This is a genomic window from Paraburkholderia tagetis, from assembly GCF_022213065.1.
Lineage (GTDB): Bacteria > Pseudomonadota > Gammaproteobacteria > Burkholderiales > Burkholderiaceae > Paraburkholderia > Paraburkholderia tagetis.
Map to the genome: position 1 here is coordinate 1 of NZ_JAKLJA010000020.1, position 57671 is coordinate 57671.

46 protein-coding genes and 1 pseudogene (1 of these 47 running past the window's edge) are annotated in these 57671 nt (G+C 62.6%); 30 read left to right on the forward strand and 17 right to left on the reverse strand.

Annotation, left to right across the window (positions count from 1 at the left end; all coding sequences use genetic code 11):
• Positions 1-128: hypothetical protein (locus L5014_RS21665; protein WP_238465889.1), on the forward strand; the 128-nt coding region annotated here is incomplete at its 5' end.
• Between the two features lie 116 nt (positions 129-244).
• Here L5014_RS21665 and L5014_RS21670 read toward each other — a convergent pair.
• From L5014_RS21670 to tssK, 9 genes are all read right to left on the reverse strand, one after another.
• Positions 245-2206: a PhoX family protein gene (locus L5014_RS21670; RefSeq protein WP_238465794.1), complete on the reverse strand. Its 1962-nt coding sequence runs from the start codon at positions 2204-2206 to the stop codon at positions 245-247.
• A 178-nt stretch (positions 2207-2384) separates the two neighbouring features.
• Positions 2385-3497: an alanine racemase gene (gene alr / locus L5014_RS21675; RefSeq protein WP_238465795.1), complete on the reverse strand. Its 1113-nt coding sequence runs from the start codon at positions 3495-3497 to the stop codon at positions 2385-2387.
• Between the two features lie 173 nt (positions 3498-3670).
• Positions 3671-4000 (reverse strand): DUF2322 family protein, encoded by a 330-nt coding sequence (locus L5014_RS21680; protein ID WP_238465796.1) that lies wholly within the window; start codon positions 3998-4000, stop codon positions 3671-3673.
• A gap of 167 nt (positions 4001-4167) precedes the next feature.
• Positions 4168-4593: a type VI secretion system baseplate subunit TssE gene (gene tssE / locus L5014_RS21685; RefSeq protein ID WP_238465797.1), complete on the reverse strand. Its 426-nt coding sequence runs from the start codon at positions 4591-4593 to the stop codon at positions 4168-4170.
• A 16-nt stretch (positions 4594-4609) separates the two neighbouring features.
• Positions 4610-7321: a type VI secretion system ATPase TssH gene (gene tssH / locus L5014_RS21690; protein WP_238465798.1), complete on the reverse strand. Its 2712-nt coding sequence runs from the start codon at positions 7319-7321 to the stop codon at positions 4610-4612.
• A gap of 126 nt (positions 7322-7447) precedes the next feature.
• Positions 7448-7933, reverse strand: coding sequence for an Hcp family type VI secretion system effector (locus L5014_RS21695; protein WP_238465799.1), 486 nt, complete (start codon positions 7931-7933; stop codon positions 7448-7450).
• Between the two features lie 123 nt (positions 7934-8056).
• A complete protein-coding gene (locus L5014_RS21700; RefSeq protein WP_238465800.1) occupies positions 8057-9787 on the reverse strand; it encodes an OmpA family protein in 1731 nt (576 codons plus the stop codon).
• The gene (locus L5014_RS21705; protein ID WP_238465801.1) at positions 9784-10515 is read right to left on the reverse strand and encodes a DotU family type IV/VI secretion system protein; all 732 of its coding nucleotides are present in this window, start codon (positions 10513-10515) and stop codon (positions 9784-9786) included. Before L5014_RS21705 ends, L5014_RS21700 begins: the two co-directional genes overlap by 4 nt.
• Positions 10512-11864: a type VI secretion system baseplate subunit TssK gene (gene tssK, locus L5014_RS21710; protein ID WP_238465802.1), complete on the reverse strand. Its 1353-nt coding sequence runs from the start codon at positions 11862-11864 to the stop codon at positions 10512-10514. The genes L5014_RS21705 and tssK overlap by 4 nt, the downstream gene beginning before the upstream one ends.
• Positions 11865-12420: 556 nt before the next feature.
• Between tssK and tssB the strand changes: the two genes are divergently transcribed.
• From tssB to tssJ, 13 genes are all read left to right on the forward strand, one after another.
• The gene (gene tssB, locus L5014_RS21715) at positions 12421-12933 is read left to right on the forward strand and encodes a type VI secretion system contractile sheath small subunit (RefSeq protein ID WP_238465803.1); all 513 of its coding nucleotides are present in this window, start codon (positions 12421-12423) and stop codon (positions 12931-12933) included.
• Positions 12934-13006: 73 nt separating this feature from the next.
• Positions 13007-14554 (forward strand): type VI secretion system contractile sheath large subunit, encoded by a 1548-nt coding sequence (gene tssC / locus L5014_RS21720; protein ID WP_238465804.1) that lies wholly within the window; start codon positions 13007-13009, stop codon positions 14552-14554.
• Positions 14555-14637: 83 nt separating this feature from the next.
• Complete coding sequence (locus L5014_RS21725; RefSeq protein ID WP_238465805.1) at positions 14638-17115, forward strand: type VI secretion system Vgr family protein; 2478 nt, start codon at positions 14638-14640, stop codon at positions 17113-17115.
• 59 nt (positions 17116-17174) lie between these two features.
• Positions 17175-18746 (forward strand): esterase/lipase family protein, encoded by a 1572-nt coding sequence (locus L5014_RS21730; protein WP_238465806.1) that lies wholly within the window; start codon positions 17175-17177, stop codon positions 18744-18746.
• A 101-nt stretch (positions 18747-18847) separates the two neighbouring features.
• Positions 18848-19816, forward strand: coding sequence for a T6SS immunity protein Tli4 family protein (locus L5014_RS21735; RefSeq protein ID WP_238465807.1), 969 nt, complete (start codon positions 18848-18850; stop codon positions 19814-19816).
• 151 nt (positions 19817-19967) lie between these two features.
• On the forward strand, positions 19968-21059 hold the full coding sequence (locus L5014_RS21740) for a T6SS immunity protein Tli4 family protein (RefSeq protein ID WP_238465808.1): 1092 nt from the start codon (positions 19968-19970) through the stop codon (positions 21057-21059).
• 10 nt (positions 21060-21069) lie between these two features.
• Positions 21070-22332, forward strand: coding sequence for a hypothetical protein (locus L5014_RS21745; RefSeq protein WP_238465809.1), 1263 nt, complete (start codon positions 21070-21072; stop codon positions 22330-22332).
• An 81-nt stretch (positions 22333-22413) separates the two neighbouring features.
• Complete coding sequence (locus L5014_RS21750; RefSeq protein ID WP_338019314.1) at positions 22414-22683, forward strand: PAAR domain-containing protein; 270 nt, start codon at positions 22414-22416, stop codon at positions 22681-22683.
• A 104-nt stretch (positions 22684-22787) separates the two neighbouring features.
• Positions 22788-26336, forward strand: a complete 3549-nt coding sequence (locus tag L5014_RS21755) for an ImcF-related family protein (protein ID WP_238465811.1) — start codon at positions 22788-22790, stop codon at positions 26334-26336.
• Positions 26333-27919, forward strand: coding sequence for a type VI secretion system protein TssA (gene tssA, locus L5014_RS21760; RefSeq protein WP_238465812.1), 1587 nt, complete (start codon positions 26333-26335; stop codon positions 27917-27919). The genes L5014_RS21755 and tssA overlap by 4 nt, the downstream gene beginning before the upstream one ends.
• A 37-nt stretch (positions 27920-27956) precedes the next feature.
• Positions 27957-29765 carry a type VI secretion system baseplate subunit TssF gene (gene tssF, locus L5014_RS21765; protein ID WP_238465813.1) on the forward strand — a complete coding sequence of 603 codons (1809 nt, stop codon included), beginning with the start codon at positions 27957-27959 and terminating at the stop codon, positions 29763-29765.
• Positions 29762-30865 (forward strand): type VI secretion system baseplate subunit TssG, encoded by a 1104-nt coding sequence (gene tssG / locus L5014_RS21770; RefSeq protein ID WP_238465814.1) that lies wholly within the window; start codon positions 29762-29764, stop codon positions 30863-30865. The genes tssF and tssG overlap by 4 nt, the downstream gene beginning before the upstream one ends.
• Before the next feature lie 16 nt (positions 30866-30881).
• Positions 30882-31424 (forward strand): type VI secretion system lipoprotein TssJ, encoded by a 543-nt coding sequence (gene tssJ, locus L5014_RS21775; RefSeq protein WP_238465815.1) that lies wholly within the window; start codon positions 30882-30884, stop codon positions 31422-31424.
• Positions 31425-31513: 89 nt separating this feature from the next.
• On the opposite strand, the pseudogene L5014_RS21780 reads toward tssJ, so the two are convergent.
• From L5014_RS21780 to shiA, 3 genes and pseudogenes are all read right to left on the reverse strand, one after another.
• A pseudogene (locus L5014_RS21780) lies at positions 31514-32800 on the reverse strand (IS5 family transposase); the annotation flags it as partial.
• A 153-nt stretch (positions 32801-32953) separates the two neighbouring features.
• Positions 32954-33724 carry an IclR family transcriptional regulator domain-containing protein gene (locus L5014_RS21785; RefSeq protein WP_238465816.1) on the reverse strand — a complete coding sequence of 257 codons (771 nt, stop codon included), beginning with the start codon at positions 33722-33724 and terminating at the stop codon, positions 32954-32956.
• A 73-nt stretch (positions 33725-33797) separates the two neighbouring features.
• Complete coding sequence (shiA, locus tag L5014_RS21790; protein ID WP_238465817.1) at positions 33798-35117, reverse strand: shikimate transporter; 1320 nt, start codon at positions 35115-35117, stop codon at positions 33798-33800.
• A 269-nt stretch (positions 35118-35386) separates the two neighbouring features.
• Between shiA and L5014_RS21795 the strand changes: the two genes are divergently transcribed.
• Positions 35387-36496 carry a 4-hydroxyphenylpyruvate dioxygenase family protein gene (locus L5014_RS21795; protein WP_238465818.1) on the forward strand — a complete coding sequence of 370 codons (1110 nt, stop codon included), beginning with the start codon at positions 35387-35389 and terminating at the stop codon, positions 36494-36496.
• Positions 36497-36572: 76 nt separating this feature from the next.
• On the opposite strand, the gene L5014_RS21800 is transcribed toward L5014_RS21795, so the two are convergent.
• Positions 36573-37010, reverse strand: coding sequence for a hypothetical protein (locus L5014_RS21800; protein ID WP_238465819.1), 438 nt, complete (start codon positions 37008-37010; stop codon positions 36573-36575).
• Entirely contained in the window at positions 37010-37567 is a 558-nt protein-coding gene (locus L5014_RS21805) for a nucleotidyltransferase domain-containing protein (protein ID WP_238465820.1), read from the reverse strand. Before L5014_RS21805 ends, L5014_RS21800 begins: the two co-directional genes overlap by 1 nt.
• Before the next feature lie 259 nt (positions 37568-37826).
• On the opposite strand from L5014_RS21805, the gene L5014_RS21810 reads away from it, so the two are divergent.
• The 9 genes from L5014_RS21810 (at position 37827) to L5014_RS21850 (ending at position 49235) form a co-directional block, all read left to right on the forward strand.
• Positions 37827-38774 carry a dihydrodipicolinate synthase family protein gene (locus tag L5014_RS21810; protein ID WP_238465821.1) on the forward strand — a complete coding sequence of 316 codons (948 nt, stop codon included), beginning with the start codon at positions 37827-37829 and terminating at the stop codon, positions 38772-38774.
• A 51-nt stretch (positions 38775-38825) separates the two neighbouring features.
• On the forward strand, positions 38826-40406 hold the full coding sequence (locus L5014_RS21815; protein WP_238465822.1) for an aldehyde dehydrogenase (NADP(+)): 1581 nt from the start codon (positions 38826-38828) through the stop codon (positions 40404-40406).
• A 271-nt stretch (positions 40407-40677) separates the two neighbouring features.
• Positions 40678-41844 carry an ABC transporter substrate-binding protein gene (locus tag L5014_RS21820; protein WP_238465823.1) on the forward strand — a complete coding sequence of 389 codons (1167 nt, stop codon included), beginning with the start codon at positions 40678-40680 and terminating at the stop codon, positions 41842-41844.
• 147 nt (positions 41845-41991) lie between these two features.
• The gene (locus L5014_RS21825; RefSeq protein WP_238465824.1) at positions 41992-43083 is read left to right on the forward strand and encodes an ABC transporter ATP-binding protein; all 1092 of its coding nucleotides are present in this window, start codon (positions 41992-41994) and stop codon (positions 43081-43083) included.
• Complete coding sequence (locus tag L5014_RS21830; protein ID WP_238465825.1) at positions 43080-43961, forward strand: ABC transporter permease; 882 nt, start codon at positions 43080-43082, stop codon at positions 43959-43961. Before L5014_RS21825 ends, L5014_RS21830 begins: the two co-directional genes overlap by 4 nt.
• Entirely contained in the window at positions 43961-44887 is a 927-nt protein-coding gene (locus tag L5014_RS21835) for an ABC transporter permease (RefSeq protein WP_338019312.1), read from the forward strand. The genes L5014_RS21830 and L5014_RS21835 overlap by 1 nt, the downstream gene beginning before the upstream one ends.
• Before the next feature lie 70 nt (positions 44888-44957).
• Positions 44958-46706 (forward strand): L-arabinonate dehydratase, encoded by a 1749-nt coding sequence (araD, locus tag L5014_RS21840; protein ID WP_238465826.1) that lies wholly within the window; start codon positions 44958-44960, stop codon positions 46704-46706.
• 139 nt (positions 46707-46845) lie between these two features.
• Positions 46846-48045, forward strand: a complete 1200-nt coding sequence (locus L5014_RS21845) for a porin (protein ID WP_238465827.1) — start codon at positions 46846-46848, stop codon at positions 48043-48045.
• A gap of 251 nt (positions 48046-48296) precedes the next feature.
• A complete protein-coding gene (locus tag L5014_RS21850; RefSeq protein ID WP_238465828.1) occupies positions 48297-49235 on the forward strand; it encodes a sulfite exporter TauE/SafE family protein in 939 nt (312 codons plus the stop codon).
• Here L5014_RS21850 and L5014_RS21855 read toward each other — a convergent pair.
• Together L5014_RS21855 and L5014_RS21860 are read right to left on the reverse strand one after the other, a co-directional pair.
• Positions 49201-50025, reverse strand: a complete 825-nt coding sequence (locus L5014_RS21855; RefSeq protein WP_238465829.1) for an NAD-dependent epimerase/dehydratase family protein — start codon at positions 50023-50025, stop codon at positions 49201-49203. The two genes, L5014_RS21850 and L5014_RS21855, sit on opposite strands and share 35 nt — an antisense overlap.
• A 73-nt stretch (positions 50026-50098) precedes the next feature.
• Positions 50099-51367, reverse strand: coding sequence for an MFS transporter (locus L5014_RS21860; RefSeq protein WP_238465890.1), 1269 nt, complete (start codon positions 51365-51367; stop codon positions 50099-50101).
• 617 nt (positions 51368-51984) lie between these two features.
• On the opposite strand from L5014_RS21860, the gene L5014_RS21865 reads away from it, so the two are divergent.
• From L5014_RS21865 to L5014_RS21875, 3 genes are all read left to right on the forward strand, one after another.
• Positions 51985-52719 (forward strand): ribonuclease activity regulator RraA, encoded by a 735-nt coding sequence (locus L5014_RS21865; protein WP_238465830.1) that lies wholly within the window; start codon positions 51985-51987, stop codon positions 52717-52719.
• Positions 52720-52819: 100 nt separating this feature from the next.
• Positions 52820-53752 carry an aldose epimerase family protein gene (locus L5014_RS21870; protein ID WP_238465831.1) on the forward strand — a complete coding sequence of 311 codons (933 nt, stop codon included), beginning with the start codon at positions 52820-52822 and terminating at the stop codon, positions 53750-53752.
• Positions 53753-53836: 84 nt separating this feature from the next.
• Positions 53837-54526: a FadR/GntR family transcriptional regulator gene (locus L5014_RS21875; RefSeq protein WP_238465832.1), complete on the forward strand. Its 690-nt coding sequence runs from the start codon at positions 53837-53839 to the stop codon at positions 54524-54526.
• Positions 54527-54711: 185 nt separating this feature from the next.
• Here the strand turns inward: L5014_RS21875 and phaP are convergent, their stop codons facing one another.
• Entirely contained in the window at positions 54712-55272 is a 561-nt protein-coding gene (gene phaP / locus L5014_RS21880; RefSeq protein ID WP_238465833.1) for a TIGR01841 family phasin, read from the reverse strand.
• A gap of 355 nt (positions 55273-55627) precedes the next feature.
• Between phaP and L5014_RS21885 the strand changes: the two genes are divergently transcribed.
• From L5014_RS21885 to L5014_RS21895, 3 genes are all read left to right on the forward strand, one after another.
• On the forward strand, positions 55628-55804 hold the full coding sequence (locus tag L5014_RS21885) for a catalase-related domain-containing protein (protein ID WP_238465834.1): 177 nt from the start codon (positions 55628-55630) through the stop codon (positions 55802-55804).
• 185 nt (positions 55805-55989) lie between these two features.
• Entirely contained in the window at positions 55990-56565 is a 576-nt protein-coding gene (locus L5014_RS21890) for a cytochrome b (protein WP_238465835.1), read from the forward strand.
• 20 nt (positions 56566-56585) lie between these two features.
• Positions 56586-57671 carry the 5' portion of a glycosyltransferase family 2 protein gene (locus tag L5014_RS21895; RefSeq protein ID WP_238465891.1) on the forward strand. The gene runs 423 nt beyond the window's last position, so only the first 1086 of its 1509 coding nucleotides appear in the window; its start codon is at positions 56586-56588; the stop codon falls past the right edge of the window.

Genomic DNA, 57671 nt, shown 5'->3' on the forward strand with positions numbered 1-57671 from the left:
AGCGTCTGGGACGCGTGTTGCTGAACGACCCGGCCACGGGCGTGATGCGTCACGCGGATGCCGGCTACGAACTCGCGCAGCAGACGGCGCGTGAAGCGGGTCTCAAGCTGCCGATGCTGGGCAAGTAAGCGGCTGATAAGCGGTTAGTGCGCACCGCTGGCGGGGCGGTGCGTACTGAATATAAAAAAGCGCTGTGCGGCTTGATTTGCCGCGCAGCGCTTTTTTCATTGCATTGGCAAGTCGCTCACCGCTTCACCAGCGCAATACCCGTAGGCTCGGCAGTCAAATAGCCAACGCACGCCCCAAACCGGTCCTTGTAATTCGCGCGCACGAGCGGATCGAGCGTCGCCATGACCTTGTCATGCAAGGGCGACTCCCAATCCCCCGCATGCTGGAAGTTGCTCATGATGTAGGTCCAGCCATTGATCTCGTCCACCGCGTGCAGACCGGTGGATTCGGCGCCGGCTGGACAGGACAGCACGCGCGTCAGCGACTTCGTATCGACGTTGTACGCCCAGAGGAAGTTATTCACGTGCAGGCTCGAGTCCTCGCCGATAAACAGCGTGCGCATTTTTTCGGAGAACTTGAGATTGTCCGGATTCGCGATCTTGTCGGGATTCGCGAGGTTGCCGAGCGCGTCTGCGGCGGCAAGGTCCTCGCCCACCAGCGCAGCCGGCGCGCTCATGTCGAACGGCACCCAGTCGCTGTCGATGGCGGCTCCCGACGTATCGCGCTGGCCGCCCTGCAAATTCAGCGCGTAAACCGCGCCCGCGGCAATCTTCTTGTCTAACGCGACATCGCGCGAGACCGCATTGCCCTTGACCATCGACGTTTCGATTCGCGACATCGCGCTATAGACGACTTTGTCCTTCGCGTTGACGGTCGTGCCCTCGAGTTTCGTGAACGCCATGCTGGCGCCGAGCAGGGCGGCATAGCGGTGCGTTTCGAGAAATGCGGCGGCCTTTTCCATGCCCGGCTTCACGCGGATCCAGTTGAACTTGCCGCCGAAGTGAATCTTCGTGAAGCTCGCATCGGCGGGGTCGGCGGTCGCGATGTCCATGATGTCCGATGCCTTCAGCGTGCCGGCAAGCGTCTCGATCTCGTCGCTCGTCGCGTGACCGATGCGGATCCATGTGAGCGTCGCGGACCCGGCGCCGGCCGACGACGTCTGCGTCCACTTCGCGACATACAACGTGCCCGCCGAGAGGTCGGCGGGTTTGTCCGCGACGAACATGAACAGGCCGCCGTTGGTTGCGTCGTCACCCATCATGACCGTGCGCTGATCCGGCATCACCTGGACCAGTTCGTGCGAGATGCGGCCGAGACAATAGTGCTTCTTCACCGTACCTGTGCCGTCCGCGTTGACGGTGATCTCGGGCAGGTGGCCGTAGTGATACGGGTTTGCCTTCGTCTCGTCGCCGAACGTATTCCTGCTGAACGCTTTGAATTGCGCGTCGGTTGCCGCCTTCGCTGCATCCGGCTCGTATTCCTCGCTCGAGAGGTGCGTGTTCCAGGGCGAGAGGCTCGCGCCGCACGTGATCCAGAGGCCATGCGCGTTCGAGGTGTCGACGTTGTGATACTTGACGAGCTTCAGCGCGCCCGTCGCCGGATCCTGGTCGAGCGTCAGCACCGCGATGGGAGAGGGCAACTGGCCGTATTGCGAAACACTGGCCTGGTCGCGCGTCGTGTACTCGAACTGCACGACCGCGAACACCGTGTTGCCTTTGACGCCGGGAACGCTGGCGTTCTTCAGCGTGAGCAGCGAGCTGCCGTCCGGGCAGTCCGAATAGAACTGGCGCTCCTTGCCCGCGACCGAGCGGTCGATGATCGGCTGGTTGTCGATATCGTAGTAGCCGCCCGCGAGGATCGTGCCGCCATTGCCGTCCGGCACCCTGTCGCCTGTCACGAAGAACGGCTTGTACGCGAGCTTGAAGTTGCTCGACGAGCCATCGGAGAAAGCCACCGAGAGCGTCGAGCCGACCGTCGTCGTGGCCATCGCGGCTGCGTCGGCGAGTGTCGGCGCGGCCATTGCCGAGAACGTTGCGGCGGCGAAGGTGGCCGCGACTGGCGCGGCCGCCGGGCTGTTGTTGCCGCCGCCACACCCCGTCAGCAGGGCGGGCAGCGCGGCACCGGAAAGCGGAAGCATGGGTGCGCCGGCGAGAAACTTCAGCAGTTGACGGCGAGAAGTGTTGGGCAACGCGGGCATGGAGGATTCAATTGGGGTTGTTTGAATCCAGTAAGGTTAGTGTTTGATTATGAAAGTTAAGTGAAAAGAAATTGTCGGGTTGAGCATGGGAGTGGCGCTCTGCGCAATGAGCGCCCGTGTATAGGAGCCGTGGACTACCGGCGTTGCTGCCGCTCGTGCTGGCTCCCGGTTTGCGTCCTCAGGCCGTCACGCTTTCGGCAGCCTCGCGCGGCGCGGATGTGAGCGTGTCGATCTCCACCGGCACGCGCCGCGCGACCGCGCACATCAGCTCATAGCCGATCGTGCCTGACGCCTCGGCCACCTCATCGACTTTCACGTTCTCGCCCCACAGCTCCACTCGCGAGCCGATGCCCGCATTCGGGCAGGGCGTGAGATCGACGGTCAGCATGTCCATCGACACGCGGCCGACCACGCGCGTGCGCACGCCATCCACAACGATGGGCGTGCCCGTTGGTGCGTGACGCGGGTAGCCATCCGCATAGCCGCACGCCACCACGCCAATGCGCATGGGCCGCTCGACCTCGTAAGTGCGCCCATAGCCGACCGTTTCCTGCGGCGCCAGCGTTTGCACGCCGATGATCCGGCTCGCGAGCGTCATCGCCGCGCGCAGGCCGACGCCTTCGATATGCCGCGCCGCGCCCGTGGGCGACGCGCCGTAGAGGATCGTGCCGGGACGCACCCAGTCGCGATGCGCGCGCGGATGCCAGAGCACCGCCGCCGAGTTCGAGAGCGAGCGCTCGCCGGGAATGCCCTGCGTGGCGGCGTCGAAGCGGTCGAGCTGCCAGTCGATGGCGCCGCCGTCGGCGTTCGCGAAGTGCGTCATGAGGGCGATCTTGCCGATCGTGGGCATCGCGCGGGCGCGTTCCCAAGCCGCGCGAAAAACGTCGGGCCGGTAGCCGAGGCGGTTCATGCCCGAGTTCATCTTCAACTGGATGTCGATGGGCTGCTGCGTGCGGGCCGCAGCGAGCAGCGCGAGCTGCTCGTCGCCGTGCACAGCCACGGTCAGCCGGTGCGCGATGGCCGTGGCGACATCGGCGGAATCGAAAATGCCTTCGAGCAGCAGGATGGGCTTCGTCCAGCCCAGCTCGCGCACGCGCACGGCCTCGTCGAGGTCGAGCAGCGCGATGCCGTCCGCGCCGGCCAGCGCCGAATAGATGCGCTCGATGCCGTGGCCATAGGCGTTGGCCTTGACGACGGCCCAGACGCGCGCGCCCGGGGCGCTTTGCTGCGCGGTTTGCAGATTGTGACGGACGGCTTCGGGATGGATGCGGACGGAAATCGGGCGCGGCATGAGCGATCCTGCTGGCGAGGGTTAGTGACGTTGGCTAGTGGATTCTGCAATCGTATTGATTTTCTCCCAGTTATTTTTAATGTATTTTTCTGGGAATTTGGATTTATCCACTGCCTGCGCGTCACTCGCCGTTCGCGCCCCGTTGCCCGGGCGTAGCGCTCGGGCTACGGCGTTCAGGCTGCGATCACGTCGATGCGCAGCGCCTCGCCGCCTGCTGCGACCTCGAACAGACGGTCGATGTTCGGGTGCGCGCCGGGGCGGTTGCGCGCGTCGGCGGTGTGCTCGGCGAACACGGCGAGGCCATGCTCGGCCGCTTTCGCGTCGAGCGCACCGAAGGCCTGCTTCAGATAGTGGTAGACCGCGAGCGAGCCCTGCTTGCCCGGCTTGTTCTCGATGGTTGCCACTACGGCGCCCTGGCCGTTCACGAGATCGATGCGCTCGATGCCGTCGATGGCGGGCAGTTGCGCGAGGTTATCCTTGAATGCGTTGCCTGGCTGGATCACTGAAAACACTCCGTTGGTTCGATGAGATGCGTGGGGTCCGTATCTTAGCTGAATGAGCTGGCCGATTGCTTTGGCAGCACGACCCGTGGCCACGGCGCCGAGGATTGTGGTGCGTTGCCGGGCCCGCGACAAACAAGGACGCGGCGAGTGGTTGATGACGGTCCGCCTCAGTTTTGATTCGGTATCCTGCTCAATAGCTTCATGCGCCCCGGCGGCTCGAAGTAGGTTCCGAAGCGCACGAGCCCCGCTTTCTTCAGATGACACGTCATCTCGAAGCTCACGAGCACGCCGGGGTCGTCGTTTTCGAGGATCAGCACGTCGATCGAACGGATGCGCGGTTCGTACTTGAGCAGGGTCGCTTCCATCTGGTCCCGGAGCTGATGCGCCGAGGCGGGGAGCGCCTTGTAGATGTTCGTGAGGTCCGGCAGCCCGTAATCGGGCAGGTGCTTGAGCGCACCGGCCCGTGTGTTCAGGATGCGCTGCACATTCTGCTGCACGCTCAGGCATTCGAGCGTGCGGTCGTCGTGGCGATCGAGCGGCTCGCCGCCAATATGCCCGAGCAGCATGTCGTAGAGGGAGGGGCCTGCGGGCATTCGTTCGTGCTCCCTCTTACGTAAAATCGATCGTCAGGTTGCCCTCAGGCGAGCTCGCCAGATGGATCCGCGCTGGCAACGCTCCACTGGCCATGCGGGATAGCAGCTCGCGCGAAACGGTGGGCAGCACATTTTGATTGAGAAACGCGTCGACGTTGCGTGCGCCCGTGTGACGTTCGAGACAGCGTTGGGCCATCGCGTCGATCAGCGAGTCGTCGCAGGCAAACTCGACATTGTGTTGGCGGCGCAGGCGCTGCGCGACTTTCGCGAGCTTCAGGCGCACGATCGCGGCGAGCGCTGCCGCATCGAGCGGCCGGTAAGCGAGCGTCTGGAATCGCGCGAGCAGAGCAGGCTGAAAATGCGCGAGCAACTGCGGACGGATGGCGTCGAGCAGCTCCGCATGCGAGACCGCCGGATTGTCGCTTGATGCCTCATCGATCTGCTCGCTGCCGAGATTGGACGTCATCAGGATCACGCAGTTTCGGAAGTCGATCTCGCGTCCCTCGCCGTCGCGCATCGTGCCGCGGTCGAAGACCTGGTAGAACAGGTCGAGTACGTCACGGTGGGCTTTCTCCACTTCGTCCAGCAGGATCACGCTATAGGGCCGCTGTCTCACGGCTTCGGTCAGAATGCCGCCACGCCCGTACCCGACGTAACCCGGGGGCGAGCCCTTCAACTGCGAAACCGTATGCGATTCCTGGTATTCCGACATATTGATCGTCGTGAGCGCCGCTTCGCCGCCGAACAGCACGTCGGCGAGCGCGAGTGCCGTTTCGGTCTTGCCGACGCCCGATGGCCCCGCGAGCAGAAAGACGCCGAGCGGCGCATGTTCGTTCTTTAGACCGGCCTTGGCGGTCCGCAGGCTCTCTGCGAGCGCCGCGAGCGCATCGTCTTGCGCGACCACGCGTGCGGCCAGCCGCGCTTCGAGCGCGAGCAGCCCGAGCAATTCGTCCTCGACGAGGCTGCCCACCGGCACGCCCGTCCATTCGGCCACGACGCGCGCGATGGCCTCGGCGTTGACATCGGCGAAGATCAGCGGTGCCTTGCCCTGTGCATTCGCGAGCGCTTGCCGCGCATGCGCGAACGCGGCGGCATCGCGCGCCGATGGATTGGCCGCACGCAGCGCCTCGACAGCGCGAACCCGTTCGAGCTCAATTTCGTAACGTGCCTGCAGCGCGGCCAGTTCCGCCTGTGCGCCGGCGAGCGCCGTGTTCAGCGCCTCTTGTTGCGCGCTCGCTGGCTCGATGCCGGCCTGGCGGTCGGCCTCGAGCGTGGTGTTTTCGAGTTCGAGTGTGGCCACGCGTGCGCGCGCGCGTTGCAGTTCGGCTGGCGGCGACTCCAGTCCCATGCGCACGCGCGCGGCGGCCGTGTCGATCAGATCGACCGCCTTGTCGGGCAACTGCCGCGCCGGGATATAGCGGCGCGAGAGCTTCACTGCGGCCACGAGTGCTTCATCGCGGATGTGGACGTCGTGAAAGCGCGCGTAGCGCTCCTTGAGGCCGCGCAGCATGAGGCAGGCCGCATCGTCGTCGGGCTCTTCGACCTTGATGATCTGGAAGCGGCGCTCGAGCGCGGCATCGCGTTCGAAGTATTGCTTGTATTCGGACCACGTCGTGGCCGCGATCGTCCGCAGTTCGCCTCGCGCGAGGGCGGGCTTGAGCAGGTTCGCGGCATCGGCGCCGCCGGCGGCGTTGCCGGCGCCGATCAGCGTATGGGCCTCGTCGATGAATAGCAGGATGGGCACCGCCGAAGCCTGAACCTCGTCGATCACGTTCTTCAGGCGCTGCTCGAATTCGCCTTTCACGCCGGCTCCCGCCTGTAGCAGGCCCAGGTCGAGCGTGAGAATACGCACCGCGCGGATCACATTGGGCACGCTGCCTTCGGCCACGCGCAGCGCGAGGCCTTCCACGAGCGCGGTCTTGCCGACGCCGGGCTCGCCCACGAGGATCGGGTTGTTCTTGCGGCGGCGCGCGAGCACGTCGACCATCTGCTGGATCTCGCGATCGCGTCCGAAGACTGGATCGATCTTGCCGTCGCGAGCCTTCTGCGTAATGTCGATGGCGAAGCGGGCGAGGGCGTCGCCTTCGACCTTGTGGACGGTGGCGGTGAGTGGTGTGCTGCCTGTTGCGCTTGTATCTTTCGCCTGTTGCGTTTCAGTGGTGGCGAGGGGTGCGGTGCTTTCCGGCACCGATGCCGGCTGCTCATCTACTACCGCTTCGCACGTGCGGTTGCCCAGACGTGGCAGCAGACGCCGGATCTGCGCGCTGGACATCGAGAGCAACGGCCAGGCGTTGCGTGCGCGCAGGACATGCGGTGCATCGACGATCGCCTGCAGCAGATGCGCCGAGCGGATGGTGCCATCGTTCGCATGGTTTGCTTCTTCGGCTTCGGAAGCGGCATGCAAGGACGCGTCCTGAAGCACGGTGGCGAGTTGTGGCGAGAGTGCGGGGCGCCCGCGCAGGCTGCGCGGCAGATGATCGATCGCGCCAATCAGGGCGTCCCACACAGCGTCGATATCGATGTCGTAATGCCGGACGATCGCAGGAATGTCCCCGTCGCCGGCTTCGATGAGCTTGAGCAGCCAGTGCTCGACGGTGATCTCGTCGGCGAGCCGCGTCTGGCAAAGGCTCGCGGCCGCCTCGAGAGCGCTCGCGCAATGCGGGTTGAGCTGGTGCAGCAGTTGGCTGGTGTCCCGAGGGGATTTCCTTCGTTCGTCGCGCATGGGCATGTCTTGGGTTGTCGCGCCGGCTCGCGCTGGTTCGCGCTGATTCGCGTCGGTTCGCGCCGGTTCGTGTGCTGGCGTTTGCACCAGGTCGCATGGGCCGGCATCGGAATGCCGGCCCGCGACAGGGCATCAGGAACGCTCGTTCCAGGTGTCCTTGTGGATGATGTTGCCGTCCTTGTACGACCACGTGATGGTCTCGTAGCGCAGTTCGACTTCCTCGAGGTGGTTGTGCTTCTCGTAGGCGGGCACCTTGATGTCGAGCATCTTCGGGCGAACCGCAACGATCTTCACGTTCTCGAGCTTCGTGTTGAAGTACTCCTTCTCCTTGCCCGCATCGTCGATCTTGTACCACTTGATCTCAGCGGATTTGAGCGTCTGGCCGCTCGTGACCGCCTTGTACAGATAGGGCGTTGACGCGTCGGTTTCCTTCGTCAGCGTGATCGGCGCATGCACGCGCGTGCCGGTCAGCTTGCCGGTATTGCCATCGGTCGGGATATGCAGACTGTGATCGAACGCGGTGACCTCGACGCTGCCCTCGCGGCCTTGCACCGTGACCGAACCCTTGATGTCCGCGCCGCCGTCGTCCTTGAGCCACATATAGGCCGGAATTGCCATGTTTAACTCCCTCTTACGATCTGATACGTACTGCTGAATTTACCCGGAGTCTTTCTTTCACCCACCGGGCCTCACGATCCCGAAGCGAAGCGCTTCGGGGGCCAATAAATTCACTACTGCGCGCTACTGTGCGGAGGGCGCTTGCTTCGCCGCGTCCGGGACCAGCGTGATTTCGACGCGCCGGTTGCGCGCGCGTCCCTCCTGCGTGTCGTTGTCCGCGATCGGGCGCGTGTCGCCGTAGCCCTGAATCGCGAATTGCGTCGTGGAAAGACCGGAGGCGTCGACCAGCCAGTCGCGCACGGCGGCAGCACGTGCAACCGAAAGCCTGAGGTTGCTGGCCGGGTCGCCCACGTTGTCGGTGTGGCCGGCCACGAGGATCCGCTTGCCGGCGTGCGCCTTGATCATCTCGAGCGCACCGACCATTGCACGCGTCGAACCCGCCTTGAGTTGCGCCTTGCCGCTGTCGAACAGCGACATGCTGTCGAGCGTGACCACGGCGGGTGGCGGAGCGGGCGGCGCATACGAAGCGATTGCATGGTTGAGCGGTACGATCAATTCCGCGCCGTGATACATGCCGAACGACAGCCGCAACGGCACGCCCGTGCGCGCATATCGGTCGAGCTGATCGCGATCGGCGACGAGCGAGGCCAGCGCGTCACGTTTCGCTGCGTCGTGCTCGGACGGAATTGCGCGGAAGCGCGTGAGATCGGCGTCTATCTTGGTTAGCAATACTTCATTATTTTTAGCGGTGCCCCAGAACGCCACGGCGGCTGCGCAGGCGAGCAGCGCCAGCGCATGGCCGAGCGCGGCCATGCGCGGCGCAGTTTGCCGCTGGACCGGCATCGATTCGATCAGCGGTTGGGGCAGCGGCCAGGGCAGCGGCGACGCGGCGATGGGCGCTGGCGCCACCTTCGTGCGCAGTTCGACTTCGCGCTCCCACGGCGAGTCGGGCCCGCTCGCGGGGCCGCAGTCGATCCAGCCGGCACCGTGCAACGGCCATGGTGCGGCGGGCTGCTGACGATCGAGAAGCGTGCCCATCACCACGCGCTGCGTCCAGTCGACGATCAAGGCGATGCCAGCGGAACGGGCGGTTCGGGCCACAGCATCCCGAACGCGGGAGGTCTCCTGGACCGCACCTTCTGCGGCACGGACCGCCGACTCGAACGCGCTAGTGCCGTCCAGTAGCGTTGGCGATGCCACGCCATACCACTGTGGCGCATCGGTTACGTGATCGCGCGTGACGAGCGCGATCGGCCCACGGCCGGCCAGACGCTGATAGACGGCCACATAGCCTGGCAGGCGCGTGCCGAGCAGACGCGACGCGTCGGCCATGGCCTGCCTGACGAGGCGTAGCTTCTGCGCGAGCGCATCGGCGTTCGCGTGCAGCGCAGGCGCGACACTGAGCACGACGCCATCGGGAGCGCGGCCGTCGCGCCACTGTTTGACCGCAGCGGCCAGGCGCGGCAGCGCGTTCGGTTCATCGACGCGCAGCCAGATCGCGCCGTTGCCCACCCATGCGAGGCGCGCGGTGTCGTCGCGGTCGAAGAGCGCCGCGAGCCCGTCGCCGGTGAGCAGCACGAGCGGCATGCTGGTGTGCATGCCGTCCGGAATCGCCGAGATCACCGTGCCGAGCGCGGCGAGCACCTGGGCATTCTGCGCACTCGCATGGGCAAGCTGCCGGGTTCGCCACGCGAGCATGGCGCATGCGGCGAGCGTACCGACGATCGTCAACGCCCAGGCCGCACCGCGTTCGAGCGGCAGCACGAGCCAGATCAGCGCGAGCGTGAGGGCGAACGCGAAGAGGACGAGCAGCCTGAGCGGATAGCCGCGCCCTTCATTGACGGCCGGGGTCACGGCCGAGGCTTCCCGGACAGCAGTTGGGCAAGCTGCATATCGAGCGCGCCATGCCAGACGAGCCAGACAAGTATGGCGACGATGGCGAGAAGACCTGCGCTCGCCCACGGCGAAAGCCGGTGCAGCCAGTCGGGAGCCCGTCGCGCGGTGTGATCGGACGTAAACGGCTGGGCTGCGGCCGGGCGCAGCCTGGCGATCTTCGCGTGCAGTGCGCTCACGAGCGCATCGAGCTTCGCTTCGTCCTCGCGCGCGTAACGGCCGGTAAAACCCATGCCGAGCACCGCCGAGTAGCACTCGAGGAGATCGACGTGGGTGATGGGCTCGCGCAGACGCTGCTCGAGACGGTCGAATACGCGTTCGCCGGCGTCATGAATGCCGAAGTGCTCGACCTGAAGCGGATGGAGTTCCCAGGCAGAGCGCGTTTCGTCCTTGAAATAGCGCAGGGCGATTTCGTCGAGCAAACCGCACAGAGCCATTTCCGCGTCTTTGCAGACGTCGTCGGGATAGCGGCGACGATGCAGCGCATCGGCGAAGTTGCGCACGAGTTCGCGGCACTGTTTCTGCATCTCGCCGATGGACTTCGGCTTGCCGCCGGGCGCAAGCGAAGTGACGTACAAGGCCGCGTCGCGCAGCAGATCGCGCATGCCGGCACCCGATGGATGTGCTTCTTTCGCGGGAGCGCCCGGCAGCAGCGCGGGCTCCCGTCGGCTGAGAGTCAGGGAGATCATGAGCGCAACACCGCGTAGAGTTCGAGCGAGGCATCGGCCACCGACGCCGGAAGATAGACCTGGCACGCACGCGCCGCGAGCATGCGTGCGTGCGCCGCACTGCTCGCATCGAGCGCGAAATACTGATTGTCGAGACGCACGGGAATCGCGGCCGGCACGCGCTGAACGGCCTTGAGCGCAATGCCCGGCAGTGCGGCATTGACGATATGCTCGACATCCTCGGGCGCGCCGATCTTGCACAGACGCGGCACCTGCTCGACGAGATCGAAAGCGGTGGACGACGCATTGACGGAGAGATACCAGTCGACCGGACCCGAGACGAGACGCTCGTCATGGAACTGGCCTGTCCAGGTAGTGGGCGTCTTGCGTGCGAGGCCGATCGAGATCACGCGCGAGGGAATGATCGCGTCCAGCAACTTGCGGATCATCGCTTCGAGCTTCGCGAACACTTCGTCCGCGCACGCGTGATCGTAGGCCGGGATATCCGCGAGATTCGACTGGGTCGAAAACGTCATGAGCGCGCTGACGAGCCGCGCGAGCGTCAAATAGAACTGCTCGGGTGGCCGTGCCGGATTGGCCGCGAAGTGCCGCAACTCGGGCCACGCACCGTGAATGCAATGCAGGAGCCAGAAGAGCTGCACGTCCGCCACGCCGTATTCGGCGACCTGTCCGACGCGCTCGCCACGACGCGCACCGAGTGCCGCGCTCTTCGCCTGCAGGATGTCGCCCAGACGATTGATGCGCTCGATGTGCAGCGGATGGCTGCCGAGCGTGAGGCACGGCGGCACGAAGCGATGATCGACCTTGAAGTGGCCGTTTGTCGTGCGCGTGAGCCGCGCGATCGCGCAGGTGATGTCGTCCGCTTGCGGTTCGAAGTCGAAGAGCAGCCGCACGGCGAGGCGCTCGGCTGCGATCTCGGTCTCCGTGCTGCCGTTCAGATCGTTGACTTTGATGAACTCGCGATACGCCCGGCGAGGGCGCGCCAGCGCCGTCTCGTCCATGCGGCAGTTGTTGCCATTGGCGTCCGGCAGCGCGAGAGCCGCGAAAATGCCGACGCTCTGCACATCCGCCGGCAAGCCGCGCGTGAGATCGCGGGCCGGCGGCAAAGCGTCGGCCATGGTCGTATCGAAGGGCGTGCCGTCGGCAAAGCGCAGCTTGAGCGCAGTGAGCTTCAGGCGACCGGATTCCAGCGCTTCCTCGTCGATGGCGACATCGAGTGTGCCCCACGCGCAGGCAAGCGTGGCGCTCGCGAGCTGTTGCATCGCGAACCCCATGTATCGATCCTGCTGCTGAAAGTGCTGCTGGGCGAGGATGAGCCCCTCGTGCCACAACGGTTTATGGATACGCATACGCGTGGTTGTCATCGCTATTGTTCGATTTATGAAGGCGAGATTTCGCTTTCCCCGTAATCGCAATCGCTGTGAGGCGTGATTGCAATGCGCGCAATCATGCCATTGCATAGCGATTGAGGCGATGAAATGCGCGTATTTTTGAGATCGTGAATCCTGCCGAATTAGAATGACGGCTCTAAAATACGGCCGTTTATCATGATATTTGTCAAACAAAAATGCCGATAATTGGCGCGATCGTTGCTTTGTTAACTGTGAAATCTGCGTATCTCTAATTGCAATTTGGAGATGCGAGAACAAGTTTTATCCTAAATGCTCTATGCATTACGAATAAATGCTATTGGACTTTTCTCGCATCAAGGGAGTGGCATCTTTGACGGGATTGAATTAAGGCCGTTAAATAGCAGGCGCATAAAACGCCGCTAGAACAACGACCGCTATACGGGGTGCCGGAAGCCTGTTTCCGAAGCTGGCTCATGCTGGCTGGAGAAGCCGCGCCATCCGTCGTAACGGACGGGTTTCTGCGGAACTCTTTCCTACCCTGTATGGAGTCCTGATGGATAGCTTCCAGCGAGAAATTCCGAAGTCCAGAGTTTCTATCACGCTTGACCTGCACACCGGAGGTGCGCAAAAGAAGGTCGAGTTGCCGCTCAAACTGCTTGTCGCCGGTGATTTCAGCGCCGGCCGCGAACAGGCGCCCCTTGCGGCGCGAAAGAAGGTCAACATCGACAAGAACAATTTCGATGCGGTGCTAGCCGACTATGCACCGGACCTCAAGTTCTCCGCGGACAACACCCTGGCCGCCGATGGCACCGAGTTGCCGATCTATCTCTCGTTTCGCTCGATGAAGGACTTCGAGCCCGAGCACGTGGCGCGCCAGATTCCCGAACTGCGTGCGCTGCTTGCCATGCGCAACCTGCTGCGCGACCTCAAATCGAATCTGCTCGACAACGCCACCTTCCGCCGCGAGTTCGAAAAAATCCTCAGAGACAAGGGGCTATCCGAGAAGCTGCGCGGCGAACTCGCGCAAATCGCCACGGCGGCGACGCAAAAGGAAGGTCATGCCTGAGCGAGGCAAGGCCAAGATGGCCTTTACCGCGTTTCAGAGTCAGGTAGCCCCACGCAAGCAGACAGGAAACGACATGAAGCAGAACGAATCCCATCAAGGCGCGACGGAAACGGTCGTGCTCGACGCACCACAGGGTGCCGGAGACAGCGTCTACGCGGCACTGTGCAGCAAGATCAACTTGAAACCCGTGGCCGAAGCGCGTCCGCTCGAGGCCTTTCGCGACAGCGACATGCTCTCGGAAGCCTCGGCCGACGAGCGCATTGCGCGCGGCATGGGCGCCTTCCTCGAACTGATCGCGAAATCGAGCCAGCCCGTCGATCGCCTCGACAAATCGCTGCTCGATTTCCATATCGGCCAGATCGACCGCCAGATCAGCCGGCAGTTAGACGCCGTCATGCACAGCCCGCAATTTCAGGCGCTCGAAGGGCGTTGGCGCGGCCTCAAGCTGCTCGTTTCGCGCACGGATTTCCGCAAGAACGCTCGGGTCGAAGTGCTCGACAGCTCCAAGGACGCCTTGCAGCGCGACTTCGAAGACACGCCCGAAGTCATCCAGAGCGGCTTGTATCGCCAAACGTATATCGAGGAATACGACACACCGGGCGGCCAGCCGATCAGCGCGTTGATCAGCGATTACGAGTTCGAAAATTCGCCGATGGATATCGCCCTGCTGCGCAATATTTCGAAGGTGGCCGCGGCGGCGCACATGCCTTTCATCGGCTCCGTGGGCGCGGCGTTCTTCGGCAAGAAGTCGATGGAGGAAGTGGCCGCCATCCAGGACATCGGCAACTATTTCGACCGCGCCGAGTACATCAAGTGGAAAAGCTTCCGCGATACCGACGACGCACGCTACGTGGGCCTGACCATGCCGCGCGTGCTCGGACGCCTGCCTTACGGCAAGGACACCGCGCCCGTGCGCGCGTTCAACTACGAGGAAGCGGTGCGCGGCCCGGACCACGACAAGTACCTGTGGGTCAACGCATCGTTTGCGTTCGCAACCAATATGGTGCGCAGCTTCGTGAACAACGGCTGGTGCGTGCAGATTCGTGGCCCGCAAGCTGGCGGCAAGGTCGAGAACCTGCCGGTGCACCTCTACGATCTGGGCACGGGCGTGCAGCCGAAGATCCCCACCGAGGTGCTGATTCCCGAGACCCGCGAATTCGAGTTCGCGAATCTGGGCTTTATCCCGTTGTCGTTCTACAAGAATCACGACTTCGCGTGTTTCTTCTCGGCAAACTCGGCACAAAAGCCCGCGCTATACGAGACCAAGGAAGCGACGGCCAACAGCCGCATTAACGCGCGCCTCCCGTATATCTTCCTGCTCTCGCGCATCGCGCATTATCTGAAACTGATTCAGCGCGAGAACATTGGCACGACGAAGGATCGCCGGCTGCTGGAACTCGAGCTGAACAACTGGATCAAGGGCCTCGTGACCGAGATGACCGACCCCGCCGACGAACTTCAGGCCTCGCACCCGTTGCGCGAAGCGAAAGTGACGGTCGAGGACATCGAAGACAACCCCGGGTTCTTCCGTATCAAGCTCTTCATCATCCCGCACTTCCAGGTCGAGGGTATGGACATCGGGCTGTCGCTCGTTTCGCAGATGCCGAAAGCAAAGAGCTGATTCGACGTTTCCTGTATGAGCCGCCGGGGCGCCCATGGTTGCTCCGGCGGTGTTGTTGTCGCTGTGTTTCCGGGAGGAATTCCATGTCGATGGTCATGCCGTTGCAGGCTTATGAATTGAAGCTGGCGCCGCATCCGGCGCCGTTCTCGATCCTCAAATTCGCTGGCGTCGATCGGCTTAGCCAGTTGTACAGATACGAGATTGAATTCACCAGCCCGATGGCGGGTATTCCAATGGAGCAGGTTCTTGGACGCCCGGCCAGATTCGTGATTGACCCCATCGACCCGAGCATCGGCTACCTGCGCAAAATGTTCGGGGATAACGCGGAGCAATTCAGCAAGAAGCCACCCGCGCAAACGGTGCACGGCATCATCACGAAGTTCGACGAATTCGAAACGTCCGCCGACGAAACGCGATACCGCGTCACGCTCGAACCGAAAATGGCCGATCTTCACCGGGGTGTGACGAGCCGCCTGTTTCAGAAGCAGTCGGTTGAGGAGATCATCACCGACACGCTTCGGCACTATGGTTACCGGGCTGGTGTCGACTTTGTGTTCAAGATGCGGCATAAATACAAGCGACACGAATACATTACCCAATATCACGAAACGACTTTCGCGTTCATCCAGCGCATCTGTGCAGAAGAGGGCATCTGGTTTCGCTGGGAACAGAAGAAGGATTACGCGGTGGTCGTGTTCGGCGACGACGTGGATGCGTATGGGCGCAAACAGCGCACGGTGCCGTATCGCCGCGACTCGGGACTCGAAAGCGTTGGTGCAGAATCGATCAAATCGCTCAGGCGACGAACCCGGCGGGTGCCGGAGGCGGTGCGTCTGCACGACTATAACCATCGGCAGGCCGATGTGTCGCTGCTGGTCGAAGAGAACGCAGCGCGTGGGGACAAAACCACTGACGCAGTTGACTATCACTGGGGCGAGCATTACGAGACGCTCGAGGAAGGCAAGCGCATTGCCCGGTTGCGACACGAGGCGTATCTGGCAGACCAGATCAGCTTCGTTGGGACCGGCAATCCGTTCTGGCTGGAAGCCGGTGAGGTCATGCGGGTCGAACCTGCCCAAGTCGATGCGAAACACGGGATCTTTGTTACGTCCGTGCGCTCGCACGGTGCGCGCAATAAATCGTATCGGGTGACGTTCGAGGGGATTCCTTCTGACCGCGTATGGCGCACTTCGATGGCGTCGATTCATCGGCCCGTGATCGATGGCATTCTGCCGGCGCGTATTACGTCACCAGGCAATTACAAATATGCGTACCTGACCGAGCAGGGCTGGTATGTCATCAAGCTGCCGTTCGACCTCGATGAATGGAGTCCGGGCGGTACCAGCCGGCCCGTGCGGTTTGCCAAGCCGTATAGCGGGAACGACTATGGGCATCACTTTCCGTTGATCGATTCGGCGGAGGTGGCGCTTGATTTTACTGCCGGGGATCCGAATAGGCCCGTCATCATCGGTGCGATGCATGACAGCTTGCATCCGGATCTTGTCAATAACCTCAATAACACACGCAATCTCATTCGCACAGCCGCGCAGAATGAGATGCGGATGGAGGATAAGGAGGGTATCGAGCATATCCATTTCACGACGCCGTTTCAGACCAGTGAGCTCAATTTGGGGCATATGGTTGACTCCGGGCGCAAGGAACGGGGGCAAGGCGCGGAGTTGCGCTCGGATGGGCATGTGGCGGTGCGGGGGGCGAAGGGGGTGCTGGTTTCGGCGGAGGCTCAACCTGCCGCGAACGGGCAGCAGCTCAACATGCAGGGCGCTGTAGGCTTGCTTGAGCAGGCCATGCAGCAGATGGAGGCCCTCTCTGAAGCCGCTGCGTCGGCGCAGGCGATCGCGGCGGATTATCAACGTCAGCGAGAGCTTCTCGACGGAACGTTGAAGGATCTTAAAAAGGCGGGAATTCTGCTTAGCGCGCCTGATGGGATGGGCCTTGCGTCGGGCGACAGCCTGCAACTCAGCGCGCAGAGCAATCTGATAGCGACGGCTGGGGGTAACGCAGATATCGGTGTCCTCAAGCGCTTTGCGGTTGCAGCGGGCGAACTAATTTCGCTTTTTGCACAGAAGCTCGGATTGAAGATCATTGCCGCGAAAGGAAAGGTTGAGATTCAGGCGCAGAGCGACGATATGAACTTGCTTTCCGCTAAAGATATGCGAATCACCAGTGCTAATGGCCGCGTCACCATTGAGGCAAAAGAAGAACTTCTCCTCAAATGTGGTGGATCGTATGTCCGGATCTCATCAACTGGTATCGAAGACGGCACACGTGGTAACCGCACGATCAAGTCAGCCGCATTTAGTCGGCAGGGACCGAGTTCGCTCGCGGAGACGGTTAACAACTGGACGCGTGCACCATTTGATGAGGAGTTTACGCTGAAGTGGATTTGCAGCAACGAACCCGTCAAAAATCAGAAATTCTCGATAATTCGGGACGATGGAAGTGTTATTCAAGGAAGCACAGATTCGGCAGGAAAAACGAGCTTGCAGCGCGCGTTGTTTGTTGAAAACGTACGCCTTCGGATCGACGGTGAATTAGCATGAACCCAATGGGTTTCGGCTTGATACAAGCCAGCCATGGTTATTAAAGGGACTCCCAGAATATGGCAACAAATGAACGCATCATCCCCGCCAGAATTGCGGAAGATGGATCCGTCCACTATACGTCGGTGACTTCACCCCCGGACAACAGCACGGCGGTTTGTTACATGGTTCCTCAAAGGGTAATTCCCGTGATTTTCGTCCCAGGAGTTATGGGAAGTAACCTGTTCGCAACCGCTGGGCCATATAAGGGAACGCCGGTTTGGTTGGTAAATCGCCAGCTTGACGTGTTCCTGAAATGGGTGGGTCGTGGACCTGAAACGCGAAAGCAAAAGCTGGATCCAAAAAATACGGTTGTCTACGATGGTGGCGAGATTCCGTCCGGAACTGCGCTGAACGAAGCAGAATTGCGCCGCCGCGGTTGGGGCACGGTGGCACAAGCAAGTTATGGCACTTTTTTGCCGTTTCTGGAGAATACCCTAAACGATGCCCACGCTTGGGAGTCTGGCCTTCGGGTCCAGCTCATGCGTGATCTCGTGGCCACGGCGCCGGGCGTCAGTGTGCTATCGCGGGATGAAGTTGCTCTATCGTACAAGTACTGCATGCCAGTGCACGCAGTCGGGTACAACTGGCTTCAATCCAATGCGGACTCAGCAAAACATCTTGCGGACAAGATCAGGGAATTCACAGGTCACTACAAGAGACAGAACAAGATCTGTGAGAAAGTCATTATCGTTACCCACTCAATGGGTGGGCTGGTTGCACGCTACTACTCTGAAGTTGATGGTCATCGTGACAACGTATTGGGAATTGTTCATGGTGTCATGCCCACGACAGGGTCGGCAACTGCATACAAGCGCGTAGTGACTGGCAGTGAAGGAGTTGCTGGTCCAGTGCTTGGCCCAGACAACGCAACGGTGACGCCCGTGTTTGCACAATCACCCGGACCATTGCAACTGCTTCCGGCTGCGGAGTACGGGATGGGCTGGCTCAAGATAAGGGATGGGAGCAACCTGATTTCGATGCCGGTGGCCGACCCGTACGCCGAGATCTATCTCCGGCGTGGAACATGGTGGGGTCTTGTCGATGACAAGTTGACCAGTCCGTTGGGTCGTGAAAAGACAACGATCGATGCGGATTGGGCTGCATACGTAGCTTTAGTTAGCCAAAGAGTGCAGCCGTTCCACGAAATTATGTGTGGGAAATTTCATCGCGCAACGTACGTGTTCTATGGCGACGACCAGAAGCACCGAACATGGGGAGATATTGTTTGGCAGAGGATGGGAGATTCTGGCGGAATCTATAAGGACCAGAATGCGTCGTTAGATAGAATTTTGGACAGGCAGCCGTCGAGAAATTCTGGGACGGGAACACAGACGTTTAGTCAAAAGGTCGGCCGCTATCACACAGCTATCGACTTCAAACTTCAGAATCCCCAGGAAAATGGAGACGGAACTGTGCCGATCCGATCCGGTTGTGCACCTGCAGGCGGATCTGGCGTGCAGGTCTGTGTGGCGTATCAGGATGTTGAGCATGAGGGAGCATACAAGGGCCGTCCACAGCAACTCTTTGCACTGTGGGCGGTCACCCGCATTGTTGCAAACGTCAAAGGTACATCGCTGGAATATAAGTGATGAAATTTCGCGCGTGCATATGGTCGTTTGTACTTCCGATGCTGCTGGTTAGCGCGTGTGGACGCCAGCCGGCTCCTTTGACCGAACAGGAAAAACATAACGTGAGTGAACTGACCCGAAACCTGAAAACGCGTTGCGTGGGCCGATATCTGATTGACATACCTGCCGATGCGCTGGCTTCGGGCGGTGCGACGGTTCAGGGTGTAAAGATCGAATCGGCGATGATGTCACGTGATGCCTATCTTCAGGAGGTTGCAAGCCGAAAGGTAGAGCTTAGGGAAACCAAAAGTGTTGATCCGTATCCTTTTATCTACGAAGATGAGGAAATAGATGGTCCAAACACACACTACTTTATCTATCGTGGAAACGTGAGTGATGGTCCAGCGAATCGCGTTTTCGAAGCATACAAATGGGAAAGCGGATATCGTTTCAAACTAGGAATTGAGGGGGTGGATTTCCTTCATCCCGATCAGACAGATAAGATTTATATTCAGGAGTTGCCGGTCAAGAACGACGTTCCAGAAAAGAAACGTCTCGTGTTCGATCTGGTAAAACGGTTACGTTGGCGCGCTGACGATGAAATTCCATCGGAGCCCGGCCTCTGCTTTCTTGGTGCATTTTTGTATGGCAAGGCTGGAAATAGCGAGGATGCTTGGGCGCAGTTTGTGCTCAACGGAAACCGTGATGTGAGTATCGGGATGGAAAGTAACTCCGGTGTTCGCGAACCGAATACGCTGCTTCAGCGCGGTGATGAAATCGACCGTGACTTGAATACCGTTGGGGGTAAAACCGTACGTAAAGGCACAGTCGCGTTACAGGGTATGAACGCGGAGGAGTGGCTCTTTTCCGGTAAGACGGATTTAGGGGTCCATGGCAGTCAATTTACGCTGGAGGCGAATTCTATGACGAGTAATGCCCGGGCACCGTTGTTGACTCTCGATTTGTCGACAGGATCTCTTAACGCGTTTATGCAGGATCGGATAAAAGTCGCATCCGTGAGTGAAAGCGAAGCGATTGCATTGTGGGACGTGGTCTCACGCACTTTGCGCCCGCGTCCCAACGGATTTTAATGCGACGGTGATGGCTGTAGATTGTGCCATGGTGGCATCAGAGGAGCCAGTGCCCGGTCATCACGAGGAGGGTTGGTTGGATGCGGTTTGCCTTGTGGGGAATAGTGAAGATTCTGAAGAACGTAACGGGGACGTCGCTGGAGTACACGGCATGAGTTTTCGCCAACTCACGTCGATCGCGCTGGTGATTGCACTTATTGCCGCCTGCGGAAAATTTTCCCAACCGCTTACCGAAAAAGAGAGAAATACCGTGAGCAAACTGATCTCGGACTTGAAACCGCGCTGCGTGGGGCGCTATCTGATTGACATGCCGGATGACGCATTATCAACGGGTTACGTGTTCATTGAGGGAGTCGCCGTCGCGACGAAGCGAATGTCGTCCGACGAGTTCACTCAAGAAATGGACGCGCACGAGGCAAGTCTGAAGGCTAAGAAGAACACATATGGCTATCGAGTCCTATACGATTATGGACAGGTGCCAAACACGCCGTATAGCCGTTATTTCATTACGTTGGCTGATCTTGACGATACCGCTGATTTGAGTCGCGCTATTGAAGCGTATAAATGGGATGCGGGATACCAGATCAAGCTTCGAATCGAGGCATCGGACTGGATAAATTCCAAATATAAAGTAAAGGTACATAACACACCTTATGCCGTACCGGACTTGAATCTAAATGACGTTCCGGAAAAAACCCGTTTGGTTCTCAACCTGGCTGAGAATGTTCGGGGTCGTGCAGACGACGAGATTCCTACCGAGCCTGGTTTGTGCTTCAAGGATGGATTTTTACCGCGCAAGGCCGCTAAGGGCGAAGATGTCAGTAGTCTCTTCGCGTTGAAGGATCGGCCCGATGTGTATTTTCAAATGAAAACCGACACTGACATGCGAGAGCTACAGAAGAACTCCCTCCCAAATCGTCTTTCACAAATAAAAGTAGACATGAAGGATATTAACGGTCGAATTATCAGGGCTGCGCCGGTAATGGTTGGAGGCATCAAGGCTGATGAATTTCTGATCTCTGCCACAACGGAAGCCAGGATTCCTGGGCATTTTTTCAGAGTTGAGGCGAATACCACGGTTGGGGGAGCCACGACACCGTTCCTCGTCCTCGAGATGAAAAACGGGGGATTCAATGGCTTTACGGCAGATCGTCTGGAAACGGCTTCGCTCACAGAAGATGAAGCGATTGCGTTATGGGATGTCATATCCCGTACTTTGCGTCCACGTCCCAACGGTTTCTGAGGAGAGAGTAATGGCCATCGATTTTGCCCTGTTGCCTCCGGAAGAGCCCGTATCCGAAAGCCTGCCATCGCGGCTTTTCTGGACCGTTGCGTTCCTGGTGATCGCGATAGTCGGCGTCTTCGCAGTACTGCTTCTCTGGCCGAAAGGAGAATCGACCGAGACTCCGTGGTTCTGGACGTGCGTAACGGTCTATCCATTCGGTCTCTCCGCGTTCGTGGTCCTGCGACGCTATAGCGTCTATGAGGGACGTCGACTGGATGCAATCGCGTGGAACGACGCTCGGGCAGATTACGTGAACGGCGTATTTGATCGGGCAAGCCGACCACTCGGCGTCCTCGCGGCGAACTGCAGGTTCTCCTGTCAGGCGGGGGAAGATGATTTTGGAAAATTACTCGATGGGTACATCAAGCTTGAACCACGAACCGCCCCCAAGCCCGATGTCCCCCCTGTCGCCGCGCGCTGGTTCGAAATTTTGGACACGAAGGGTATCCCGTTGAAGTGGGATGTCGAGCGCCGGGATCACGTTTTGTCGTGGGCATTCAGTACTGTGACCGACACGGTTGCTGATGCCGTCCGTTCGTTGCCTCTGGAATTGATGCTGAAAGTCCAGTTGGTGCTGCCGGGTATTGCAAACACAGACGAGGCGCTGGCGATATGGAACAGGCAATGGGCGAAGGCAGATGTTCGCCCGGCTCAAACCAGAGTGTTGGGTGAAACGCCTGACCTGATGTATGCCGATACCTGGCTTGATAGAGCGAACGAAGGGCTCGACTGGGAAGCACGGCTTCTCGTGTTTGTAAGATTGAACGCCGTTCCTGGAGCGCTTCCGCCCGACCAGAGTGCGGAAACTGTGGTTGCAGTCCTTCTTGCACCGGAGGCGGTATGCGGAAAATTCAAGCTTTCACCTGTTGCCATGCTGCATAGGCCGACTCGAGATGATGACTGTTCCGTGGACGATGCCCTCGCGCACGCGATGCGATGGGGATGTATGCAGCCAGCGGAACTAAAGCATGTATGGAAGGGTGGCGTTGGTGCGGATAACGCCAACGCGGCGACGAAGGCGATTGTCAAGGTAGGTATTAGCGCAAAAACGGCGGATATCGACTACATGGTTGGTCGTGTCGGCGAGGTTGCGCCGTGGTTTGCTGTTGCATGCGCAGCCGGTGCTGCGGCAGCGGATCGCACGCCGCAACTGGTGATGGCAGCAGGCAAGGCTGGAACCTGTTTCTCGGTCTTGCGAAATATCCATCGAGAAATTGGCGTGCACAGGTAGGGCCATGCGCCGCTCTGGCTAGCGGCGCACGAATTGTTCCATCAATCAGGAGATAGCATCATGACAAGGCGGTACGACATTATGAAAGGCGACCGGACTACGGCGGACGGTACGGTGATGGGTGGTGATCCGAACGACAGGATCGGTGATCGCGAGCAGGCGTACGAACAGGACGAAGTGTGGTGTCCATGCTGTCAGTCGACTGGACGTATTGTGTGTAGTGGTCCACGTTTTTCAATGAGAGGCCCCGACGGCAGAGAAGGAGCCCTTAGTGACGATCTGTGTGTGTGCAAGTGCGATCCTTCTCCTCGTCTGCTTCCGTCCCAATACTCGTCTTACGTGGACGTTTGAGCGCGTGTGTCGAAATCATCATGATAGACGCGCCGCAGCCGACAGACTGTCAATGGGTCGGGATTGATCTGGCGTCGGAAGTCCAATTTCAAATGTAATTGACTATGTTTCGCAAGTTTCAACTCGATATTCTAAGCGTCGCCATCCTGTTGGTCCTGCCCGGGCTAATGATCTGGGTCCGGGGTGACGCATGGTTGGGCCTGCACTCTGCCGAAAGTCGGGCAGGGTGGATCGTGGTTCTTTGCGTTCTATTTGCTGTGCTGTTTCTCGGGTTCAGTTTCGACTCGTCTTCTCGACCCGCGGTAGCTGCACGACGTGTCCGGTACTGGGTCGAGAAGCAACTCAATTCGTTACCCAAGCTGCACGGTAGCGTTGGTCTTGCAGACGGCTCGAGCGCGTCCGCACTGAAGAACCGCCTTCGTGACCGCCACAACCGCCACTGGCGCGACCGCGACCGCTGGATCCTCATCGCCGGCGACGAGCCCCTCGTCAAGCGCCTGGCCCCCGGTCTCGTCGAAACCGGCTACGTAATCACCGGCGATACCGTCCTGCTCTACGCGAAGCAAACCAGCACCACCCTCGACACCGCCTGGCTCGACCAGATCCGTCGCATGCGCCCCGGCCGTCCCGTCGATGCGATCGTGGCGGTGGCCCGCAACCGCACTTCTCCCAGGACTCCATTCGACGCCGATGAACTCGCCCAGCGTCTCGCCCGCCACGCACGCGCGTTACGATGGGCCGCGCCCGCGTATTTACTGAACGTAACGGATTTCGGCACCGAGCCAGCGGGTCCGGACGAGGCCATCGGCTTCACATGGTCGAACGCGCGCGTGAATGTAGCCGAGATTCAAACGTCGCTGCGCGACCTCGCACACAATCTCGCGGATTCAGGCGTAGCGCGCGTCGTCCAGGATCGTCACGACCGCTATCCGGCCGAGTTGTCGCAACACATCGAGACGCTTGGTGGTGAACTGTCGGGGCTCGTCTCGCAGACGGCCAACTCGCGCTACTGGCGCCAGTCCGTGCACGGCCTTTTGTTCGCGCCGCTCTTTAAGGAGCGCAAACTCGGCCCGCCGGCCCGCAAGGAAAAGACAGGCGAGGAGGAAGACGAAGTCATCGCCCCACAGCACCGCACAACGTGGCAAACGATTGCGGACCACAGCCGCAAGATTCATGGCCGCCGCGTCGGCTTCTCGCTCTCGACTACGGCCGCGTGGGCGACGTCGTCCATGATCGGCCTCTGGATCGCGGGCACGATGGTATCGGGCTTCACAAACCGCGCGACAATCGGCGCGGCAGGAAGCGCATTAGCGAAGCTCTCGGCTGCGCAGGACCCCACGCTTGCGATGCAAACGCTAGACAATCTCGACAAGCAGATCGACACACTCGAAACGCACGAACGCGAAGGCGCCCCCTGGACAACACGCTTCGGTCTGAACCGCGACCGCGCCTTGCTCGCAGCACTGTGGCCAGGCTACGAAGACGCTGCCAATCGCATCCTCGTTGCCCCGATTCGCCAGAAGCTCGAAGACCGTCTGCGCCAGCTTGCGTCGATGTCCGACGAAGAGATCGCGAGCGGCGGCAGTGTCCAGACGCAAGCCGCTTACGACACGCTCAAGGCCTACCTGATGCTCGCGAAGCCGGAGCGTGCCGTGGCGTCTTTCCTGACTTCGCAACTCGCCGCAACGGCGGCGCCCGTGCGTCCGCCTGATTCGCCACTTTCGTCGGGCACATGGGAAGACCTGCGCCAGCACACCATCGCTTTCTTTGCCGATCACCTGGGACATCGAGTATCCACGAGTGGCTCGTCGCTTGCCATCGTGCCGGATGGCGGCCTGGTTGCAGCCACGCGTCAGACCGTGATCGGCGTGCGCGGCATCCAGAATTCGACGGACACGGTCTATCAGCAGATTCTCGACGACGCGAAGCCGAAATATCCTCCAGTGTCGCTGGCCACGCTGCTCGGCGACACCACGGGCAGGGGGCTCTTCAACACCGCGCAGACGATCCCGGGCGTTTTCACGCGCGAGGCGTGGGAGCAGCGCATCTCGAAGGCCATCGACGATGCAAGCGAGCAGGGCAATGTTGCCAGCGACTGGGTGCTTTCGGATACGAAAGCCGCGAAGCACGCCCCGTCGACGCTGAAGGCCGAACTGCGCCAGCGTTACTTCGACGACTACGCGCGGGCATGGGAGCAGTTTCTCAACAGCCTGCGCTGGCAGCCCGCGCCGACGCTCTCGGCCACCGCCGATCAACTCACGCTGCTGGGCGATCCGCAACGCTCGCCGCTGGTGGCGCTCATGAATGCGATCGTGTATCAGGCTGGTGCCGGCGTGATGGCGCAATCGCTTTCGGATACGTTGATCAGCAAGGCCCAGCAACTCGTCGGCGCCGACAACAAGGATCCGTCGAAGCAATCCCAGCCTCAGCTCGCGCCGCTTGCCGTCGCATTCGGTCCGATCCTGCGCTTGACAGGCAGCGATCTCGTTTCCATCGCACCGGCGCAGTCCGGCAAGGTGGCCGCGCAACAGGCGACTACCGGCGACCTGAGCCTCGCGCGCTATCTGGAGCGGGTCACGGCGATGCGGCTGAAGGTGCAGCAGATGGTGGCGAGCCCAGATACGGAGGCGATGTCCCGCGTTGCTGCGCAGGCGGTGCTGCAAGGCAAGAGTTCGGATATTGCCGATAGCCGCGACTATGCAAGCCGCGTCGCCGCGAGCCTGGGCGAGCAATGGGCCGGCTTCGGCCAGTTATTCCGGGCGCCGCTGAACCAGACGTGGCAGGCGGTGGTGCAGCCCGCTGCTGCGAGCCTCAACGATATCTGGCGCGGTTCGATTCTGGCTGACTGGAACCAGGCTTTCGGCGGCCGCTATCCGTTTGCTGATTCGGATAACGATGCATCGCTGCCCGAGATGGCGCGCTTCATGCGGCTGGATAACGGTGTGATTGCGCAGTTCGTCGCGACGCAGCTGGCTGGCGTCGTCGAGCGACAGGGAGACCGTTGGGTGGCCGCGCAAGGCGCGGATCGCGGCATGCAACAGGATGCGTTGCGGCTCGACCCGGCGTTCCTCGATGGCCTGAACCGGTTGATGCGGGTATCGACGGTGTTGTTCCCTTCTGGCGATGCGCATATCCGCTTCGATCTGCGTGGCGTGCCGGTGCCGGGCATTACCGACATGCGGATTGTGTTGCCGGGCAACGAGCTGCACTACTTCAACCAGAAGGAGGCATGGGTGCCGTTCGAGTGGCCTGGGCAGTCGCTTGAGAACCTCTCGCACATCGAGTGGCAGATGGAGCAGGGTGGATTGCGCTCCGCCCTCGATGTGCAAGGGCGGTTCGGGCTGATCCGGTTGCTGGAACGGGCGAAGGTCTCCCAGCAGGACAACGCGCGCTATCTGCTGACGTGGGCGCCCGATGCGAGTCAGGGCGTTGCGCTCAAGGTCCAGATGCGCAGCGAGGCGGGCGCGGGTCCGCTCAATGTGTTGCAACTGCGGCACTTCGTGCTGCCCACGCGCATTTTCGTAACGGGCAGCGCGAAGCCCGGCCCCAAGGTTGCGGCCAGTGGTCCGCCACCGCTGCCGCCGGCTGCGCTCGTCGCCGCGAAACGCGCCGCCACGCCGTTGCCACAGGGTTCAGTACCGGAGGCTCAATGAAGCTCGGAGAATTGTTCAGAAGCCTCTTCCCGGCACGCGAAGATGCCGGCGCGCTCACGCGCACGCGGCTCGATGCGTGGGCGCCGTGGCTACAGCCGCTCGCGGGCGAGGCAGGCATCGGCCGCGATCCCGGCTACGAGGATGCGTTCTTCGAACTCAGGGACGAGGCAGGCAAGCTCTCGGGTATCGACGAGAGTCTGATCGTTCGTTCCTGCGAGCAGCTTTTGAAGGAGACCGGCAAGGACCTGCGTCTTTCGGGCTACTACGCATTTGCGCGTCTCCGCCAGGATGGACCGGCTGGCTTCGCAGATGGGCTGGAATTGAACGCCGCGCTCATCGACCGCTTTGGCGAAGCCATGCTGCCCGCGCGCGCCGAAGCGAGGAAGGGCGCGCTCGAGATGCTGGCATCGGCGCGCGTGCTGGATCTGCTCGAGAGCCGTGGCGAATTCGCGCCGATGGATCTCGAGCGCGCGCTTGCGGCGCTAGACGTTCTGGTGACGCTCACGAGCGACTGGCCCGAGGCCGCGCGACCCAATCTCCAGCCGCTCGTGTCGCGTTTCGAGAGCAAAGAGGCTGCGGCTAGCGGTGAAGCCGATTTTCCTGCGCCGTTGGCGCCTGCCGTGGCGAGTCCTTCGTCCGGCTCGATCAAATCCGCGCTCGATTTGCTCGGTCAGGCCCGCGCGATGGCAGCGTGGCTGCGCGATCAGGAAAACGGCTATTTGCCATCAGTGCGGCTCCTGCGCAGTGTCCGCTGGGATACGATCCACGACGTGCCCCCGTCGAATGCCGCGTCGCATACGCGGCTCGTGGCGCCGCGCGCCGAGTTGCGCCAGCAGATGAAACGGCTTGTGTTGCAGAAGCAGTGGCATGAATTGCTCGAACGTGTCGAGGGTGCCTTCATGGAGGGCGTCAATCATCTGTGGTTCGACCTGCAGTACTTCCAGCATGTCGCCCTCGATCATGTGGGCGCACCCTACAACGCGTGGCGCGAGTTGTTGCGCGCGGATTTTGCGCTGTTTCTCGAACGATTACCCGGTATCGAGCGGTTGTCGTTCGACGACGGCACGCCTTTCTCCGACGATACGACGCTCGAATGGATTGCGCGGCATGCGGTCGTGCGGGACCTGGAGGCCGGGGAGAGCGTTGTGCCCATGCCCGTGTCGGCCGATAGCGAGGATGGGCGTGCTGGCGACTGGCCGGAAATCGAGGCACAGGCGAGAGATCTGGCCGTGCGCGACGGTATTGACGCGGCGTTCGCGTGGCTCGAAGCGTTGCCCGGCTTGAAGACCGATCGCCACCGCTATCTGCAACGGTTCGTGATGGCGCGTCTCGCCGATTATGCGGGCCGCGCGGACACGGCGCTCGCGCTGCTTGTCGAGCTGGATTCGTCTGCGAAATCGCTGCCGCTCGTGCGCTGGGATCCCGCACTCGTCTTCGAGATCAAGCATCAGTTGCTTCGCGCACTGAAAGCGGCGAGCAACCGTAAGGACTCCGACAAGCCGGTGCTCGCGCGTCGCATCGGTGAGTTGCAGAGCGAGATGACGGTACTCGATCCCGCCCGCGCGTTGTCGCTGGCCCAGTAAGTCCGCGGACGGCGGAACACCTCACAGGAAAACCCAGATGGACGACCCAATCCTGCGCTATTACGAAGCCGAAATGCGCTATTTGCGCGAGTCCGGCAAGGAGTTTGCGAAGGCGCATCCCGATCGCGCGCGCATGCTCAACCTCGATCGCGTGGGCGACCGCGATCCGTATGTCGAGCGGCTTCATGAGGGGTTCGCCTTCCTCACAGGACGCCTCCAGCAGAAGCTCGACGACGAACTGCCGGAACTCACCGAAGGGCTCGTGAGTCTGCTGTGGCCACACTATCTGCGGATGATTCCATCGCTTTCCATAGCCGAACTGGTGCCGCTTCGGGAGACGCTGCAGCGAACCGAAGTGGTGCCCGCCGGCGTGGCGGTGCGTTCCGCGCCGATTGGCGTGCCGCCCGCGCCAGGTGCCGAGGGCACGACGCCGCGTACCGTGCAGTGCCTCTATCGCACCACGCAGGCGGTGGCGTTGCAGCCGCTCACCATCACGCATGCTGGACCAGCCGTCCGGCACGACGGCCGCTCGGTCATCCGGCTGGGCTTCGAACTCCATCGTTCGGCGAAGTGTGACGAGACGGATCTTTCACGCCTGCGCCTGCATCTGAACGCCGATCTGCCGGTAGCGTTCTCGATGCATCTCGCGCTGACTCGCCAGGTCGATACGGTTCTGTGGCGCATTCCTGAAGTACGAAACGGTGACGCCGTGCCGCTTTCCGGAATCACTATCGAACCCGCGGGATTTTCGACCGAGGAGCGGCTCTGGCCCAAGGCCGATGCTGCATTCTCGGGTTACCAGCTTCTGCTCGAATATTTTTCGTTCCGCGAAAAATTTCTCTTTGTCGATCTGTGTGGTCTGGATGCAGAAAAGCTGCCTGCGGGCGTAACGCGTTTCGAGCTCGAGTTCGTCCTGAAGGACGCGTACCCGTCGGACCAGCGTTTCAACAAGGACAATGTGCGGCTGTTCTGCTCGCCGGTGATCAATCTTTTCGAGCTCGATGCGGAACCCATCGAAATCGACCATCATGAAACGGAATATCGCGTTGTGCCTGCCGGTCATCATGGCGAGCACGTCGAAACGTATTCGGTCGATGCGATAGAGACGCTCGATCACGATACGGCGGAGCGACACGAGTACGTGCCGTTCGCGACGTTCCGGCATCGCGGGGGCATGTTGAGGCACGAGGCGCCGGAGCGGTATTTTCACGCGCGCGTGCGTCCCGGCGTTTCAGGGCTGCATGAAACATGGGTCGTTTTCGGCGGACACGCCTGGGAGACCATGGAAACGTTGCCGGAGGAAAGCCTTTCGCTGCGCGTGACCGGCACCAATGGCATGCTGCCGCGTAAAGGATTGCGCGAAGCCAGCATCAGCGAACTTGCCGAGAGTACGGCGAGCGTCGCTGGCGTGCGCAATCTCGTGGCGCCCACCTTGCCGCTTTATCCGCCCACGGGCGACCGCTTCCAGTGGCGCCTGCTCTCGCATCTCGCACCGAACTTCCTCTCGATGATGAACGCCGAGGTGCTGCGCGGTGCACTGGCGCTCTACGACTGGACCGACGACGAACTGAACCGGCGCCGCCTCGCCGGCATTCTCCGGGTCTCGCAGGAACAGTTAGAGGAAGTGTCGGGTGGCGCGGTCGAGCGCGGCGTGCTGATCGAGGTGACGCTCGATTCCCATGCGTTCGCGGGCGAGGGCGACGTGATGCTGTTTGGCGAACTGTTGCATCGTTTCTTCGCGCTGTATGCGGAAATCAACCTGTTCACGAAGCTCTCGATCGTGAGCCTGCCGTCGCAGATTCGCACGGTCTGGCCGCGCAGCAAGACCCAGAGGGCGCCGCTATGAAGCCGCAGGACCGTGCCGATCTGGAGCCGCTGGTGGCGTCGTTGCTTGCACGCGCGCCGCGAATGAGCTTCATGCAATTGTGCCGCCTGCTCGAGCGGCGTTCGCCCGATCTTCCAGGATTCGGAACGCGCGACACACCGGAGCAGGAACCGGTGCGTTTCGGATCGTGGCCGCGCGTCGGGTTTCCGGCGGGCGAGGTCGTTGCGGTCGATTTCGGCGATGGACTGGACGACGCCGATGCGCAGATGCCGCCCACCGTGCGAACGACATTCATGGGCCTGTACGGCGTCGACGCGGCGATGCCGCCGCACACAATCGACGATATCGTCCTGCGGGAAGAAGGGCATGAGGTGGTCGAATCGTTTCTCGACCGCTTCAATCACCGCTTTGTCACGCTGCTGTACCGCGCATGGAAGAAGTACCGGTATCCGGAAAGCTTCGGCCCGGGCGGAAGCGATGCCCATTCGCGCAATCTGCTGTGTCTGGCCGGATTCGGCTGGGGCGAGAAGCCACAGCGCGCGGGGCTGCCAGACTCGCGCGTGCTCGCGTTGCTCGGCCTTCTCGTTCAGCGTACCCGCACGCCCGAAGGGCTCGCGGGCGTCATCGCGCTCACTGCGCCCGGGGTCGAGGTGCGCGTCGACGAATTCTATACGGCGTATGCAAGTGCTGGCGCGCCGAAGCCACTTACTTCGAATAACGAAGTTTCAAGCGATGCGCAGGTGCGCCATGGCCTGGGCGGAGGCTACGTGCTCGGCAAGCGGCTTGCGTACCGCAGTCGCGCGGTGCGCGTGACCTTGCGTCCGGCAGACGCGCAACAGGCCCACGATCTGTTGCCCGATGCATGGCTGCATCGCGACTTGAAGGCCGTTGTTCAGCTCTATATCGGCGTGAAAGCCGATGTCGTTTTGCGCATGGCGCTATCGACGCGGCTCGTGCCCGCATCGTCCATCGCGACGGCCCATGCCGGGCTTTCGCCGCGTCTTGGCTGGACCACGGTTCTGCCGGCAGAGAACGAACGCATGATCAATATCGGGCTTGGCGTCTGCGAAGCCATTCCGGCGCCCGCGCCCAATCCGTATCTGACTCCCCACCATGTTTGAGCAAGGAAACCCGATCATGTCCCGACGCCGCGCTGCCGTTGTCGCTTTGGCTGTTGCACCCATCCTTTTGCTTGCGGGGTGCGGCGCGTGGCAGGCCGTCTCGGATGGTACGTCGAACGCGCTTCGCGCGGTCTTTTATCGCCAGGTCAAGGTGCTCAACGTCGATCTCGCGGCACGCGACGCACTGAATCCAGACGACGCAGGCAGATCTACATCGGTGGCCGTGCGCGTTTATCAATTGAAGGACCGCAAGGTTTTCGATGGCGCGTCATACGACGATCTAATGAAGAGCGACAAGACCGTGCTGGCGCAGGACCTCAATTCGAGCATGGCGGCGGTGCTGAATCCGGGCGCGTCGGCGAGCTTTACCGAGCCTTTGCAGAAGAGCACGCAGTATGTGGCCGTTATCGCGCTGTATCGCGTGCCGGGTACGGACAGCGCGTGGAAGCGCGTGATCGAAAAGAAGAAACTCGATCCGGAAAAGCCGCTGAAGCTTGAACTGGTGGCGAATCAATTGCAAATAGCCGGTGATGCCGGCGGACAGACTGCCACGAGGTAAGTGTGGTCGTTAGTTAGTCGCCCCTGAACAATGCGATTCTCGTGTCGCCGACGTGACGCCGGCACGTTGGCGGCAGTGCAGCAGTTGAACAGGGCAGCGAGAACAAAGACACAAAGAAGCCGCAGCTTCCTCAGGATCATCCGGAGATTGTGACCGGCGCCGCACAGCACCGCGTGCATCGCATCGCCGAGCGCGCCTTTGAGCCAGTTGCGATCAAGTTTTCCGTCTGTCTTCATATGACCGATGGCTGGCTCGATCGCGCTGCGTCGTCTGATCATTGCGCGTAGTCCGCGTGTGATGCCCCGGCGCAACCCCGGGTGGTAGATCCTCACGCCGTCGACGGCGACACCCTTGTAGCCGCGGTCGACGATGGCGACTTCTGGCGTGTCGTCGCACAGGATTGCCGCCTGCTCCAGCGCTTCAGCCAGCGTATGCCCATCGTACGGATTGCCTGGCATCGACCGCATGCCAACGACCAGGCCTTCCTTGTGGGTCGTTGTGATCGACACTTTCACGCCGAATTCGTAGGGCGTGCGGGCCTTGCCCTTGGCCAGACATTCAACTTCCGGTGCATGCAGCGCGTAGAGCTTGTTTTTGTCCTTCGGCTTCTGCGCCAGGATGCGCTTCGTGCGGCCAATCAACTCCTGCAACGCCACATGACCCGAGTCTGGTACCTGAGAGAGCTGTCGCTCCACATCACGCATCACCCGTCCAACGCGCGAACGCAGCGTGCGCAATGCCTTTCTCATGCGTTTGTACTGCTTCGCGTGAGCATAGCGGCCAATCTGCAGTCCTAGACGCGGCGCCTCACGGTTGTAGTTCTGCCTCAGTTTCATACCGTGCCGTGCCGCGGCCTTCACCAGATGTTCGCGACACCTTTCGAGCAATCGCGAATCGGTTGGGTGGGCAATCGCCTTCTCCATGACGGTCGTATCAACAATCACACGCTTGACGCTCGAGGCCCTGATCACGCCAGCACGCTTTGCTGCTTCGATCGTCTCGGCCAGCAACTCTTCAACACCGGCTTCGCCCAGTCGCTTGCGCCAACGCGTCAGGCTCGACGGGTCGATTGGCGGCTCCGTCTGCAGGTACGTTTCGCCCGTAAAGACCTGCCAGTAGGGGTTCTCAACCCATTGCCAGACGACCTCCTCGTCGGAGAGGTCAAAAGCGTGTTGCAGGTAGAGCAACCCCGCGATCAGGCGCGGCGAACTCGCCGGCCGGCCTTTGCCCGACACGAAGCTCCCGGTCATTGATGCGCCAAGTCGCTCCCAGTTGATCAGGTCGGCCAAGCGTATCAACGGATGCTTCAGGTTGATCTGTTCGCGCAGCGGTTGGCGGAAGAAATCTCCCTCCGTCACAGGCGTCTTCGGACCCATCCGCACCTCGTCGAAAAATGCAGGATTCTCGCGTTAATGTGCCAGGTTCCTGCAAATCTCACAACACCATTTCGGCCTCACAGCTCTGCCGCACAAGGCGCTCCGAATTGTTCAGGGTCGACTAGTTAAAGACGCGGCTTCCGTTCAAGCCCTTCACAACACATTCAACATCGCCAGCGCCGTCTCCTGCAAATGCGGGAGCACGCGCTTCACGGCCGCCTCGGCGCTTTCATTGCCGATCGGCATATTGGTACTGAGCGCGGCCACCACCTCGCCGCTGCGGTTGCGCAACGGCACGGCCACACCGCGCACGCCCACCTGCAACTGCTGCTCGATGAGCGCATACCCATCGGCGCGTGCGCGCACGATTTTCTCGCGCAACCGCGCGGCGTTCGTGATCGTATGCGGTGTGAACGGCGCGAGTTCGACCGTATCGAGCCACGCCGAAACCGCCTGCTGATCTTCCTGATGCGCAAGCAGCACCACCCCCGGCGAGATCAGCGGTGCGGGCACGCGCGCGCCGAGCACGAAGCCCGTGGTCATCACGCGCGAGACGCCGTTGCGCGCGATCACCACGAGATCCCAGTCGTCGAGCACGCTTACATAGGCCGACTCGTTGAGTGTCGCGCTCAATTGCTGCAAATAGGGCTGCACGGTACGCGGCAAACGCGCCGAATCGAAATACGACCAACCCACACGCAGCACACGCGGGGTGAGCCCAAAAAGCCGCCCATCGGTGTACACATAACCCAGCGATTCGAGCGTCAGCAAATAGCGCCTGGCGGCAGTGCGCGAAAGTCCAGTGCGTTCGGCGGCCTGGGTCGCGGTCATGCGCGCATGCTGGCTGTCGAAGGCCTCGAGAATCGCGAGGCCTTTTTCGAGTCCGGCGATCCAGTCGCGTTTGGCAAGGGGCATGGTTTCCATTCGTGAGTGGAGAGCGCAAAGGCCGGGCATGCGCCCGGCCTCGATGGCAAGCTATGGAACGAGCGCGGCGCGATTACGCTTTCGCAGGCTTCATGCTCGCGGCCACGATCAACGAGATCAGGCAGCCGATGGCGAGATACGCGGCCACCAGATGCCACGAGCCGCCGCCAAAGCTCACCAGCGCCACGGCGATGAACGGCGTGAAGCCGCCACCCACCACGCTCGCGAACTGATAGCCCACGCCCGCGCCGCTATAGCGGTATTCGGCGCCGAACAGTTCGGTGAAGAGCGGCTGCTGCACGCTCACCACCATGTCGTGCGCGAGATTGGCGAGCGCCACCGAAAAGATCACGATCCACACGGTCGAGCGCGCTTCGAGTGCGAGGAAGAACGGCACCGCGCTCGCAAGGCCGATGAGTGCGCCAATCAGATAGATGCGGCGCAGGCCGAGCCGGTCGGCGAGCCACGCGAAGCAGGGGATGGTCACGCACGAGAGCGCGCCCACAAAGAGGCCGATACCGAGAAACAGATCGCGCGAGAGGCCGAGATTCGACGTCGAGTAGCTGAGCGCGAATGCGGTCACGATATACATCGTGAAGAGTTCGGCGAGGCGCAGCGCGACGATATAAAGAAACGCTTTCGGATGACGCGTGAGCGCTTCGAGCACCGGCATCTTGAGCTTGCGATGGCCATGCTCGACCTTTTCCACGAACTCGCGCGACTCGTCCATGTTCGAGCGCACCCACAGGCCCACGAGCACCAGCGCCACGCTGAAGAGGAAGGGCAGGCGCCATCCCCACGAACGGAATGCCCCGTCGCCGAGCAGGTGGCTCAGCAGCGCCACGATGCCCGTTGCGAGCACGAGGCCCACGCCATAGCCCACTTGCACGCCGCTGCTGTAGAACGCTTTCTTGCCGGCGGGCGCGCTTTCCACGGCCATGAGCGCTGCGCCGCCCCATTCGCCGCCCACGGCGAAGCCCTGGATCGCGCGAAACAATACGAGCAACACCGGCGCCCACCAGCCGATCGAGGCGAAGGTGGGCAGGAAGCCAATGGCGGCCGTGGAGAGGCCCATCATCATGACGGTGAGCACGAGCATGCGTTTGCGCCCGAGCCGGTCGCCGTAATGGCCGAACACCACACCGCCGAGCGGCCGGAACAGGAAGCCCACACCGAAGGTGGCGAAGGCCGCGAGCGTGCCCATGTTGCGACTGATGTTCGGGAAGAACTCGGCGTTGAAGACGAGCGCGGCAACGATGCCGTAGAGCAGAAAGTCGTACCAGTCGACGACGGCGCCAACAAAGCTGCCGAGCGCGGCCTTCTTCGCCTGGCTGCGCGCGCGTCCGGCGTTGGCCGAATCGGCTGCGCCCGTGGTGTCGAGGGTGGGGGTCATGAAGTGTCTCCTTACGCTGGTCTCATCATGCAAGACCGTCTGCCTGGGTGCCGCGACCGTGAAACGGAGCATAGGACCGCATACGCGCCGGGGCAATGCGCCAGGCGCACGTGGTGCGCGATAATCGCCCTAATCTGTGCGATTATCGAACGTTTTGCGGGTTAGCACCAAGGCCGACGAGGGCAATGCCGGACCTCCGCTTTGGGCAAAGTGTACGATCTGGTTAAAATCTGCGTTGCCCTTTTCCGTCCGTCTCAGGAGCCTTCCGCATGTCGTCCAACTCCCGTTCCGCCGCGCCGGATCCGGCCAATCCGCTCGGCATGGCCGGTCTCGAGTTTGTCGAATTCGCAGCGCCCGAGCCCGCGGCGCTCGAAGCGCAACTCGCTCAACTGGGTTTCAAGGCCATTGCGCGCCACGTGAGCAAGAACGTCACGCTCTATCGTCAGGGCCAGATGAATTTCCTCGTCAATGCCGAACCCGATTCGTTCGCTTCTCGTTACGCCGAGGAATACGGCATGGGCATTTGCGCGATCGGCGTGCGCGTGGACAACGCGCGGCGCGCCTTCGAGCACGCGCTGCGGCTGGGCGCCTGGGCGTTCGAAGGCGAGCGCGTGGGCGCCGGCGAGCTGCGGATTCCGGCCATTCAGGGCATCGGCGACTCGCATATTTATTTCGTCGATCGCTGGCGCGGGCGAGGCGGCCAGCATGGCGGCGTGGGCGATATCTCGATCTTCGATATCGACTTTCGGCCCATCGATGTCGCCACTGCGCAGGCCGATCTCGAACATGGCGGCACGGGCCTCAAGCGCGTCGATCACCTCACGCAGACGGTGGGCGCGGGGCGCATCGGCGAATGGCTCGACTTCTATCGCGACCTGCTGCATTTCCGCGAGATTCACGAGATCAACGCGAACTGGCATGTGGCGCAGGAGTCGCGCGTGATGGTGTCGCCGGACGGCGAGATCCGCATTCCGGTGTACGAGGAGGGCACGCATCGCACCGAGCTCATGCACGACTATCTGCCCGATCATCCGGGCGAGGGCGTGCAGCACATCGCGCTCGCGACCGACGACATCGTGCCGTGCGTCGATGAGTTGAAGGCCAATGGTGTGGAGTTCGTCGAGCCGCCCGCCGCCTATTACGACTCGGTCGATGCGCGCTTGCCGGGCCATGGCGTCGATCTGGATGCGCTGCGCCGCCATCATGTCCTGATCGACGGCGAGATTGGCGCGGACGGCGTGCCGCGGCTCTTTTTCCAGACCTTCGTGAAGCGCCGCCCCGGCGAGATTTTCTTCGAAGTGGTGCAGCGCAGCGGTCATCATGGTTTCGGCGAGGGCAATCTCGACGTGCTCGCCAAGGCGCGCACCGTTGGACCGTGACCACGATTTTGGCCAGTATGTGTTCGTGCACGGTACCGGGATTGTTGCGGCAATCCGGGCCCGGCAAAACAAGGCCTCACGGCGTACCGGTCAGCGCACGTGCAACGGGTAGGTATTTGGCCAGGATGCTTGGCATGACGGCGGCCTCGGCCTTCGACACCGGGGGGAACGGTGAAATATAAGAGGTGCCGTTGCGCCGCTCATGCGCCTTCGTGATGAAGGCAAATTCTTGGGAACTCACGCCTAGCGAGGTGGACACGCGCTGGATGGCCAGATTACGGCCCGCTTCTTTTGTGCGTACCTCGTAGAACTCCAGAATGGCCTGAATCACCTGGAAATAGCCTTCGTAGGCCAAGGTGAATATCTGCATATACCGTCCGGCGTCTAATCCCTCGGCAGCGGCCTGATAGTCTGCTGCGTTACGCAGAAAGCCCGCGATCGCCCCAGGGGTTGGGGCAACCACCTCGAAGGCTTTCGTCTGGATGAGGTTTTCGTATTCGGCTGGGCGCGACATCACAGTACCCTCAGGATAGGTCCTTGAATGATTTGGGCCATGATGGGGTCAGTCGTTACCAGCGCGGCCCATTCGGCCGGCTCGTATAAAGAGAAGTTGACGGGGCGCAGTAAATCTTGCTCGGTCTTGTGCAGAACCTCGGATAGTTCGAGGAGAGGGGCACTCCCGACGACAATCAAGTCGATATCACTCCGGGCGCTGTCAGTGCCCTTGGCGACAGAGCCAAACACGAACGCCGAATTGATGCGGTCGGCAAACGGCTCAAGAGCCTCTTTCAGCGGTTCCACTACGGCAAATGACTTGCGCGCGATGCTCAGTAATTCTGGATAAAGGGTGAATTCGGTATTTGCACGAATGCTTCGCTGTCGCCCCCGCCTGGCGTCTTCCCGCAGTACGCCGACCTCGACGAGACGATCTATCTGCTTTTGAGCGCTTCCGCGCCCACTGTCCGCCAACCGCAGCAGTTCTTGCAGCGTAAAACTGCGATCGGGCTGCAGCAGCGTCGCACCAAGCACGTGTTGCAAGCCGGGTGTGAAGAGAAAGTCGGCAAGACTCACAGCGAATCCTCATTTTAGGGATGATTGTCCTCATTCTAAGGATTAAGCACCAAATCCTCAATAGAGGGATATATATCCCTGTTTTAAGGATGTTCGCGCTGGCGCGGGCGAGCACAACCGATGCACCACCGCAGCGGCACATCGGTCCACTCTCATCCTCCAAACAAACCCTAACAAATACGCCAAGTTGTTTGACAACTAGGCGGGCCGAATGCTACTGTGCCGGATATCGACAACCCTCCATCCAGCACGAGGCCTCATGAATGTGTCCCCGATCGTCGAGAGCGAATTCGCCTCGACCGTGATGGCGGTGCCCCCTCTGGCACGCCGCTCCGACTTCTCGCTCGACGTCGAACAAAACCACAAGCTCGTCCGCCATATGGAAGCGGGCGGTCTGCGCACGCTGCTGTACGGCGGCAACGCGAACCTCTATCACGTCGCCACGAGCGAGTTCCGCGAGTTGCTCGACATGCTGGCGGAGGTGGCCGCGCCCGAAACGCGCGTGATCCCGGCCATCGGCCCGGACTACGGCAAGATGCTCGACCAGGCGCGCATCCTCGCGCAGACGAAGTACCAGACGGCCATGGTGCTGCCGCTCGCCGGCTTCACCACGCCCGCGGGCGTGGAGGCGGGCCTCACGCGCGTCGCCGACATGGCCGGCATCCCGCTCACGCTCTATATCAAGAGCGAGAACTATGTCGATGTCGACACGCTCGCGCGTCTGATCGACCGCGGCACGCTGATTGCGGTGAAGTACGCCATCGTGCGCAAAGACCCCTCGAACGATCCGTATCTGCGCCGGCTGCTGCAGAGCGTGCGGGCTTCGCAGGTCGTCTCGGGCATGGGCGAGCGTCCGGCGCTCGTGCACGTGCGCGACTTCGGCCTGGCCGCATGGACCACGGGCTCGGGCTGCATCGCCTCGCGCGCCGTGATGGCGCTGCTCAAGGCCGCCAAGGAAGGCCGTGCGGACGAAGCGCAGCGGCTCTACGACGCCTTCATGCCGCTCGAGACGCTGCGCGACGACATCTCGCTGATTCGCGTGCTGCACGACGCCGTCACGCTCTCGGGCATCGCCGACATGGGCTCGATCCTGCCGCTGCTCTCGCAGTCGCCGGCCGAGGCGCTGCCCGCCATCGGCGCGGCCGCGAAGGCGCTGCTGGCGTTCGAGCAGTCGCTGACGGATTCGGCGCAAGCGGCGCACGCCTGAGCGTGGTCACACGCCTGAACCTCAACTGAATCGTTAATGAGCGGAACGAACATGCAGATCACTGGAGCAATGCTGCTGGGCGCGCAGGCGGTGCGAGGCCAGGCGGGCGAGATGCGCGCGTTTGCGCCCGCGCTCGGCAAGGATATCGAGCCGCCATTCGGCCTCGGCGACAAGGCCGATGTCGCGCGCGCCTGCGAACTCGCGGCGCAGGCCTTCGACGCCTTTCGCGCCGCGCCGCACGAAACGCGTGCCCAACTGCTGGAGGCGATTGCCGAGCGCATTCTCGGCATCGGCGATGCGCTGATCGAGCGCGCGCATCTGGAATCGGCGCTGCCCAAGGCGCGTCTGGAAGGCGAGCGCGGCCGCACGGTCGGTCAGTTGCGCCTGTTTGCATCGCTGGTGCGCGACGGCCGCTGGTGCGGCGCGGTGCTCGATTCGGCGCTGCCCGAGCGCAAGCCGCTGCCGCGTTCGGACCTGCGCGCGCGACGCATCGGCGTGGGCCCCGTGGCCGTGTTCGGCGCGAGCAACTTCCCGCTGGCGTTCTCGGTGGCGGGCGGCGACACGGCGTCGGCGCTCGCGGCGGGTTGCCCGGTCGTCGTGAAGGCGCACCTCGCGCATCCGGGCACCTCGGAGCTGGTGGGCCGTGCGATCCAGCAGGCGGTCGCCGACGTCGGCCTGCCCGAAGGTGTGTTTTCGCTGATCTTCGGTAGCGGCAATGAGCCTGGCGAAGCGCTCGTCGCGCATCCGGCCATCAAGGCGGTCGGTTTCACGGGCTCGCGCCGTGGCGGCCTCGCGCTCGCGCACATTGCGGCGCAGCGCGCGGAGCCCATCCCCGTCTACGCCGAAATGAGCAGCATCAACCCGGTGTTCGTGCTGCCGGCGGCGCTCGCCGCGCGCGGCGAGTCGATCGCGCAGGGCTTCGTCGAGTCGCTCACGATGGGCGTCGGCCAGTTCTGCACGAACCCGGGTCTGGTGCTCGCCATCGACGGTCCCGAACTCGACCGCTTCGTGAAGGCCGCAAGCGCCGCGCTCGGCCAGAAGCCGGCGCAGACCATGCTGACGGCAGGCATCGCCAGGACGTATGGCGATGCCGTGGCGGCGCGCAAGACGGCGCAGGGTGTGGAGCAGTTAGCCGTGGGCGCGCAGAGCGATGCGCAGTGTTCCGCGCTGCCGCTGCTCTTCAAGACGAGCGCCGCTGAATTCCGCGCGCAGCATGCGTTGTCGGACGAGATCTTCGGGCCGGCCTCGCTCGTCGTGGCCTGCCGCGACGAAGCCGAACTCGCGCGCGTGGCGGAGCATCTCGAAGGCCAGCTCACCGCCACGCTTCAAATCGATCGCGGCGACTACGCGATGGCCGCGCGCCTCGTGCCGGTGCTCGAGCGCAAGGCGGGCCGCATTCTCGCGAACGGCTTCCCGACCGGCGTCGAGGTCTCGTATGCGATGGTCCACGGCGGCCCGTTCCCGGCCACCTCGGACGCGCGCACGACCTCGGTGGGCGCCATGGCGATCGAGCGTTTCCTGCGCCCGGTCTGCTACCAGGACCTGCCGGCGGAACTGCTGCCGGCCGCGGTCCAGGACGACAACCCGCTGGGCCTGTGGCGTCTGCGCGACGGCGAACTCGTGCGCAAGTAAGCCCGGTACGCCCGGCAAAACCGGCGAAAGGTGCTTGCAGCAGGGCTGCGGGCGCCTTTCTGTCAGGCATCCCTGCAAACGTCCAGCAAAAGGCTCACAAAGCGTCTTATGTTGCTTGACAACTTGATGTGTGGTTCGGCATCCTTTGACCGCAGTTCAGTTGGCGAATGCGTTGGCACATGCGCCGGCACATTGCCTTGCCAAAACCCGCAGTAGAACTAAAACGGTTGCACACAACAAATTCCATAAACGGATGTAGGAGAGAGACGCAATGTTCGATGGACGCTTGAAGGCCAGGGTGCTGGCCGTATGTGTGGCGGCTTCGGCGGTGTTCGGCGCGGGTGCGGCGCAGGCCGATCCGGTTTCGTTGAACATCGTCGACGTGGCGGGCAATCTGCAGCTCACGCAGAAAGCCTTCGAAGCATTCAAGGCGAAGAACCCGAATCTCGTCTCCAATATCACTTACACCAACGCGCCGGCGCCGCAACTGCCCGGCAAGATCAAGGCGATGCAGGCGGCCGGTCGCGCCGATATCGACCTCGTGCTCACGGGCACCGACGCACTCGCTGCCGGCATCGAGCAGAAACTCTGGACGAAGCTGCTGCCCGATCAATCGGCGGGGCTGGCGGGTGTGCTCGACAAGTACGCGCCGGGGCCGCGCAAGATGCAGGAGCTCGCGCAGGGCTACGGCCTCGAAGTGTCGTATATGCCGGCGGGTCCGCTGATCGAATACAACCCCGCGAAGGTGGCCAGGCCGCCGCATACGCCGCAGGAACTGCTCGCCTGGTGCAAGGCGAATCCCGGCAAGCTGATCTATGCGCGTCCGGCCAACTCGGGTCCGGGCCGCACCTTCCTGATGGGCCTGCCGTACCTGCTCGGCGACAAGAATCCGCAAGACCCCATCAACGGCTGGGACAAGACCTGGGCGTACCTGAAAGAGCTCAATTCGTGCGTGCCGTACTACCCGGGCGGCACCTCGGCGGTGATGAAGGAACTGGGCGAGGGCACGCGCGATATGACCTTGACCGTGACGGGCTGGGACATCAACCCGCGCGCGCTCGGCATCGTGCCGGCCGACTTCAAGGTGCAGGCGTTCGACAACATGACGTGGGTGAACGATGCCCACTATATGGTCGTGCCCAAGGGCGTCTCGAAGGAGAAGCTCGCCGTGCTGCTCAAGCTCATGAACTTCATGCTGGAGCCGCAGCAGCAGGCCATGACCTATGACGACGGCTACTTTTACCCGGGCCCCGCCGTGAAGGACGTGACGCTGGCCATGGCGCCGAAGCAGAGCCAGGACGTGATCGCCAAATATGGCCGTCCCGAGTACGCGAAGTGGCTCACGGCTTATCCGCACGTCCAGCCGCTTTCGGCGCAGGCGATGGTTGCGGCGTTCCAGAAATGGGACCGCGAAATCGGCTCGCAGAAGTCGCAGTAATGGATTGCGCAGTAGTGGATTGACGAATCAGTGATGGGCGGGCAGCGCCTTTTTGTGCGATCTCGTGCAATCTCGTGCAATCGCGCGCGCGGGTGCCGCCCGTTATCCATGCTCAGGTAAGTGAATTTCGCGTTTCAGGAACGTGTCATGAAGCATTCATTCGATCGTCTGCGTCTGGACTCGGTGTGCCGCAGTTTCGCCAACGCGGAAGGCGCGCAGCTCGCGGCGCTGCGCAACCTCGATCTCGACATTCGCCGCGGCGAATTCATCGCGCTGCTTGGGCCTTCGGGCTGCGGGAAATCTACCGCGCTCAACTGCATCGCGGGCTTGCAGCCGCTCACGAGCGGCAGCATCTGGCTCGACGATATGCGTATCGACGTGTTGCCGCCCGAAAAGCGCGGCTTCGGCATGGTGTTCCAGAACTATGCGCTGTTCCCGCACATGAGCGTGCTGGAGAACGTGGGCTTTGGCCTGAAGATGCAGGGCGTGCCGCGCGAGGAAGCGAAGCGCCGTGCGCGCGAGGCGCTGCAACTCGTGCAACTCGTGGGTCATGAGAGCAAGTTGCCGGGCCAGCTTTCGGGCGGCCAGCAGCAGCGCGTGGCGATCGCGCGCGCCATCGTGATCGAGCCGCCGCTCGTGCTGATGGATGAGCCGCTGTCGAATCTCGACACCAAGCTGCGTATCGAAATGCGCGCGGAGATCCGCCGCATTCACGGCCAGCTCGAGCGCGCCACGATCTACGTGACGCACGATCAGGACGAAGCGCTCTCGATGGCCGACCGCATCGTCGTGATGAAAGAGGGCGTCGTGCAACAGGTCGCCAGTCCTAAGGAAATTTACAGCCGCCCCGCGAATCTGCATGTGGCGCGCTTCATGGGCTATCGCAACGTGCTGCCGTTTGCCGTGGCCGGCGAGCGGGGCGAGCACATCGCGCTGTCCGCGTCGGGCATCACGCTCACGGGCGTGCCGATGGATGACGCCATTGCGCAGGCGGGCGGCAACGCGATTTCCGTGGCAATGCGCCCCGAAGACTTCGAGCGTGCCAGCGCGGGCGATGCCAATGCCTTCGACGTCGAAGTGGAGATGGTCGAATACGGCGGCCGCGACTCGCTGCTGCTCGCGAATGCGCCGTTCGGCAAGCTGTGGGCGCGCGTGGCGGGCGAGTTCGAAGCGGGCGAGCGCGCCACGCTGCGCGTCGCGCCTTCGCGCGTGCTGGCCTATGCGGAGCGCGCATCATGAGCACACTCGCCACCTCGTTGCGCAAGCAACCGCGCGATGCGCGCGGCTGGCTGATCGCGCCCGCGCTGGGCTTCATCATCGCGATGTTTCTTTATCCGTTCGCTTATGGGCTCATGCTGTCGTTCAAGCCGATGAACGGCGGCGGCATGTTCGCGAATTATCTGCAATTCATCCACGACCTCTCGCTGTGGCCGACGGTGTTCGTCACGCTCAAGCTGGCGCTGCCCGCGACCATCATCAACGTGGGGCTTTCGCTGCCGGTGGCGTTCGCGCTGCGCCGCAAGTCGCGTTATCAGAAGCTCGTGACGACGCTGCTCGTGATTCCGGTCACGCTCGGCACCGTGCTGATCGCCGATGGCATGCTGAGCTATTTCGGCCCGAACGGCTGGTTTCCGCAGGCGCTGCACGCGCTGCATCTCTACACGAATGAAGAGATTCGCCTCACGCACAACTACTGGGGCGTGCTGATCTCGCTGATCGTCTCGGGTTTTCCGTTCGCATTCCTGCTGACGCTCTCGTATGTGACCGGCATCGACCCCACGCTCGCGCGCGCGGCGGCCACGCTGGGCGCGGGGCCGTGGCAGCAGTTCCGGCAGATCTATCTGCCGCTGCTCGCACCGGGCCTCACGATGGCCGCGTGTCTCTCGTTCGTGCAGGCGTATTCGGTGTTTCCGTCCGCGGTGCTGCTCGGCGCTCCCGCCGGTCCCACTCGCGTGATTTCCATCGCGGCTTCGGAAGCCGCGTTCGAGAGCTACGACTATTCGCTCGCCTCGACCATCGCCATCGTGATGGGCTTCGTGCAACTGATTGTGGTGGCCGCGATGCTCGGCGCGAAACGCTACTTCTATTCGGGCCCGGTAAGTGGGGGGAAAGGCTGATGGGCGCACATCAACACAACGCGGCGCGGCTCCACGCGGGCGCGCCGTCGCACGAGGAACGCCCCGCGCCCGCCACCAAGGCGCCGCAGACGAAGCCCGCGTCGCGCCTGCCCGACGTGCTCTGGAAAGTATTCGTCTGGGGCGGCATGGCGTTCTTCCTGCTCAACGTGCTGCTGCTGATCGCGACGGTGGGCGTGAACTCCATCGCCACGCGCTGGTTCGGCACGCCGCTGCCGCAAGGCTTCACGCTGCACTGGTATGCGCAGGCGTGGCGGGATTTCCAGCTCGGCAGCGTGCTGTGGGTGACCTTCGAGGTGGTGGGGGCGGTCGTGCTGCTTTCCATCGCGCTCGGTGTGCCTGCGGCGTATGCATTGGCGCGCGCGCAGTTTCCCGGCAAGCGCATCGCCATGCTCGTGTTCCTGCTGCCGCTGATGGTGCCGCCCGTCACCTACGGCATTCCGATGGCCACCGCGATGTACCACTTCGGCCTCGCCGGCACGCTGCCCGGCGTGATCTTCGCGAACCTCGTGCCCGCGCTGCCGTTCGTGATTCTCGTGATGACGCCGTTCATCGAGCAGATCGATCCGAATCTCGAGTCGGCCGCGCGCATTTTCGGCGCAAACACGCTGCGCTATTTCCGTTGCGTATTGCTGCCGCTTCTCGTGCCCGGGATGCTGGCGGCGGGGCTGCTCGTGCTGGTGCGCACGATCGGCATGTTCGAACTCACCTTTTTTACCGCCGGACCCGACACGCAAACCCTCGTCGTCGCGCTGTACTACGCAGTGTTTTCGACGGGCGTGCGCGCGCCGCAATCGATCGACGCCATGGCGATGATCTACATGGCCATCACGCTCGCATGGGTGCTGGTCGCGCTGCAATTCGTCAGCCCGACACAGCTCGTGTCGCGCGTGAAGGAATCGCGCTAGCGGAGCGCTGGCAAATCGATTGATAGACGCACCGAAACACATCCGCGGAAACACCAGGAGCCAAGGCAACATGAGCAACAAGCGAAAGACCCCCGAAGAACTGCGCAGCCACCGCTGGTATGGCGTGAACGACCTGCGGTCGTTCGGCCATCGCTCGCGCACGGCGCAGATGGGCTACAGCCGCGAGGAGTACGCGGGCAAGCCGGTGATCGCGATCCTCAACACGTGGAGCGAGATCAACCCTTGCCATACGCACTTCAAGCAGCGCGTGGAAGAGGTCAAGCGCGGCATCTGGCAAGCGGGCGGCTTTCCCATCGAGCTGCCGGTGCAGACGCTCTCCGAGCCGTTCCAGAAGCCCACCACGATGCTCTACCGCAACTTCCTCGCGATGGAAGCCGAGGAAACGCTGCGCTCGTATCCGGCCGATGGCGTCGTGCTGATGGGCGGCTGCGACAAGACCACGCCCGCGCTGCTGATGGGCGCGATCTCGATGGATCTGCCGACGATTTTCCTGCCTGCCGGCCCGATGCTCAACGGCAACTGGAACGGCGTGACGCTCGGCTCGGGCTCGGACACCTGGAAGTACTGGGCCGACCTGCGCGCGGGCAAGATCACTGAAGACGACTGGAAGGGCGTGGAAGGCGGCATCGCGCGCTCGCCGGGCCATTGCATGACGATGGGCACGGCCTCCACGATGACGAGCGCCGCCGAGGCGCTCGGCTTCACGCTGCCGGGTTTCGCCTCGATTCCCGCGCCGGATTCGCGCCATGCGCAGATGTCGGCGAAGACGGGCATGCGCATCGTCGAGATGGTGTGGGAAGACTTGAAGCCCTCGGACATCATCACGCGCAAGTCGGTCGATAACGCGGTGACCACCTGCCTCGCGCTCTCGGGTTCGACCAACGCAATCGTCCACATGATCGCGCTCGCGCGCCGCGCGGGCGTCGATCTCACGCTCGCGCAGTACGACGAGATCGCGCGCCGCACGCCGGTGCTCGCGAACATCCGCCCGACCGGCAAGTACCTCATGGAGGACTTCTATTACGCGGGCGGGCTGCGTGCGATGCTCAAGGAGCTCGGCGAGCTGATCGACGGCACGCAACTGACCGTGAACGGCAAGACGCTCGGCGAGAACATCGCCGATGCGCAAATCTATAGCGAGGAGGTGATTTATCGCCGCGCGAAGCGGCTGATGCCGGACACGGGTCTCGCCGTTTTGCGCGGCAATCTCGCGCCCGATGGCGCGGTCATCAAGCCAGGCGCGGCCGAGCAGCGCCTGCATGTGCATACGGGCAAGGCCGTCGTGTTCAAGGACTATAACGACATGGCCGCGCGCATCGACAGCGAAGAACTCGATTGCGACGAGAACAGCGTGATCGTGCTGCAACACGCGGGCCCGATCGGCGCGCCGGGCATGCCCGAGTGGGGCCAGTTGCCGATCCCGCAAAAGATTCTCAAGAAGGGCGTGCGCGACATGCTGCGCATCTCGGACGCGCGCATGAGCGGCACGAGCTATGGAGCGTGCGTGCTGCACGTGGCGCCGGAATCGTTTATCGGCGGCCCGCTCGCGCTCGTGCAGGACGGCGACATGATCGAGCTGAACGTGCCGCAGCGCCGCCTGAACGTGCTGATCTCCGACGAGGAGATGGCGCGCCGCAAGGCCGCGTGGGTGGCGCCCGAGCCCCGCTTCACGCGCGGCTACGGCGCGATGTACCAGATGCACGTGATGCAGGCCGACAAGGGCTGCGAGTTCGATTTCCTGCAACGTGACGGCGCTGCCGGCTCGTGCAGCGGCGGCGGCGAGCCCGAGATCCACTAAGCGATCTACGGCCGGACTCACGGCGGGATGCGCGCTCCATCGCGGGGGAGACAGCTTCGGGAACGGAGATTAGTAGCAGGCATGCAAAAGCATGCAAAAGCATGCAATACATCACAACGACTACAAGGCAGGAGTACAGATGAAGAAGACCATTCTCGCATCAACGCTTGGACTCGCTGCACTGGGCGCGCATGCCCAGAGCAGCGTCACGCTGTACGGCATCGTCGATGCCGGTATTGGCTATCAGAGCAGCGCGACGTCGCTGGGCAAGACCTCGGGTGGCCGCTCGCTCGTCAAGATGGCTCAGGGCATCTGGTCGGGCTCGCGTTTCGGCTTGAAGGGCAGCGAAGATCTCGGCGGCGGTACGCGCGCGATCTTCCAGCTCGAAGAAGGTTTCAATCCGGCCAGCGGCACGGAGCAGACCACGGGCATGATGTTCAGCCGCACCGCGTATGTGGGCGTGGCGAACCAGCAGTACGGAACGCTCACGGCGGGCCGCCAGTATGCGCCGTACTATACGCTGCTCTCGCCGTACAGCCCGACCACCTGGCTGACGGGCGCCTATGGCGCGCACCCGGGCGATCTGGACTCGCTGGATACGATCTACCGCATCAATAATTCGGTGGTCTATACCTCGCCGAATATCGCGGGCTTCACCGTGAGCGGCATGTACGCGCTCGGCGGCGTGCCGGGCAGTACGGGCGCGGGCCAGACGTGGAGCGTCGCGGCGAACTACATTCACGGCCCGGTCGGCCTTGCCGTGGGCTTCGAGCGCTTGACCAACTCGACGAGCGGCGGCGGTGCGTGGGGGGCGAATTCCACGGCCAGCAGCAACGGCGAGCCGGGTGTTTCGGGCATCACGAACGGCTTCCAGACGGCGCAGGCACAACAGCGCTTCGCGGTGACGGGCGGCTACGCATTCAATTCGCAATGGGATATTTCGGCATCCTATTCGAATGTGCAGTACGTCGCGGGCGCGGGCTCGAAGTTCTTCGATACGCAAATCTGGAATACCGGCGGCGTCGTGCTGCACTACAAGCCGTTCACCACGCTCGATCTCGCCGCCGGCTACAGCTACACGCGCGCGACCAAGGCGAACGGCATCACCAGCGCAGCTTCGTATCAGCAGTTCAACCTCTCGCAGTACTACACCATTTCGAAGCGCACGGGCCTGTACTTCGTCGAGGCGTACCAGCGCGCGGGCGGCCAGACGCTGGGCACGAATGGCGCGGGCAACATCATCAACGCGACCGCCGATATCGGCGATGGCCAGAACGGCGCGCCGTCCTCGTCGCGCAGCCAGTTCGCGGGCGCGATCGGCATCGTGCACCGCTTCTGATTTTCATCCCTGACTTTCACCTTTTTATACTCCGACGCAGTCTTCGCGGCGGCGCCATTGCGGCGCCGCCGCTTTTTTTTTGTGTCTGCACTTTCATGTGCGAGGGTGGGTGCACCGAAACGATGTCAGGTGCCCGTCCGGTCTCTGTCAGGTGCAGTTGGCGGTGCTGCGCTATCATGCAGACCCGCACGCCGCGAACCCGCGGCGCGGCGGCGTCTGTCCACACGAATAACACACACCTGACTAGACCGATGTTCGACTTCCATCTTTCCGGGGGCGTCCTGCTCCCGCACATGCAGGCGCTCGACGTGCTCCAGCTTTGCGGCATTGCCATTGCGCTCGTGCTCGGCGGCATGGTGAAAGGGGTGACCGGCATTGGCGTGCCGCTCGTCGCCATGCCGATCCTCACGCACTTCCTGCCCGTGAAGCAGGCCGTTCTGCTGCTTTCGATGCCGATCATTCTCGGCAACATTCCGCAGGCGCTCGAGGGCGGGGAACTGTGGAAGACGGTCAAGCAGATCGCCGCGCCGCTGATCGGCACCGTGATCGGCAATATCGTGGGCGTGGCCGTGCTGATCCGGCTCGAGCCGCATCACGCGCTGGCCGCATCGGGGCTCACGCTGATCGTGGCTGTCGTGCTGCTGCTCGCCGCGCCGCGGCTCACGCTCGCTCCCTCGATCGTCAAGCCGGTGGGCTTCGCGCTCGGTTTCGGCGCAGCGCTCATGGAGAGCATTGCCTCGGTGCCCGGACCGCTGCTCGCGATGTATCTGATCGCCACGGGCGCGACGGGCCGCGCGTTCACCAAGCAGATCGCGATCATTCTCGTGGTGTCGGTGCTCACGCTGGTCACCACGTTCAGCAGCGGTGCCCACGCGAGCGGCGGCGACCTCGCGATTTCCGCCGCCGCGAGCGTACCTTCCATCGCGGGCATGTTCCTCATCCGGCCGTTGCGCGACAAGCTGCATCCGATGGTGTTTCGGGTCGTCGTGCTGGTGTGCGTGCTGGCGGCGGCGGTGCAGATGATCATCAAATCGGGGGGTGCTTTAAGTGGCCCGCGCGGGGCGACCCGCGTAGAAATAGAAAAAGCGCCCACATGGGCGCTTTTTCATACGCATCGCGAAGAAGATTCGCGATGCGTTCGAGGCAGACCCGCCGTCACGCTTTCTTGCCGCGCTTTTCCACCGGCGTGAAATCGATGCTCGCGAAACTGCCGCCCTGATAGCGCTGGGCGACGGCATCGAGCGGATTCGCTTTGGCGAGAATTTCAGCTGCAAAGTCCTCGGCGTTCTGTTGCGGCTCGAAACCCAGACGCGTGGCATCGTCATTTTCGCCGCTTTGCACCCAATAGTTGCGCGTATTGTTCGACACGCCCCACACCACCGCGAAGCCGATCGATTCCACATTGATCACGCGATCGACGAGATGGAACAGGTCCTCGTGGCCGAACCACGTGCTCAGATGGCGGAACTCGGTGGGCTTCGGCAGGCAACTGCCGATGCGCACGTTCACGGTCTCGATGCCGTGCTTGTCCCAGTAGAGCCGCGCGAGCGATTCGCCCCACGCCTTGCTGAGTCCATAGAAGCCGTCGGGGCGAAACGCGCAATCGAGCGTGAGCTTGTCTTCCACCGGATACATGCCGATCGCGTGATTCGAACTCGCGAACAGGATGCGCTTCGTGCCGTGGCGGCGCGCGCCTTCGTAGACTTCGACGAGGCCGCGCAGGTTGTTTTCGATGATCTCGGGCAGCGCTCGCTCGACGCTCGTGCCGGCCATGTGAATCAGCACGTCGACGCCTTCGAGCAGACGGTCGACCACGGCGGGATCGCGCAGGTCGCCGTGCATGACATCTTCGCCGGACACGAGCGGCTCCAACGGCTTTGAGCCGGCCGCCGAGCGCAGATTCACACCGCGTTCGAGCAGGCCCTTGCGCAAGACGGTGCCGAGCTGGCCGGCCGCGCCGGACAATGCAACTTTCTTCACAGTGGGGTTACCTCACATAAAAACGCTGAAAGCCGGCGCCCGGGCGTGCTTTGGGCGCCGGCCGATGAAGCGGTCACGCTTTCGCTTTGTGCGCCGGCTGGAGCGCGGCGCCAACCGCGTTGTTGCGCTCGTTGTCCTGGTGCTGATTCGTGATCAGCCGCCACGCGACCACCGCGCCGATCAGATCGAACAGCATGAGGCACACGAACAGCGGGTTATAGCCGATCGTACTCGCCATCGCACCGACGATGAGCGAGAACACCGTCGCGCCGAGGTAGCCGAACATCCCCGAGAGGCCCGTGGCCGTGGCGACTTCGTGCTGGCCGAAGACGTCCGAGGCGAGTGTGAACAGGGCGCCCGAAATGGTCTGGTGCGCGAAGGTGCCGACGCAGAAGAGCGCGATGGCGGCATAGGGGCTCGCGACGAGGCCCACGCAGGCCGGGCCGATCATCAGCACCGCGCCGGTGGTGATGACGAGCTTGCGCGAGGTGATGAGCGAGCAGCCGAACCGGCGCATGAACAGCGGCGCGAGATAGCCGCCGACCAGGCAGCCGAGGTCGGCGGCGAGAAACGGCATCCATGCGAACAGCGCGATTTCCTTCAGGTTCATGTGGCGCACGGTGAACATATAGAGCGGAATCCACGCGCCGAAGGTCTGCCATGCCGGCTCCGCAAGCATGCGCGGGATGCCGATGCCCCAGAAGCGGCGCTGCTTGAGCACTTCCTTCCACGACGGACGCTTGCCCGCAGTGCTCTGTTGCGCGGCGTTCTGGCCCGCGCGGATGTACTCGGCTTCATCCTGCGAGAGCCTCGGGTGTTCGGCAGGCGAGCGGAAGCACACGAGCCACAGGGCCACCCAGACCAGCGCGACGCCGCCGGTCAGCACGAACGCGAATTGCCAGTTGTACTTAAGAATGCACCAGACCACGAGAGGCGGAGCGATCATCGCGCCGATCGACGTGCCGGTGTTCAGCCAGCCCGTGGCGACCGAGCGCTCCCTGGCCGGAAACCACTGGCTGATGGCCTTCATGCCGGCCGGGAAGATCGCGGCTTCGCTCACGCCGAGCAGGCCGCGAAAGAACGCGAGCGAAGGCCAGCTGGAGGCGAGGCCGTGCAGCATATTGGCGATGGCCCAGCCGAACGCGAAGATGGCGAAGCCGATCTTGACGCCCACGGAGTCGAGCACGAAGCCGGCGATCGGCTGCGAGAGCGCATAGCAGGCCTGGAAGGCGGTCACCACGTATGAGTACTGCTGCGTGGACATGTGGAGCGTTTCGGTGAGCGTGGGCGCGGCCACGGAAAGCGAACTGCGCGCGAGATAGTTGAAAATCGTGCCGATCATGATGAGGCCGACGATCCACCACCGAAGCCCCTTGATAGTCTTGCGTTGCACTACTCGTCTCCTGTCGTTCCGAAGTGAGCCAAAGCCCGGACTCCGGTTCCATGCAAGCGGGTTGCTGCCTGGAAGTTGTGTGCCTGTCCTCGCCGGCAGCGCGCGCCACGTTGTCATGCGACCCGCTGGGCGGCTGCCGCTTTACTGGCGGTTTCCCGTTCGCTACTCATCCGCTTTTCCTCCGCATTTCTTCCGCATTTCTTCCGTTTGCCGGCGCGCTTTGTCTGGCCGGGGCGGATCGGTATCGGGGTCGCCATGTAAGACATCATTCTATTTGCAGCAAAGTTGTAAAGCAAATTTTGTATCGATGGGGATTTCCCTGGGGCGTGCGGTGAATCGGCGGGGCCAGCGTCTTGCCGGCTCGCGGGGGCAGATCTGAGCAAGCACATCACGCACGTGCCTGCCGGGCGAGTCGGGTTGTCGGATGACTGGGCAGCGGCCGACGCGCGCCGGGATGGTTGACAATTGCTTTGTTGTATTACAACAATGATGGCATGGCGCTCGACAGTTCTTGAGCCGCCCGCGTGCGCGGTCCCCCGCGTATCCAAAAACATGGACGAGACACGATGAACTCACCTGCCATTGCCGTTAGCGAACAAGCCCTTGAACAACTGCGCCATATTTCCACCGCGACGCTGACCACTCAGCTCTTCAAGCACGGGCTGCGCAACGTCTTCTTGCAAGGCGTGAAGCCGCTTGCCGCTCCGTCGCCGGGCGCACCCAATCTCGTCGGCCCGGCCTTCACGATGCGCAACATCCCGGCACGCGAGGACCTCGATCAACTGAGCGCGTTCCAGAATCCCGAGCACCCGCAGCGCAAGGGTGTCGAGACCGTGCCTGCCGGCGCCGTCCTCGTGCAGGATTGCCGCGGCGTGACCGATGCTGCGTCGATGGGCTCGATCCTCGCCACCCGCATGAAGGTGCGCGGCGTGGCCGGCATGGTTTCGGACGGCCCCGTGCGCGACAGCGGCACGATTGCCGCGCTCGGTCTGCCGGTTTTCTGCGCGGGCGCCTCGGCGCCGCTCAATTTGTGCCGGCACCACACGGTCGATCTGAACGTGCCCATCGGTTGCGGCGGCGTGGCCGTGTATCCGGGCGACATCATCGTCGGCGACACCGATGGCGTGGTCGTGATCCCGCGCCACCTGGCCGAAGCCGTGGCGCAGGCCGCGTGGGACCAGGAGGAGCTCGAGTGCTTCATCACCGAGCGCATCGAGGCGGGCGCGGCGCTGCCCGGCACCTACCCACCGAACGAGGCGACGCTGGCCGCCTACGCCGAGTGGAAACAAACGCGGCGCTGAGCGCGCCGTTACGTGTCAACACGTGCCGTCACGCGCCAGGCTACGCTTGGGCCACGCCACGCCACGCCGCGCCAAAATTTTTCTCTTTTTCCGATACGAAATGGCGAAGTTTCAGGATCAGGACGTCATCGAAATCGTGCGTGGCGGCTCGCGCCTGCTGGTTGCGCCGCAAGCTGGCGGGCGCTTGCTCTCGTGGCATCTGCACGGCGCGCCGATCATCCACTGGCCCGACCCGGCCGACTGGAGCCAGCCCGCGCTGGTGCGTGGCGGGAATCCGCTGCTGTTTCCTTTCATCGCACGCCATCGCGTGGATGGGCGCATCGGGCTATGGCGCGACGCGCGGGGCGTGGTGCGCGAAGTGCCCATGCATGGTTTCGCGCGCGACTTGCCTTTCGAGGCGCAAGTCGATGCGCAAGGCCACGGCGTGCGCATGACGTTGAGCGACAGCGCGGCGACGCGCACCGGCTTTCCGTTTTGTTTCCGCTTTGAAGCCGTTTATCGACTCGTGGATGAAGCGACGCTCGACGTCGAGTTGATCACGACGAACACGACAGAGGCTGGCGCAGCCGCCACGCGCGATGCCCGCATGCCGTATTACGCCGGCCATCATTTCTATTTTTCCTTGCCGCATGCACAGCGCGGCGAGGCGACGCTCGCGCTGCCGCGCAACGTCTATCGGCACCAACTGGCGGACGGCACGACGACGGCGCCCGAGGCGGGCGCCGCGCGCTACATGTTCGACGACCCGCGAATCGTCGACCGGTTTCATTGCCTTGAACGCGAGCCGGCGTGTCCGGTGCGCATCGAGCTGCCCACGCTGAAGCGCGCCATCGAAATCGATCTGCACCGTCCCGGCTCGATGCCCTGGTACGCCGTTACATCGTGGACGCTCGCACCCGATTCGGACTTTTATTGCGTGGAGCCCTGGCTCGGCCTGCCCGATGCGATTCACAGCGGCCTCGGGCTACGCTGGCTGGAGCCGGGGCAGACGGAAACGGCTTCGTTGCGCATCGGCGTGAGCACGCTCGATTGAAGGGAGGGCCGGTGGGCTCAATGCGGGCGCCGTATGACTTACAATCCGGGACATACCTGACAACTCACCGCGTAGCACCAGACCATGGCTGAGCAGAAAGCGCCGAATATGCCGGCGCGGATTTACAGCGACATCCTGAACCGCATCATCGAAGGCGAGTACAAGGAAGGCGAGCGGCTGCCGACCGAGCACATGCTCGCGGAACGCTTTGCGACCTCGCGTCCCACCGTGCGCGAAGCACTCGCGCAGTTACGTGCGGACGGCATCATCGCCACGCGCCACGGCTCGGGAACGACGGTCATGCGGCGCCCCGACCCGGACGTGCGCCGCTTCGCGCCGCTCGAAACGTTGTCGGACATCCGGCGCTGCTACGAGTACCGCGTGGTGGTCGAAGCGGGCGCGGCGGCGCTCGCCGCGCAAAAGGCCGACGACGCCGATATTGCCGCGATTCGCCGCGAGTGGGACAACCTCCAGACCATCATTGAAACGTCGGGCATTGGCGCGAAGGACGACTTCGCGTTTCATATGGCCGTTGCCCGCGCGTCGAAGAATCAGTTCTTTATCACCGCGCTCTCGGGCATCCAGGAGCAGATGGTGTTCAGCATGAATCTGTCGCGCAACCTCTCGCTCGTGAAGTCCATCGAGCGGCAGCGCATCGTGCAGCAGGAGCACCTGGAAGTGCTGGAAGCCGTTCAGGCGCGCGACGCCCAGCGCGCGTCGCAAGCCATGCGTGACCATCTCGAGCGTGCGGTGAGCCGCATGTTCGGCTCCTGATGCGCGACTGAAGGCGCGGCGAACCGGTGGCGCGGCTGCACTCGCGCCGCGCCGCGCCGTGTCCTGTCCTTCTACGAGCCATAAATGAAAAAGCGGGCTCCGCTTGCGCGAATCCCGCTTTTTTGCCGACCGCGACGCCCGTTCGGGCGCCCGATCAACGACGCCGAAGGGCGTCGATCCAGCTCTTACACTGCTTGCTTCGCGCCACGCGTGGCTTGAGCCGCAGCCTTCGATGCAGCCTTGGTGACCGCTTCGAAGTTGCTTTCGACCATCTCGGTAGCCTGCTTGGCGGCCTTGTTCACCGAGTCGTAGGCGCCTTGCGCAGCCGTGATCGCCGACTTGAATGCCGCGACGGCGCTTTCCGAGCCGGCGGGGGCGTTCTTCGCTGCGCTGTCGATGAGCGACTGCACGGCGTGCTGCTGCTGTTCGAACTGGCTTTGCGCAGCTTGCGAGAATTCCGCGTGCGCGGCCGAGACGATCGCGTAGACGTTGCGGCCATAGGCCAGTGCCTTGTCGGCGGCCGGTTGCGCGAAGCCAGCTTGCAGTGCGAAGAAGCCTTGCGGATCCTTTGCCGAGAGCGTGCGCTGGGCGTGTTCCTGGCCTTCTGCGATAGCTGCGCGAGCCGTTTCGATGTTCAGTTCGGCGAGCTTGACTGCGCCTTCGAACGCTTTGTTCGTGAGACCGAAGAGGGCTTCAAGACCGGCTTTCTGGGTGGCGGCGAATTGTTCGGGGGTAGGCAGAGTCATGTCGTCGTTCCTGAGGGTGGACCGGTAGGCGTCGGTTCCGGTTACGAAAAAGAGAAAACTTTCAGTCGATCACCGTATTGGTGCGATGCAGCAATCGAGTTCATGATATCTCAAAACAAAGACGTGTCAAGGAAATTTTTGTGCGTCGCAACATTTCAGTAAACGCTTGATTCGCATTGAGAAATAGAGATAAGGCGAAGGCGTCCTGAAAGCGACATCCGGTGCGCAGAATTTCCTATGCGAAACGCATGCTTGCGCACATTGCGCGAGGTCTGGCGCGCCGAACAGCGGCGGGCGACCATGGTCCGACCAGACCGGTTCCACCGATGAGAGCCGGGAATCCGATGGCGAGATCGTGCGCAGTGCCTATACGCTGCATGCCGACGACGATGATTTCGGCCAGGCGGGCAATCTCGTGCGCAACGTCTTTAACGACGCGCAACGCGCGCAACTCATCGAGCAGGTGGTGGCGAGCATGAGCGGCGTGCGCAGTCCGGCGCGCTTCTGCGCGGCGCGAGGCGAGGGCGCATAATGCGCGGATCGCCGTGCGCGCAGCCAATGGTGTCATGCCAGGCGTCATGCCGTCATAGGTGGTTCTGTGCAGTCCGCATTGCGCGCGATGGAATAAATTCGCTGAACGGCGCGTTATTCCAGACTGAAACATTACGGCATGCCCACGTGAAAACGTCCCTTTCCGCTGAACCCCGTTTCGAGACTATGGCCTCCGCGCAAAAATACACGCGCGTCGCCGTGCTATTGCACTGGTCGATCGCCCTGCTGCTCCTTGCTAACGTCGCGCTAGGCCTGACTGCCGCGCTGTTGCCCGACGGTACGCTTTCCGACGAATCGATCCGCTTCGTCATCGACACGCACAAATCCATCGGCATTACCGTGCTGGGTCTGGCGATCCTGCGCGTGCTATGGCGCTTCACGCATCGTCCGCCTCCGCTGCCCGCTGAGTTCCCTTCATGGGAGCGCACGGCGGCGCACGCCGCGCACATCGCGCTGTATCTGCTCATCTTCGCGATGCCGCTTTCCGGTTGGCTGCACGATTCCGCCTGGGTGGCCGCCGCTTCGCATCCGATGTATCTGTTCGGCCTTTTTCAGTGGCCGCGCATCGGCTTCATCATGAATCTCGACGCCGCGACTAAAAACCAGTTGCACGATCAGTTCGGCGCGCTGCACACGGCATGCAGCTATGCGCTCTATGGCGTGCTCGCGCTGCATGTCGCAGGCGCGCTGAAGCATCAGTGGATCGATCGTCATTCGGTGCTGCGCCGGATGATGCCGTGAACGACGAAAAAAGGACGGTCTTGAACGACTCGCTAGACCAGGCGCTCGCCCGCACGTCGCCGCGTCTCGCGCCGACGCGAACGCCAATTGCCAGCGTCGCGATTCATCTGGGCGTGATGGTGCTCTGGTGCGTGTTGTTTGCGCGCGCATTTTTTCTGCAAGGCGTGGTTGCGTGGTCGACCGGCATTGCCTACGTGATCTACGACACATTGCTGCTCGTGTTCGTGGCATGGCAGGCGCGCGTGCTGCTGCGGCCTGTGGGCGTGGCGGCTATTCCGGCTGCTTCGGGGGTGCCGGCTTTGCAGCCGGGTTCACAGCCGATTGCACAGCCGATTTCACAGCCGACCCTTGGCGTGATCGTCGCCGCGCACAACGAGGCGGCTGTGTTGCCGATCACGCTCGACGCGCTGTTCGCGCAGACCTGCGCGCCGCAGCAGATCGTGATTGCCGACGATGGTTCGAGCGACGGCACCGCCGCGCTGCTCGCAGAGCGCTACGGATTGATCGATCCCGGCGAAGGTCGCTTGAGCACGCCTTCGCCTGGCTATCCGAACCTGCGCTGGCTGAGGCTGCCGCACGGCGGCAAGGCGCGTGCGCTCAATGCGGCGCTCGGCGCGATTCGGACCGACGCGGTGATGACGGTCGATGCCGATACGCTGCTCGAACCCGACGCCTGTGCGGCCATGGCCGACGCGTTTGGCCGCGAGCCCGCGCTCGTGGCGGCGGCGGGGCTGCTCACGCCGGTTTGCGGCACTTCGCCGAGCGGGCGCTTTTTTCAGTGGTTCCAGACCTACGAGTACATTCGCAATTTCATCTCGCGCTTCGCGTGGATGCGCGCGGACAGTCTGTTGCTCGTCTCCGGCGCGTTCGCGGCCTTCCGGCGCGACGCGGTGATGGCGGTGGGTGGTTTCGACCCGCATTGCCTTGTAGAGGATTACGAACTGATTCACCGGCTGCGACGCCATTCGGCGCGCGAAGCGCTGGGCTGGGACGTGCGTGTGATCGGTGCTGCTCGCGCCCGCACCGACGCGCCCGGCACGCTCGCCAGTTTCCTGCGGCAGCGCCGCCGCTGGTTCGCGGGCTTTTTGCAGACCCAGTACTGGTAT

Bases quoted from the DNA above. Each gene is read 5' to 3' on its own strand.
- L5014_RS21800 (WP_238465819.1), bottom strand. From the start codon at position 37,010: ATGTCGCGCCCAGCCGAATACGAAAACCTCATCCAGACGAAAGCCTTC.
- L5014_RS21730 (WP_238465806.1), top strand. From the start codon at position 17,175: ATGGCAACAAATGAACGCATCATCCCCGCCAGAATTGCGGAAGATGGA.
- L5014_RS21830 (WP_238465825.1), top strand. From the start codon at position 43,080: ATGAGCACACTCGCCACCTCGTTGCGCAAGCAACCGCGCGATGCGCGC.
- L5014_RS21785 (WP_238465816.1), bottom strand. From the start codon at position 33,724: ATGGAAACCATGCCCCTTGCCAAACGCGACTGGATCGCCGGACTCGAA.
- tssF (WP_238465813.1), top strand. From the start codon at position 27,957: ATGGACGACCCAATCCTGCGCTATTACGAAGCCGAAATGCGCTATTTG.
- phaP (WP_238465833.1), bottom strand. From the start codon at position 55,272: ATGACTCTGCCTACCCCCGAACAATTCGCCGCCACCCAGAAAGCCGGT.
- L5014_RS21875 (WP_238465832.1), top strand. From the start codon at position 53,837: ATGGCTGAGCAGAAAGCGCCGAATATGCCGGCGCGGATTTACAGCGAC.
- L5014_RS21865 (WP_238465830.1), top strand. From the start codon at position 51,985: ATGAACTCACCTGCCATTGCCGTTAGCGAACAAGCCCTTGAACAACTG.
- tssJ (WP_238465815.1), top strand. From the start codon at position 30,882: ATGTCCCGACGCCGCGCTGCCGTTGTCGCTTTGGCTGTTGCACCCATC.
- L5014_RS21695 (WP_238465799.1), bottom strand. From the start codon at position 7,933: ATGGCAATTCCGGCCTATATGTGGCTCAAGGACGACGGCGGCGCGGAC.
- L5014_RS21745 (WP_238465809.1), top strand. From the start codon at position 21,070: ATGGCCATCGATTTTGCCCTGTTGCCTCCGGAAGAGCCCGTATCCGAA.
- shiA (WP_238465817.1), bottom strand. From the start codon at position 35,117: ATGACCCCCACCCTCGACACCACGGGCGCAGCCGATTCGGCCAACGCC.
- L5014_RS21825 (WP_238465824.1), top strand. From the start codon at position 41,992: ATGAAGCATTCATTCGATCGTCTGCGTCTGGACTCGGTGTGCCGCAGT.
- L5014_RS21755 (WP_238465811.1), top strand. From the start codon at position 22,788: ATGTTTCGCAAGTTTCAACTCGATATTCTAAGCGTCGCCATCCTGTTG.
- tssA (WP_238465812.1), top strand. From the start codon at position 26,333: ATGAAGCTCGGAGAATTGTTCAGAAGCCTCTTCCCGGCACGCGAAGAT.
- tssK (WP_238465802.1), bottom strand. From the start codon at position 11,864: ATGCGTATCCATAAACCGTTGTGGCACGAGGGGCTCATCCTCGCCCAG.
- tssH (WP_238465798.1), bottom strand. From the start codon at position 7,321: ATGCCCATGCGCGACGAACGAAGGAAATCCCCTCGGGACACCAGCCAA.
- alr (WP_238465795.1), bottom strand. From the start codon at position 3,497: ATGCCGCGCCCGATTTCCGTCCGCATCCATCCCGAAGCCGTCCGTCAC.
- L5014_RS21725 (WP_238465805.1), top strand. From the start codon at position 14,638: ATGTCGATGGTCATGCCGTTGCAGGCTTATGAATTGAAGCTGGCGCCG.
- L5014_RS21795 (WP_238465818.1), top strand. From the start codon at position 35,387: ATGTCGTCCAACTCCCGTTCCGCCGCGCCGGATCCGGCCAATCCGCTC.
- L5014_RS21820 (WP_238465823.1), top strand. From the start codon at position 40,678: ATGTTCGATGGACGCTTGAAGGCCAGGGTGCTGGCCGTATGTGTGGCG.
- L5014_RS21815 (WP_238465822.1), top strand. From the start codon at position 38,826: ATGCAGATCACTGGAGCAATGCTGCTGGGCGCGCAGGCGGTGCGAGGC.
- tssB (WP_238465803.1), top strand. From the start codon at position 12,421: ATGGATAGCTTCCAGCGAGAAATTCCGAAGTCCAGAGTTTCTATCACG.
- L5014_RS21850 (WP_238465828.1), top strand. From the start codon at position 48,297: ATGTTCGACTTCCATCTTTCCGGGGGCGTCCTGCTCCCGCACATGCAG.
- tssG (WP_238465814.1), top strand. From the start codon at position 29,762: ATGAAGCCGCAGGACCGTGCCGATCTGGAGCCGCTGGTGGCGTCGTTG.
- L5014_RS21890 (WP_238465835.1), top strand. From the start codon at position 55,990: ATGGCCTCCGCGCAAAAATACACGCGCGTCGCCGTGCTATTGCACTGG.
- L5014_RS21845 (WP_238465827.1), top strand. From the start codon at position 46,846: ATGAAGAAGACCATTCTCGCATCAACGCTTGGACTCGCTGCACTGGGC.
- L5014_RS21810 (WP_238465821.1), top strand. From the start codon at position 37,827: ATGAATGTGTCCCCGATCGTCGAGAGCGAATTCGCCTCGACCGTGATG.
- tssE (WP_238465797.1), bottom strand. From the start codon at position 4,593: ATGCCCGCAGGCCCCTCCCTCTACGACATGCTGCTCGGGCATATTGGC.
- L5014_RS21670 (WP_238465794.1), bottom strand. From the start codon at position 2,206: ATGCCCGCGTTGCCCAACACTTCTCGCCGTCAACTGCTGAAGTTTCTC.
- tssC (WP_238465804.1), top strand. From the start codon at position 13,007: ATGAAGCAGAACGAATCCCATCAAGGCGCGACGGAAACGGTCGTGCTC.
- L5014_RS21870 (WP_238465831.1), top strand. From the start codon at position 52,820: ATGGCGAAGTTTCAGGATCAGGACGTCATCGAAATCGTGCGTGGCGGC.
- L5014_RS21835 (WP_338019312.1), top strand. From the start codon at position 43,961: ATGGGCGCACATCAACACAACGCGGCGCGGCTCCACGCGGGCGCGCCG.
- L5014_RS21860 (WP_238465890.1), bottom strand. From the start codon at position 51,367: ATGATCGGCACGATTTTCAACTATCTCGCGCGCAGTTCGCTTTCCGTG.
- L5014_RS21750 (WP_338019314.1), top strand. From the start codon at position 22,414: ATGAAAGGCGACCGGACTACGGCGGACGGTACGGTGATGGGTGGTGAT.
- araD (WP_238465826.1), top strand. From the start codon at position 44,958: ATGAGCAACAAGCGAAAGACCCCCGAAGAACTGCGCAGCCACCGCTGG.
- L5014_RS21740 (WP_238465808.1), top strand. From the start codon at position 19,968: ATGAGTTTTCGCCAACTCACGTCGATCGCGCTGGTGATTGCACTTATT.
- L5014_RS21705 (WP_238465801.1), bottom strand. From the start codon at position 10,515: ATGATCTCCCTGACTCTCAGCCGACGGGAGCCCGCGCTGCTGCCGGGC.